Origin of the sequence: Bacillus sp. UNC437CL72CviS29, from assembly GCF_000482345.1 — a bacterium.
Taxonomy (GTDB): domain Bacteria; phylum Bacillota; class Bacilli; order Bacillales; family Bacillaceae_G; genus Bacillus_A; species Bacillus_A arachidis.
This window is the reverse complement of the sequence record NZ_AXVB01000006.1, coordinates 288,357-346,027: the sequence shown is the minus strand read 5'-3', so window position 1 is coordinate 346,027 and position 57,671 is coordinate 288,357. Positions and strand designations below refer to the sequence as shown.

Genomic DNA, 57,671 nt, shown 5'->3' with positions numbered 1-57,671 from the left:
CTATTCTTCCTTTTACTCTCACCATATCTCATAAAATAAAAATTTAGATTCACTATTATATGTTACGAATAACTAATAGGTTGCATTCAAATAAAATAGTAGACTCAATAGCAAATATACTATTTTTATATGGGAAATAAGGACAATTCTGAGAAAGCATACTTCATAAAATACGTATGTATACATGCTTACATAAAGCTTTCAAAAGAGAAAAGGGTTTACTCCGTGATGAATAAAGGAGTAGCCTCTTTGTTTATTACGTATAATGAGGTGTTATGTTAACCTCACATGAATAGGGCATAATATTTATGCTTTTTTTGGGGACAAGTAAAGACAATGGTACAAGAAAACTGGCTCGTTATGCATTTAATATACTAAATGCAAAAAAAGGAGCTTGATTATTCATGTCATCGAAAAATAGAAAATGTTTCAATCCCTGTTTATTTGCTTTTCCCCTTCCAGAACCTATTCCAGAGCCTATAAAACCAATAGAACCTATCAAATTTGATTATATCGTGATTGGTGCTGGAACTGCTGGAGGGGTAATCGCTAAAGAATTAACAGATGACAACAGTACGTCTGTACTAGTACTTGAAGCAGGAACGAATATGACGAATGAACTAAGTAGTGGTTCTATTGAAAAGGCAATTGATTTAGCTAGTGATAATAAGTTTACCTTTAATATTACTTCTACTCTTGAGCAAACCATTAGACGTCCACTTCTTTCACAAAATGGTCGGGTGATTGGAGGAAGCTCAGAAATTAATGACATGTATGCAGTGCGCGGGAGTAAAGAACTTTATGACCAGTGGGCAGGCCTAGTTGGTGACCAATGGAGTTACAATCATATTCATTCCCTATTTATACAAAATGAAACTTATACAGGAGCGACACAAAGCCCTAATGAGAGGGGATATGAAGGTCCTATTTTTGTTAGACAACAACTGATTCCTCCTCATGGGTTGATTGAAACGTTGACTAACGCAACAGCGCAGGTTTTGGGTATCGACATTGTTGAGGACTATAATACAGGTGTAAGAGATTGTACATTTTACAAATCACAATATACCCAGCATGAAAAAAATGGTCAATTTGTGCGTTCATCGACAGCAACAGGCTACTTAAATGACCATATTGTTAGTCAAGGAAACCAGTTTCATCCAGATGAGTTTGGAGTTGATGGAAGAAAGTTGGTTATTTTAGCTAAAACAACTGTTAACAAAATCTTATTTAAGAATATACAGGGACGAAACGTTGCAATTGGTGTTGAATTTGTCAAGGATGGTGTTACACATAGAAGATTTGCAAGAAAAGGTATTATCGTCTCTGCAGGATTTTTTTCCTCAGTCATTTTACAACGTTCAGGAATCGGCAACTCATGCGATTTAGCTAAAGCAGGTATACCAACATTGATAGAGAGTCCAAATGTGGGTTACAATCTTCAAACTCAAGCGTATGTTGGAATGGGAGTTAGGGTAGACACCTCCCAACTAGCACCGATATTATTGACTGATCCTGATCAGCCCATTGCCTTAGGTGCTTTTAAAGCAGAAAATCCGGCGAGCCTTGAAGGGCGTCGTCTCCAAATGTTTGGAGCGCCCGTAGCTTTGTTTCTCCCTATTCAAGATGTACTCGGAAATGGCTGGAATTTTGATATCTCCAGTGGTACCAATATCATGAGTTTCGGCATTTTAGATCTTAACCCGAAAAGCAAGGGGACGATTATGGTAGCACATAGCGATCCGGAAGCTCCTCCATCGCTCACCTTCAATCCGTTACAAAATCGTGATGATATAGAATATCTGGTGGATCAATATATAAACACATACAATATTGTTAAGCAGGCTCAAGTAACACCAAATAGTGGCATACATGAGGTTGTCTATCCTCCTGAATATATTTTTAATTTACCTGAATTAGACAAACGAAAGCAACTTGAGAATTATGTCCATGCGTCTTATTCGAACTTCTTTCATTTTGGAGGGCAGTGTAAGATGGGACGAACGATTCAAGAAGGGGTTGTAGATGGATTCTTAAATGTTTTTGGCACCCAAAACCTTAAAGTTGCTGACCTTTCTATTTCTCCTATTTTACCAGATGGCAACACTTCAATCCCTGCTCAGATGATTGGTTTAAATGCGGTACGATTTATCCAGGAGGACCCTCACCCTTACGTAGTGGATGATAAAGAATTTGAGGATTATAAAGGATAGCGCTCCTATTTTAATATTTTTGTACACTAAGAGATGCTTAAAACTCAATATTAGGGATAGAAGGAATAAGCGTGCTATAAAGTATAAAATAGCTTACTGAAAATGGGAGAGCATCTTCAATTTTAAAAAGAAGTGCTCAACATGCACTTTCATGAGGACACTTAAAGGTCATATCAAGCAAAAAAGTACACTATTAAATATATGAGCGAAGTATCTTATCTATCATGTGCAACATGATAGATAAGATACTCGTTTATAAAATCCCATGTACTATCACTTGTTTTTAATATTATAGAGTGAACTAGCTGTTTTCATTTTGTAGAACATAAAGCTGATGCATACAGCGATACATGAAAATAGTATGGCAATACTAGAGAAAGCAAGTACATACATATTGTATTTCACTACATTCCCTATTAGTTGATTACTATCATAATGAAACAGCCCTGCTATCGTATTGAAGAGGAAAAGAACGATAAATATAGTAATTACACCATCTAACGAACCTTCTATATCCGGTTTGCTTAAGGCGATGTGTGCAGAGATACAAATCGCGATAAAAAGAAAAAGCCAAAACAAAGGATTAAATAAGTTGCTAACTGTAAAGAGACTTTTTAATAAGAGAATGGATGATAATAAAATATTTTGTAGCATATTGATATTGATAGAAGCGGTTTGAGTATTTGTTTCAAGAGCATGCATAAATACTGAATAAGATTGTGGTACGAAATAATACATCAAAAGTATCAAGGCGACCATCCCTGAAAAAATAGGAGCAATTCCGATGAAAAAGTTCCCTATTCTTTGATATATGCTTCTTTGATTATATTGATGCTTCACATACCCCAAAAAACCGTTATTTGTATTCGTAGGGAACAACTGAATGGCTACAATTTGATGCCGGAATAAGATACACATAACAGCATGTCCTAATTCATGAATAGGAACGCCAATCCAAGCTGATAAAAGGAATCCTTTTCTACCAAAAGCTTTCGTCCAATATGTTCGTGTAAGAGATTCTAAATATCCTAATAAAAAACCAACCAAAATGATGATACCGATTAAAGAAAATAGTTGTACCAAACTAGTAATGAATATTTGAAAAAGTGTGTGTGCGAGTTCCATAGTTTTTGTCCAATCTATTATTTTTTTATGGTGTATAAACTTTTACATATTGTATATAGATAGAAAGGTTTTTGTCAAAATGTTGCTAGACAGAAGCATGGGGTTCTTGTAGTCATGTTTTGTCTCCTCGTACATATATTAAAGTTAGATCGTAGCGGAATGGATCCTGTGTGTACATGGATTATCGCATATATATTGATTGGTCTTATATCAAAACAATAGTCGATACCTTAAATAGAGGGATAACGAACTTCTAACGAAAAGGTGGCTGAATGGATGAAGGTTTGTGCAAAATGTGGTTCACAATTAATGGATGGCGTGCAATTTTGTCAAAGTTGTGGAACGAGAATAGTTGAGCACGAGCGGAGAGGAAGTGAGAAGGAACCACAGATACGAAAGAAAATGAGCCGAGGAAAGATAATATGGATTGGGATTATCGTTCTTTTTGTTGTTAGTTTTGGCGGAGCATATATGTATGGAGCAAAGTATTATTCTGCAGAAGCACAAATCGATAGAATGATTACGATGTTACAAGAAAGGGATGCGGAAAAACTAATTGATATGGTTACAACAGATGACCCGCAATTTGTAGTAGATAAAGAGAGTGTAGCTCCGTTGTTTTCGTATATAAAAGAATATCCTTCCTATGTTCATGATTTAAAAGCTTCTATACAACAGCAAAAGAAGAAGGAAAATAATGTAGAAAAAGTAGATTTTGTATTAACGAAGGATGGAAAATACCTCTTTCTATTTGATCGATATAAATTGAAAGCAAAAACGTATTATGCAACGCTCCTTACGAATGAAAAGGATGCATTGTTAAAGGTAAATGGGAAAGAGTTAGATAAGACAACTGATAAAATGTTTGAAAAGCAATATGGACCATTTTTTCCTGGGATTCAAACGTTCCAATCAGAGTTTAAAAATGATTATGTGAAGCTAGCGCGTGAAGAAAAAGTTTTGCTTATGAAACAAAATCAAAATAATGTAACGGTTGATCTATCGTTACAAGGGCACTACATTACCATTCAAACAAATGTAACAGGAGCAACATTATATGTAAACCAGAAACCGATTACGACTCTCACAGGGGAAGAATTTAAATGGGGACCGGTCGCTACTGATGGGAGCATTTCTATTTATTTAGAAAAAGAGGGCGCAAGTAGAAAAGAACGAACAAAGGTGGAACATATATCAACAAACCAATACTATACATTATCGTTTCAAAAAAAATCTGAAGAACAACAGTCATCATCTTCTTCGCCACCAGTAACAACAAAGTATGTATATAACGGATTTTTCTTTCCTGATAGTCATATTCGTAAGTTAACAAGTGCAGAGCTAAACGCTTTAACAAAAGATCAATTGCGGATTGCGAGAAATGAAATATACGCTCGGCATGGGCATATTTTTCAAACGAAAGATATGCAGGACTACTTTTTAAAACAGTCATGGTATCGGGAAAATCCATATTATTCAGGAGGGCTGAATGATATCGAGACGTATAATGTTGAACTTATAAAGTCAAAGGAGTAGGCAAATGAAATTCATTTCCTTGTTATAGAAATGAAAGGTACATCAAGGATCATGGTGATGTACCTTTATTATTTATATGGTTGCATTTCATGTAACAAATCCTTTTATGTTTCATGGTAACGATGACATGATTCCGGTTGAAAAATATAGAAGAATTTAAAGGTGAAATTCCCTTTTTATGATTTCTGTAATGGTATGAGGGGAGCTCTAGCTGGTTCGCGAGAAAAAAAGATATGAAAGAGAAAATTGACTCTACTTGCTCTGCCAGTTGTGCTAGCTTGGACATTGGCTAAAGAACTGGAAGAAAGCATGGCTTCAGAGTTCGGTGGAACAGTAATCTCGAGTTTACTGCTTAATTCTTCTGATGTGACAACTGTTATTGTGTCGTAAGAGAGGTTGATAATTTTAAGGATACCAAGTGGATAGACAGCCTCGTCAGGCTGTGATGTGGATGCAAATAGGGTAGATTTCCAAATTTCTTGAAAAAAGGTACTGCTATCAGCTGACCAAGCTTGTGCACCGTAGAGTGTTGCGCTAATGCTGAATTCCTGTTCAAATGATTGAGCAACTTTTGGTTCAACAGGAGTAGAGATAAGAAAATTACTACACACCGTTTTTTTCACCTACTTTCTATTACGATTGTTATAGCATATTAATAATCGAGTTTGTGAGACACGACATTTTACCTATAGCCGTTCAAAGGAGAGGAAAAATAATAAAAAACCACTCTTTTTTGGGGAGAGCAGCGTCCACCTGTGTGTAGACGTGGTAAGAGCCCTATTGTTTTCAAAGTATAAGTCAAATGGATCTATATACAAAGATGTACGTTGTTATGTTTGGAGGAAAGGGGTTTATTTGTAAACAAAAGGAAGAAAGTATTATACTTTGTATAAGATACGTATAGAGAAAAAGGATTTATTTATGATCAATTTGGAAAATGTAAACAATAGAGACTGTAAGAAGGAGTGATTTGGTGAATTATGTAATCATTGGTGGAGACGCTGCTGGCATGAGTGCAGCCATGCAAATTGTTAGAAATGATAAAGATGCAAAAGTCGTAACGTTAGAAAAAGGTGAAATATACTCCTATGCGCAGTGTGGACTTCCATACGTGATTAGTGGTGCAATTGCTTCCACTGAAAAATTAATTGCACGGGATATTAAGACATTTCGTGATAAGTATGGAATTGATGCTAAAACACATCATGAAGTAACGAAAATTGATACTGAAAACAAAATTGTACATGGTATACATACAAAGGAAAAAGTGAAATTTCAATATAAATATGATCGATTATTGATTGCAACAGGAGTTAGACCTGTTATGCCAGATTGGGAAGGAAAAAATCTGCAAGGTATTCATCTTTTAAAAACAATTCCGGATGCCCATAAAATATTGGAGACGTTACAGGAACAGAATGTTGAGGACGTAACAATTATCGGGGGCGGGGCAATTGGTCTTGAAATGGCTGAAACATTTGTGGAACTTGGAAAGAATGTGCGAATGATTGAAAGAAATGATCATATCGGTACGGTTTATGATGCTGATATGGCAACGTATATACATGAAGAAGCAGCAAAGCATAATATTGAAATTGTGACAAATGAAAATGTAAAGGTATTTAGGGGAAATGAGAAAGTTGAATTTGTCGAAACAGATAAAAGAACGTATAAAACGGATCTCGTTCTAGTATCAGTTGGTGTGCAGCCAAACACGGAGTTTCTTACAGGAACAGAAATTCGCAAGAACAAAAAAGGGGCGATAGAAGTAAATGCATATATGCAAACGAATGTGGAAGACATCTATGCAGCAGGAGATTGTGCAACGCATTATCACATCATAAAAGAAACGCATGATCATATTCCACTCGGTACTACTGCGAATAAACAAGGGCGCCTTGCTGGACTAAATATGATTGATACACGAAGAGCGTTTAAAGGAACGCTTGGTACGGGCATTATTAAATTTATGGGACTCACATTAGCAAGAACAGGTTTAAATGAAAAAGAAGCAAGTGGGTTGAAAATACCATATAACACAGTGAAGATAGAGGCAACAAGTATGGCTGGCTATTATCCAAATGCAACGCCGCTTTATGTGAAATTAGTGTATCGCTCTGATACAAAGCAACTATTAGGTGGACAAGTAATTGGAGAAGAGGGTGTAGATAAGCGAATTGATGTCATTGCGATGGCACTCTTTCATAAAATGAGCATTCATGATTTAGAAGATGTTGATTTAAGTTATGCACCGCCATACAACAGTGTTTGGGATCCGATTCAACAAGCAGCACGGCGAGCGGAATAGTACTTCTTATAGAAGTGCTATTTTTTTTGAAAACAGCCAATTATACAAAAGAGACACGAAAGCATATTTTTCCTTGAAAAATGTAGTACTTATCTATTATATTTTCATATAGTATTTATTTTTTACATACATAAAAATATGATAGAAACAAGTTAGCACTGAATGATGCAGGAGGATAAGGAATGTCGATCAATATGAGAACAGTAGAAGAGTGGATTGCGGAATCAAATGCAAGACATGAGGAGGACTTTGGAGAAATTGTCCAAGAAATAAAGGAATTATGTGTTGCGGTTGATAACGCTACATTAATTTACCCGAAACATGTATTTTGTTTTGGGAAAAAAGCGGAAGTCTTCTTCTTTTTCCAAGATCATGTTGTCGTTGGTCAAACGAAAGAAGAGTACATTGAAGTTGAAAAATTAAAATATGAAGACATTACAGATATAAGTCTAAAAACAAATGATAAAAATACAACGTTACAGTTGAGATTCTCAAATGGGAATTCTATCATGCTGGATAGTTTAAATGATAACTGTGGAGCGAAAAATTGGTTGTTTGCAAGACAGATTAAAAGTATTTTTAAAGTAATTTAATAGAAAAAGCAGACCTTAGAAGGTCTGCTTTTTCTATGATTTGCTCCCCACTATACAAAGGCATCCTTTTTCTTCGTAACATTTCACATGTTGAAAACCAGTTTTACTGAAAAGGTCTACTAATTCTTCTGTTGTCTTAAATTTTTGCATATGATAATTGATTTTGAAGGTTTCAGCGACAATCATAAAGGAACCATTCGGTTTTAAAACTCGAAATACTTCTTTTATATCATTCTCTAAATCAGGCCAAAAATAATGTGTTTGAAAGGCCGTGATGAGATTGAAAAACTCATTATGATAAGGAATAGAAGATACGCTTGCTTTACGAATAATGACCTTTTCATTTTTCACATCTTTTATATTGGATTTTATTGAATTTTCTACTGCTTTTTCTGAATAATCAATGCCGTATATTTTTCCTGAGGTATTTATTTTAGACAGTGTATGTATGGTTCGGCCGCCTCCGCAACCAATATCGAGTATGATTGAATCTTTGGGGATATTTATTTTCTGTAATGCCCAATTTGTTAATCTAACGTGCGCTGTATTCATAATACAAAGCATGGAAGAACCGATAGAACCTCTAGGGTTTTTAGCTTGTTCAATTAACTTTTGTAATACACTCAATCTGACCTCTCCTTTTATATAAATTACCTAAATTTGTATATTCGCTTTGAGCAATTCTAATCCCTTTAAAAAACACGCCCTTTGCTAGCACATTGTACTGAGCGAAGGGCGTGTTTTTAGCTATGCAAATATCCTTTTAACCAAGTGCGATGGCGATAAGGACCAACTGGAATTTGAATAAGGGTCGTTTCTCTTTTTGTATCAAATTCATACAGTTTGTCACATAAGTTTGCATCAAATCCTAAGAGCGGATGTCCTCCCATATCCATAGCTGAGGCTGCTAAGACGAGCTTTTGAACGAGCATTCCAGCTTCCATTTGTTGAATTCGATATCCTCTGTAACCTAAATCGTTTTTTAAATAATCTTTAGTTCCTATTACATGTAAACAGAGTGGTACTTGAAAGAGATTTACATTGTCCATTGTCATACCGGATTGTAAAGGGTGACGTAGATCTCCAGTTTGAATTTGTTCTAATGCATGAGCATTACTGTCATAGGAATAGGCACCATTTGGCACACCTTCTACATTATAAAAGCATCCGTACAGTGATAATCGCGATTTTGTTTTTATATGTTCTCCATCTAAATCATTTTGATAAGGAAAGGAAAGGGTTGCTTCATGAAGCAAAGTAGCTAGTTGTGTAGCGCTTATTTTCCTTAAGACAAAATCGATATCAGGTGAATAACGTTTTTGACAAACAGTTGCGAAATCATATGATAATGGCTCTACCATGGGGAGTTTCAAAGTTTGTGTGTAATGTGGAACGATTGTCTCTTCAGTTATAGTTCGAAATAGGTCTGTTGAATCTAACATAGATGCTGCATTCATTCTTGTTATGAGAGAGTAATCAGTAAAGTTCTTTGATCGAACAAAGTGTTCATGCTCTAAAACGGGAAGCTGTTGTAAGAGTTCATCAGAAGTGAAATTTGTACTTGTATTACTTTGATAAAACCATTCTTCTGTAGGCTGGGTAGATAACGGAATAACTGCATACACACTTTCTTCTTGTTCACATAGTCCAAGTAAATGATTGATAGCCCGATCTAGAAATTGAAAATATACACCCGATGTATAGCCAAATTGCTTAGAGACTTCTAGTAATTGACCGACGAGGACACCAGTATCGAGACCTTGGAGGCGATACGAAAAATTATTATATTTAAAGAAGTTTTTCCAAAACATTGTTGATACGAAAGCGGTGCCGAAACAAGAAGAGAGGTTGCAGCGATTTCCAAGTGCTTCTGTGAGATAAGAGTCAAAATTCCCTTCACGTAGTAATACGAGACGATGATGCGCTACGTCATAATGGTAAATTCCATGCGGATAATGAATTGTTTTTAAATACAAATATAATTCATTTGGATATAAAGCTCCTCCAGAAGGAATAAATCTTCGGTATATATTTGTTGTTGATTGTTCTTCTAAGCCGAGGGAAGGCTGGCAAAATTGAGTTAGGCCAAATGTATACCAAAGGCAATGCCCAATTTGTTCTATGGTAGGTTCATTAGATAGCTTTTGATCTCGTAATGTTAGAGGTACCTCTAGAGAAAGAGGAATGACAGGTAGATTACGGTATAGCTTATAGGGAAGGGGGGCATCAGCCCAGTTGATGTCCTTGTCCTCGGGCATGACTTCATCAATTGAAAAATGTAAATGGTGTAGAAATGTTTCTAGTTGCATCAACAAGCCTCCTTATCAAGCAATAATCCCCCACATTAAAAATCAGCAAAAGCAAAGAAGAGAGGTGGGGGAGGAAGAAAAACTACTGATTCAAGCGCTACTTTACTGTTTCTTTATGGAAATGGATGCGGATGTGGATTTAGTTGTTCTAATGTAAGTGGTTCACTTGTATATCCAAGTTGCATTGGTACGGTAAGTGCTCTTTGGAGTCCTGTTGTACGAGTAAGTTGATGACCAAATGTCATTGGCAACATACCAGGAATTAATACTTTCACACAAGATAATCCGTTTTTCTGTATGAGAGGAACAGTTTGGTCAATGACAATTACTTCAAGCCCTGAGTGATGTAGTAGATCTAGAAGATGGCGAAGGTCTGAAGTTATATCCCGATCAATCGCTTTTAGCTGATCCATTTCTTTAAATGTTCGCACAGCTCGATTGTCATTTAGTAAAAATTGAAGGCGTTCTTCAGCTTCTGGTAAGCCATATACCATACTATGATCTTCCATTTGGGTAACGAGATAGGGATCGCGTAAACATTGTTCATATTTTTGTTTGTTTGCTTCAAGTTTCTCATCCAGTATAAGCAACATACCTGCTAATTCATGAATAGCACTTTTAACAGCTCGCAGCGGTTCTATATGAGCACCACCTGCACAGACGAGGTTCATTCCACCCTTTTTTGTATTTTTTGCAATTGCCCATATACTTGGAATACCATGCTCCATCGTTGCATCAAAAACATGTAAATCATAACCTGTAATGGTCCGCATTCGTTCAATCATCAATTGTAATTCCACATCGCCTGCGGAAGCTAGATCAAGGCGGGGGAGTGGCAATTGTGCATACCACGTTAGCAAGAAAGCGTCGCGTTCGACTATTTCTAAAATGCCATGGAAAATCGCTTCTTCTAAACTACCTCCAATTGCACAGCCGTTTGAAGTTTCATAAACAAAAGCGTCCCTGTGCCCTAGGCTATAATATGCAATTGATTCCGGAACTAAGATGGGACGGTTTTGTGATAAAGAATAACCCCATACCCAATCTTGAGAATAATCGGGATCAAATGGTCTGAATGGAAAATTCTCTTTTTCATAGTGTTCATCTGTATGTACACCAATTGTAAGAGGATTGATGGCTTTATCTTCTAATTCTCGATAGCTGCCATGAACATTTGTCCGCTTCCCGCGAGGGGCCATTCCGCAGTATCTCTCTAGTCCTTCTAAAATCGCAGTTGCCTCGCTTATCCTGAATGAATGTGTTCGACCTGCAACTCCTTCGTTACCAAAAAGTAATGGCATATTTACAATAACATCAGCGAATGGTAATAAGGAATGCTGCATCTTTCCATTCAAAAGTCCTGTTCGATAATCTAAATAATCTTTCGTTAAAAACGTATTTAAATCTTCAATAGAACGACATCGGTAGCTTTCAGTACTCGTTTTAAAGCTCGGTTGCAGAGATAGATAAGCAGAAGCTTCAGTGTCATCAGGTATTGTGCTACACACCGGACATACAGGATCAGGAAGAAACGAATGACGTGAACATTGAAGAGTTTGCATGTTAAGTAAAATCACTTCTTCAGCTAAAGAAGTACCCCCTTTTGTTACTATCTTTTCTGTTTCAGCATGAATAAGGTGACACATTTGTAGTAATGCACTTTGCGTTGCGCATATATCTCGTTGCACGGCAGCATCCTTTTTTAAGGAGTATTGCCGCTGTAACTCCCACATTTCTTTTTGATCAAAACCAGCTATAAACCGTCTTGCATCAGCACAATGAGAACATCCTGCTGCATGTGGCTGAACATAAGGGCCAATGATCCCTTCGCCAAATGAAGTAAAACCTCTTAGCCAAGGAATGTTAGCGGATCGAAACATTTCTTCAGCTTTATGATGGATAGAGGAAGGAGAACCATCATGTAGTACGAGAGCAAGTTTAATGTTTTCAGGGAGGGGTTCTTCAAGTGTGTTTTGATGAATGATAGAGTAGTGACCAGATAATTGCTGATTTACATAGCTTGCAAGTAGGCCATCTCCTACAATTAGTATTTGACGCTCCATCAGTCCACCTCCTCTTTTATTACCACACCAACTACACCACCTAATCCTTCTTTTAAAAATGGTTCAATTGCTAGGTCGAGGACGTAGGGATAAAGATTATGTTCCTTTAAATTCTGTAAAGCGAGTTGTAAGGATTCTAATGGTGGAATTTGTTCTTCTTTTTGTACTTCAATTCTAAACGACTCAGCATCGTGTAAAAGAATAGATGATTCCGATAATATATTAGAGTTATAGGGGATTTCGTAGTTTTGTGTATGAAGAAGTGCTTGTTGTAATGCGTCTCTTAGAGCTAGTGTTATATTTAAGTTCGCGCTACCATACCACTGATTGTGTATACGGGCCCAAACAACCGGAAAACCTAGTACATTTTCACCAATCCCTATCTTTGGTTCCCCGTGTATCACGGAGAGTGCACGTAAATAAAATTGGCAGTGGTTGTCATGAATTTCTGTTACTTGTAGTGGCACAATTTCTTCTGTTTGACTTAACTTCCTCGCTTGTAATGTGTGGGTTAAATGATTTTGTAGCGCACGATACACACCTTCTAACATCGTTTCCCCAGCTCCGATTCCAATGAATTCATCTTGGTCAGGAATAAGGAAATTAACCATTTGAGTTACATATGTTTCAATTCCAGTTAGACCTGCCACGCGGCGTGCTTCATCATGAGTTAATCCGCCACAAATAATAGTAGGGAGGAGGGAAGTAGGTCCTTCTGATAAGGGATTGGCAACTTGAACATAGCACTGGGACAACGGTAATTGGTTGAGATCTTGTTCATCCCATATGTGAAAAACACCAGCTTTATTTGAGGTTAACTGGTCAAAAAAACGAAAAAGCTCATTTGAATGTTTTTGATCTGCATGTCGTTTTAAAGTGTCATCAAGGTCTTGTATTAATTCTATCGTAAAATTTTCAGGGGCTATAAGCGGGTGCTTCATAAATGGATGCCAATTTCCTTCGAGCGTTTCAAAATCTAATAGAAAGAAGTGCTTCTTTGTCTTCCTATTTGAGGAATCTGTAACATGTTTGAATAACTCAAAAACAATTGTATTGGCTAACATAGCACAAGCAATTGGAGAGACGGGATCTGGTGTTTGATCTTTTTGAATAGCAGTTTCATGTATACGGTGCCATGCGGATTCCCAGCATTCTTCAGAGTCAGAAGTAATGACAGGACCAGCTAAGCCTACATGCTGTAAACATAAAGCAGGAAGAAAGTTTTTCTTCTCTTCTCTACAAATCGCATGTATGGCCCTAAGTTTTTCGATATTGCCATTTTGAGATACATATAGAATCCAATCAAATGGATGAAAAACTTCCTGTAAAGAATAATTTCTCGTTGTATCTATTTCTTGAACAAGTACATCTGCATCAGTAGCATGTGCTTGTTGTACAAGTTCATTTAGCCGCGAGAGATTTGTTGCATCAGGATCGGTAATTAGGTAATGAAATTCAGGTAGACCAGATTCAAGTAAAGAAGAAATTAATGAAGTGAAAATAGGTCCAGAGCCAATCGCCAACACTTTAGATTGGCGATACATTTGAAACTTTAGAGGACCTGAGTGAGAGTAAGCCTCTAAAAATTCAATTTGCGGTTCGTATCTCTCAAGTAATGCATTTTCTAATTGGTGAGGGGCATCTTGATTCAGATCTCGAACAAAACCATTTTTGTGCAAAAGTTCTCCAATTTCAAACACTCTATTTTGATAAGGGAGGGGAAGCCCATTTGTTAGCTCTTCTAAAGTGTGTTCTCCATTAAACATAGGCATTAATTTTTCAATCCATTCATAGATTCCATTACCTTGTATCCGGAACGAACTGGAGTTATTTCGAAAATAAACACCCCCATTGGAATCGGGGAGAAAAAAGGTATCCTTGTTCATTTTTAGCTTTGTGGAAGCTTGCAGCGTACTCATTCTATTCCTCCTTATCAGTAAATTCTAAACACACATTATCAGTGTATGTACCGTGATTTGTCCCTTATGAGTTATTTTGATTATTCACTATATAAATCACTGTTATATAAAAAAGGCTACACGAAAGAATACATTGATTCTTTCGTGTAGCCAGTATGATTTAGAAAGTCTATCAACCTTCTAATAATAATGATTTTGGATCTTCAAGCATTTCTTTAACAGCAACTAGGAAGCTAACTGCTTCTTTACCATCGACGATACGGTGGTCGTAAGATAGTGCAATGTACATCATTGGACGGTTTTCCATGCGTTCTGCATCGATTGCAACTGGTCTTACTTGAATTTTATGCATTCCAAGAATACCTACTTGTGGGCTGTTTAGGATTGGTGTTGACATAAGGGAGCCGAACACACCACCGTTTGTAATTGTAAATGTACCACCTTGTAGTTCTTTTAATGTAAGTTTGTTGTCGCGTGCTTTTTTACCTAGTTCACGAATTTCGCTTTCGATTTCAGCGAAGTTTAATTGGTTTGCATCACGTACAACTGGAACAACTAATCCATCTGGAGCTGCTACAGCGATTCCGATGTCATAGAATTTTTTAATGATAAGCTCGTCACCTTGAATTTCAGCATTTAACAATGGGAATTGTTTTAATGCTGCCACAACAGCCTTTGTGAAGAATGACATAAAGCCAAGACGAACATCATGTTTTTTCTCGAACGCGTCTTTACGTTCTTTACGTAATTCCATAACTGCAGTCATATCAACTTCGTTAAATGTTGTTAACATTGCAGATGTTTGCTGAACTTCTACAAGACGTTTTGCAATTGTTTGACGGCGGCGGGACATTTTTACGCGCTCAACTGGCTTTTCAAATTCAGTAGTTACTGCTGGTTTTGGACTTGTTTTTTCTTGTTTTGGCTCTGCTTTTGGTGCAGCAGCATGTGCTTGTACATCATGTGGTCTCACGCGGCCAAGTGGATCAGTGCTGCGTACTTCATTTAAGTCGATTCCTAATTCACGCGCCATTTTTCTAGCAGCAGGTGATGCGATAGGACGATCTGTATTTGGAAGACCTTGTAAAGCTGTTTTAGTTGGTGCAGCACTTGGAGCCTCAGCTTTAGGTGCTTCAGTAACTTCTTGTTTTGGTTGTTCTGCTGCTGGAGCAGGTGCTGATGTACTTACTGCAACGCCGTTTGCATCTAAAATTGCAATTACGTCACCAACTTCAACTGTATCTCCAGGCTCTCCTAGTAGTTGTGATACAATACCTGAATCTTCTGCAATGATTTCTACATTGACTTTATCTGTCTCAAGCTCAACAACGCTGCCACCTTTCTCAACTTTGTCGCCTACATTGATAAGCCATTGTGAGATAGTTCCTTCTGAAATAGATTCTGCAAGCTCAGGTACTTTAATTTCGATCATTTTAAATGTCCTCCCCTTATTTGCCTAACGGTGTGTTTTGTCTTCTTTTCTCTTCGGTAATCTCAATGCTTCAAGCCTGATTGGGCAGAAATTCTTTACAACTTAGTAGGTAAGGAACTCTGCCCAAATGAGCTTGAGTAAATCACTTTCGTTTTTAGTTGCTATAAACTTCTATTTCTTGTTTGTCTTGACGGAAGTTGTACTTTGTGTCTAATGCATGTGCAACGATAAGTTCTTGTTCCGCTTTGTGTGCATGTGGATCGCCGCCTGATGGACTTGAGCGATCTGGACGTCCAATGTAGCCTGTTTTTACTTTATCGCCAGCAAGTTCAAACAGAATTGGAGCCATGTAATGCCATGCACCCATGTTTCGTGGTTCTTCTTGTACCCAAATAATTTCTTCTAAGTTTTTAAAGCGTTTCATGATAGATTGAACTTTTTCAGCAGGGAATGGGTACAATTGCTCAATGCGAACAATATGAACTTCATCTAAATTGTACTCATGTTTACCTGATTCAACCTCTGCTGCTATATCAATTGCCATCTTACCAGTTGTTAAAACAAGACGTTTTACTTTATTTGGTTTTGTACCAAGGTTTTCTTGCTCTAGAGCCATTTGGAAACGACCTTCGCTTAATTCTTTTCCAGATGAAGTAGTAAGCGGATGACGTAATAAGCTCTTTGGCGTCATAATGACTAATGGTCGAACAGCTTCTGTACCAAGGATTGATGCTTGACGGCGTAAAATATGGAAGTATTGTGCCGCACTTGTTAAGTTTGCAACAGTCCAGTTGTTTTCAGCAGCTAGTTGCAAGAAACGTTCTGGACGTGCACTAGAGTGCTCTGGTCCTTGACCTTCATAACCATGAGGCAGAAGAAGAATTAGACCCGATTTTTGTCCCCATTTCGCTCTTCCTGCTGAAACATATTGATCAAATAATGCTTGCGCAGTATTTGAGAAATCACCATATTGTGCTTCCCACATAACTAAAGTTTCTGGAGCGAACACATTATAACCGTATTCATAACCGACAACAGCAGCCTCAGATAACGGACTGTTATGAACAGAGAATGATGCATTAATATTCGGTAAACGATGAAGTGGTGAATATGTTTCGTTTGTTTCTGTATCATGTAATACGATATGACGGTGTGCGAACGTACCACGTTGTGAATCTTGACCAGTTAAACGAATTGGCGTACCTTCTTGTAAAATGGTAGCGAATGCTAACGATTCAGCAAGAGCCCATTCCACTTTACCGCCATCTTCAAGAGCATCTTTACGACGTTCAAGAATTTTCTTTACTTTAGGATATACATTAAAGCCTTCTGGCCATTGTAATAGTCCTTCGTTTAATGCACGTAAAGTTTCAATTGGAAGACCTGTATCAATTGGTTGAATACCTCTTGCAACTACGTCTGGAACTTTAACGTGTATTGCTGCATCACTAGTATCAGCAGGTGGTACTTCCGCATACTCAGCTTTCAATTGTTCTTGCACAAACTGTGTAATTGTTTCGACTTCATCAGCATTTAAAACACCATCAGTTTGCAGTTGCTCTGCATAGATTGCTCTAACTGTCGGATGGTTTTTAATTTTTTTATAAACTTGTGGTTGTGTAACTGCTGGGTCATCCATTTCATTATGGCCGTAACGACGGTAACCGATTAAATCGATTAAGAAGTCTTTTTTGAACAGCATACGATATTGAATTGCAAGGTCAGCAGCTGCAAGACAAGCTTCTGGATCGTCAGCATTTACATGGACGATTGGAATATCGAAACCTTTTGCAAGGTCGCTTGAATATTTTGTAGAACGAGAATCATAGCTATCTGTTGTAAAGCCAACTGAGTTATTTGCAATAATATGAATTGTTCCACCAGTTTGGTATGCGTTTAGTCTGCTTAAGTTTAATGTTTCAGACACGATACCTTGACCAGGGAATGCAGCGTCACCATGAACTAAAATTACGAATGATTTCGAAGTATCTTGTTCAGGATGACCAGCTTTTTTACGATTTTCTTGAGCTGCACGTGCATAACCTTCCACAACAGGGTTAACAAATTCAAGATGGCTTGGGTTGTTCGCTAACGTTACACGTGTTTGAGCATCTTCAGCCCCAACAACTTGCTCTCTACCTAAATGGTATTTCACGTCGCCAGTCCAGCCAGCATTACTATTTACACCTTCTATAGTTGCATGTTTGAATTCTGCAAACATGTGACTATATGGTTTTTCTAGTACGTGAGCGAGTACGCTAAGGCGCCCGCGGTGAGCCATACCAATCATAACGTCACTTACGCCGCCCTTAGCACCTTCAGAAATAATTTCATCTAGTACAGGTACAAGCATATCAACGCCTTCAATAGAGAAGCGTTTTTGACCTACAAATGTTTTATGCAAGAATTGCTCAAAACCTTCAACAGCTGTTAAACGTTTTAAAAGAGCAGTTCGTTTTTTATTTGGTAGTGGTTGACGCAAGGAATTTGATTCCACCATTTGATGCAACCACGCACGTTCTTCACTATCTTGTATATGAGAAAATTCATAGGCTAAAGATTTTGTATAAACATCTTTTAATCTATTAATTACATCAAGAGCTGTGTGAATACCAATTGGTGCATCTGGCCATACTGTTTTTGCTGGAATCGCTTTCAAATCTGCATCGCTTAATTCGCTCATTACTTTCTCGATGAGAGATTGTCCGTTTGTTAGCTCTTCCATTGGATTAATATGAGCCAATGTATGACCGAATGAACGGATATTCTCAACAAGTTGAACGACTTTAAGAATCTTTTCAATGTTTCCTGTGTTTTGAGGAGAAAAATTTATTTCTGTGTTGTCCCCTGTTACGACATCTGCTTGGAATGTAGGAGCCCCAAAAGTTTCAAAAAGCTCTTGTAATTCCGGATCAACTGAACCTTCATTAGTCACGTAACGATCATACTGTTCAATAACATAGCCAAGGTTCGGACCATGGAATTTGGCCCAAGGGTTTGTCGATGTATTCTTCCTCGTCATTTGTTTAAACCTCCCAATGCATGTAATCCTTTTTTCATAATGTGAAAGAATGCATTTTGCTCTTTTCATAATTGATGAACCAGTAATGAATGTAAATGTTATCTTTACTCTTATGTTATTACAATAATTTACATAATACCAAACATTATTACTTATCCGTTTTGTAAAAAAACATTCACAATTACTTATCACCCAAGTTAATCTTTCATGTTATAAATTAATTTTAAGGAAAAAATAGGTGATTTCATCTGGTACATCAGTATTTAAAACAAAATCTTCCAGATGAAAGTATAGGATAAATTGAAAGAATGTTTCGACAAAAATGATTTGATTTATGTATATTAAAATAATAAGCGCTTTCAAGAATATTATACAACAATATAATGGAATATAGTATAAAAAATAAAAAATTATGAATTTATCGTAAACTTTGTTTCGATAGTGTTAAATATTGAAAGGAAAAAAGAAGTATTTGCTTATAATTGGTGATTGTCATTTGAAAATGGTTCATAAATCGTTAGTTTTTGCAAATATAACTGAAAATTGCTCGAAAATGATAGCCGGCTTCATCTCTATAGGAGAAGAAGTGTAATATTTTAAAAAGATAAAGTGCTTATAACAATATTAATTTTTCCTAATGATAGCCGATTGATATAGCAAATTTCTTTATGTAGATTAAGTAATAAGGAAGTGAGATATTATAACAGAATCGTTTAGAGTGTTCTTATTTGTTATGACTCTCCATTTTTATACTATTCAACAATTGTTTAAAATGAAAAGTGGATAAAAATGGGCAGGAAAGAAATAAGGGATCAATATGAGAACTAGATGAAGGGGATTTACGAAAGTATGAATGCTGTGTTCCTTTTGCGTAGAGATACATAGGAGCTGTGAAATGAAAAGGGAAACAGATAATGGGAATTTTGGTGTTCATGTCATTCGGCTGATAGTATTTTCAATGGTTCTATCGATAGTTGGTTTAGTTCTATGCATTCGTTATAAAAATCATCTTGATTAGAAATAAAAGATGGGAGTAGGGAGCTTTGAGGAGTTTATGTAAAGTAAACTTGACGTAAAGGTTGCTTTACATTTATACTCTGTGTAAGGAGGAGGGGAATATTTCCTTGGAAAACAAAATGGTAGAATACAGAAAAAAGTTTGGCCTGTCACAAGAGAAGTTAGCTGAAAAACTTGGCGTTTCTAGACAAACTATTATTTCAATTGAAAAAGGAAAATATGATCCATCACTTCCTTTAGCATTTGAAATTGCGAACACATTTCAGACAACGATAGAAAATGTATTTATTTATGAAGGGAAAGAGAACTAAATCTACATAGGGGGGAAAGAAAGATGAACTACTCACAAAAATATTTTTTGATTATGGGGATTATCTTTTCTGTTATGAGTGGATTTATGCTATTTATAGGTATAATGGCGCATTCTTCACCACCGTCACAAACGTACACATTACTAGCGATGACAGTCATGTGCTTTTGCTTAAGTTATCTCCATCCACAATTTAAGGAGAAAGATGAAAGGATGAAGTTAATTCGGCAAAAAGGAATGTTCTATTCTTATTTTGCGTTGTTAGCGTATTATATTCTATTTTCAATCGGATTAAATTTAAAGATCATTACATTGTCTGCTGCAGAACTGCTTAACATTTTAGCAGCATTAACAATTTGTACGGTCTTTATTTCATTCGTTATTTTGTCTAAAAAATATTAAAGCTGAAATGAGAAAGGTGAATGAGATAGATGCAAAGTATATTTGCTTTTGGGATCGGGCTGCTTTTATTTTTAGCAGTGTACTTATTTATTCGTAAGGATATACAAGGGAATACATTGACCAAGAGAGGTTTCTATAAGTTGATGGGGTGTTTAGTAGTCATGCTTATAGCAATTGTCGTAATGATTGTCTTGGTGAGTAAACAATTATAAAAAAGTATAGAATAAAGCCCTGTTTTTGTTTAAGTGTCAAAAGTAGGGTTTTTATTTTTCTTTAACATGGGGAGTACATACTTTGGTAGATAAGAAACAAACTACTACCATAGTGAACGAGATGGCAGACGGAGATACTGGTGGTTGATCTCTTGAATGGAAAAACAAATGGGAACAAGGAAAAATCCTTGTTTTATTTTTTTGGACAGAATTATTAAGTAGAATATTAATAAATGAAGATGTTTGAAGGTGGTACTAAACTCTTTTCTTCCTTATTAGTCTATGCGATAGATATAAATATGCTTGGACAACGAGAAAAAGGAGTTTGATTTGATAAAGTTTGTATGAGTTCGCAACCGAAAAATATAGGTTGCGTTTTTTTATTACTATGATTTTTAGTTGGAAAATTAGATTAATAGAAAAGGAAAGCCCATTAGATCAATTTGCACTTTATATATTATTTGTTGGTACTGCAATAGGCATTTGGTCTGACCATGAGACAAGCTCTGAATATGATAATAATAAAGGAGATGTTGAATAATGGGGTATATCGTCGATATTTCGAAATGGAATGGTGATATTAATTGGGGAGTAGCAGCCCCGCAGCTTGACTTAGTGATTGCTAGAGTGCAAGATGGATCAAACTATATAGACCCAATGTATCAATCATATGTGTCTTCAATGAAAGCATATAATGTTCCGTTCGGAAACTACGCTTTTTGTAGATTTGTTTCCGAAAATGATGCAAGAGTAGAAGCAAGAGATTTTTGGAATCGTGGTGACAAAAATGCATTGTTTTGGGTAGCTGATGTTGAAGTGAAAACAATGGAAGATATGAGTGCAGGAACACAAGCTTTCATTGATGAGTTACGCATACTCGGTGCTCAAAAAGTAGGGTTATATGCGGGACATCATGTGTACAGCCCATTTGGTATGGAAAAAGTAAATGTTGATTTCGTATGGATCCCGCGTTATGGGGATATCAAACCAGCGTACCCATGTGATATGTGGCAATATACTGACGCAGGGAATATATCTGGTATTGGCAAATGTGATTTAAATCGTTTAATTGGAGATAAGCCTTTATCATGGTTTTTCGGAGATAATGAGCCTGCACTAGGGTTTCTTCCTCCTGATTGGAAAACGAATAATTTAGGTTCTATCACTGTAACAGTAGCTATAGCGAACATTCGTGAGGCGCCATCCCTACAAGCAAAAGTTGTACGTCAAGCGACAAAAGATTCTGGACATGTATACCTAGATTGGTTTTATGATGGTTCTCATTTTTGGTATAAAGTAGCTGAAGAAAACTGGATGCGCGATGACGTATGTAAAATCAATAAAGATGGCAAAACAAAAGGAGTCGTTTGGATTTCAGGAACGAACATCAATCTTCGTAAAGGAGCGTCCAGAAATGACCAAGTTGTAGGAAAAGCGAATAGTGGAACTTGGGACGTTCATTTTAGATACGAAGATTGGATTTACGTATACAAAGATGGCATTGAAGGATGGATGTATTTTGATGAATCCTATGTGAAATGGATTAGATAAAGTGAAACTTTAATCAGTGGAGGGCTTCATCCCCCCACTGATTATTATTTGAACCAGTTTGTTCTGCTGCACAAATGCATTTTTACAAGTTAAGCTTCTCGATAGTTAATGATGCAGCATTAATTTTGTGCCCGTTTAGAATGGGGAGTAACACATCTGTAGTTGATCCTATATTTCGAAGTTGTAGTGTTGAGCATTTGGGAATATGGATAATAGCCTGTCCAGAAAGCATCAGACTCGCTCCAGTCACTTGTCTTTGTATACCATAATTAGTAAGTCGCCCACTTACTAAAGAATCATTTAAAATTAAACCATATATTGAAGTAGAAGCAGGACCATCAATTAATAATAGATATTCGACTTTATAGTCGCTTGATTTAGGTATTATTAGGGTGTCACTAGGTGGGGTAAACTCTATACGATTTAATGGACCATTTCTATTAAATTCTATGTTTGCACCTGGTTTAATTTCTATAGGATTGTTACCTACAAGTGTAACGTAACCATAAGCTGGTTTCGACATTATTATGCATCTCCTTATTTATTATTCTTATCATTGTATGCGATCAAGTTAAAAATGATTGAATGTTAGTCTAGTAAAAATGAATTATGTATCCCCTATCTATGAGTGAGCATTATAAATAGACGTATAAATCATTCAAAGTACAGTGAGTAATACGCGTTTGTTTCAGACTTGTTCCTTTTAAACGATTTGAAGACAAACAAAAAACGCCTGTAGCGAAGCAGTCTGCTAACTGCGAACTATTTTTTGTAAAATTTCTATAAGTATGAAAAATGTTGTTCTGTGTAATTACTTCCTCATGGTAAAATATTCTATATAAATATTTAAAAGCGGAATGATTATGGGGAATATTAAAGTTACTCCTGAAGAGTTGCGCAAGGTTGCATGGTCTATTCGATCAACAATCACCAATGTAGCGGCAACACAAGAGCGACTAAAGAAAGATATTGATATGCTTTGTAATGCTTGGATGGGTGCAACCTATATGAAATTTAATACAGATTTTCGAGATTACTCTTTAAGAATGGCTCGATTTACAATCATATTAGAACCGCTGGAGAAGTTTCTTCTTGATTCTGCTAATAAATTTGAACAGGTAGATAACATGGATGTTGCTATTGCAATGGCTTCTGGTATTTTAACAGGAAAACCATTTAAAGGGGATGTTGAAACCCTTACAGGTTCCACAAAAGTAAATACAGAGGATCGCTATCGTATTAAATTAGGAGGATCGTTGTTAGAGGGAGAATATGAACTTTCTGAGAATAGTAAGCTGGGATTCAAAGCTGGGCATGCAGAAATAGAGGTAGGAGCTCCTTACAAATTCAATACGATAAAAGAAGATTTATTAACGGGAAAGATTATTGGAGCAAAAGGTGGAATTACAGCATTTGAAGATGGTCTTTCTTTTAAAAATCCTTATGTTTCAGAAATATCAGTAACACAAAAATTCATAGATGCTTCAGTCGCATATGGAATTGAGGAGTATACGTTTAAACAAGATGCAGAGGTGACAATACAAAAATATGAAGCAAAGCTAGACAGAATTGACCTACCTGATTTTATTCAATTTTTTAAGGATTACGATCTTGAAGTTTGTGCTGAATTTGGACTAGGTACATTCGGTGGTAAATTCCATGGGGGTCAAGAAGTTGGTGTGTATATTGGTGGTGGTTTATTTGCTAAATTTGTTAAGCAAGGAGAAGAATAGTTGTGTTTAAACAAGCAAGAATTATTAAAATTTTTGGTTTTTCAGCCTTACTTATATTTAGTTTGTTTGCTCCTTATGGATGGGGAAAAAAATTGGCACTTATTGCTTTTGTACTTATAATAGCCTTTTTATCTTTTGGTACAACAAACTTATTGGAATCTATAACTCATAAATTTAAAAAGGATCGAGATAAGTATTTTAATTGTTTTAGGATATTTTTATCCCATATTTAAAGGCGGACTAAAGTTCTGTATGGGCTTTCCCGTATCGCGAAATCTGTTACTGTGATATCGATATTTTCTTGTTCTTTAAAATATTGGATCGCTATTTTTTTAGCTTTAGACGCTATTTGTTCTTTTTCTTAATTATCTTTGTAATCCATATATTTATAGCATCCTAATAGTATGACTGAAATAATAAGGATAATTACTATCGATTTTCTATTCAAGTAAAGTCCTTCATACTTATTTATTTTTTTCTTAATCCGTATCGTAACCTATACTTTCTACTTTATAAGTATCTCTATAGTTTATATCTGCAGATACTCTACGTGTTGCATTATGAGTAACATACCCATATACAAAAACTACTCCAAAGTCTGAAGGAGCAAATTGAAAATCTGTTACTGTAATGTCCAGATTTTTATCCTCTTTAAAATATTGAATTGCAATCTGTTTAGCTTTTTCTTTTATTACTTCTTCATCATCATTTTTCTTATAATACATATATTTATATCTTCCTATAACAATTGAAATTATTATAATTGCAATAATCGGAATTTTTTTCTTCAAGATATCCCCTCCAGAATAAACTATATAAGTAGAATAAACTATTTAGGAGTGAGAGAATAGGGAAAACGTAAGATACCAGGGTTAATGTGTAATTTCGAAAGGAAATATGTATGGTAAGTGATGTTAACTCAATAGCATAATGAAAAAGAAACCAGCTCGTTATTTGAGTCGGCTTTGTTTATATACTTGTTGGTTTTGCTATACCCCGTATGTCATTTCATCCAAAAATTCCCCACCATTTCTAAGACATATTACTATCCTAGAAATTGCACAATTAAAATAATGCTTTCTTGTTCCGATGGATTCTTCTGGAACAGGTTCTAAATCATAAAACATTTCCTCTTTTTTATGAAAATACATTTTCCCAACTTTTTCTGATGATTCTGATGGATAATATTGATATACAACTATTTCTTCATCTTCAAATTCTTTATTCATTGTTATATGGATTGCCATAGTTTATCTCCTCCATTTCAATTCTTCATCTATATTGAGTACTTTCCAAGGGCAATCTGATCTTAAAGTTGCATTGTGTGCTGTTTTATAATCTGTTTTAAAAATCCCTTCAAATCGAGATTCAAAATATTCCTGTTCTAAAATTATGTAGGAAAGGGAAGAGGTAGTAAATATAAAAATGGAACTACTAGTTACGTTTTATAGAGATAATGATTTAGCAAAAAAGGGGGCTAAAGAGGTAATGATGAGCAGGCAAAATATTTCTTAAATCACAGAGGAAGTAATGCAGAGATAGTTGAGTTTGATATACCTAAATGGTTAGATGATTTTATAAATGAATATGCAATACCTCAAAAAGGATATAAATCAAATTCACTAAATCAAGGAGGTACTGCACCGAAAATAGTTGACGCAACAATGCCAGAAAATTCTTATGAATTGCCAGTGCCTCGGATTGAATGAATAGAATAATACGCCCAAAATGGTAGGATTACAAAGTAATAATAAAAGGAGGATATTATGATGTTAGAACCACTTTATGCAGAAAATATTGTAGTGGCAGTCATCTATAATAATGAATTTAAATGGTATGTAACAGATAAAGAATTATGGTTTTTAGATTATAATAAGCTAAATAATGCATATAAAAATTTAGGCGTAAGCATTGAAGATAATGACGAAGCTGAAGAAAGAAATGGAATGAAAGTATTAGATAATGAAAATGTAGAATTGTTTTTACCAAGGATTAATAAATATATAACAACTAAAGAGGAATTAAATTATTTATTACTTGAAAATATTAAAAGTAAAATTGAAGGAGAAGATTTATTAGATTTTAGTCCGGTATTATTAATTAACTTTGATGATAAAAAACTATATTCAATGTTTCCAGAGCCAGCATCATATGAAGAATATGTACCAAAAGATTGGAATGGTAAATATGAAAATTTTACTGAGTTAATACCTAAATTAGAGAAATATTGGATAGATGAGTTTAATAATAATCTATTATTACTATAATTTAAAAGAGATAAGGATAGTGAGGGAATGAGTAATGAAAATGTAATAACTATATTAAATGAGGAATTTGAAAATGATAAAACTGGTGAAAAGGTTCATGTGAATTGATATGAGATAGAGGGTATAATTGTTTATTTTGATTGTAAAGCAATTGAAAGAACAGGAGATTATAGAATGTAAGGCCCAGACGAAGTTTATCTATATTCTTTATCTGGGTTTTGTCTATGTATTTGATATTATAGAGGGTGAAAATGTTATTAGAGAAAAAGGTCAATTTGCAATATTAATAACCTATATGACCAACTGTATAATCATTACTGTAATCTATACTTGTAGAAAGCTCCTTCTTTTTGTCATCAGATACATAAATCCTACTACCCGAGATATCTGGAGAAAATTTTATTTTTAGTATAAAGGAGTACAATAGTAATGAAATATCCATATAGTTTTGAAGTACTTAAAAATAGAAAATTAGTTATGAGGCTTCCTCAAGAAATTAAACTTGTTGAAACTTTTTTAGGCGTTGAAGTTTCTGCGTTTGGAGATTGGATTTTAGAGGAAATACATAGTGTTTTAAACAGGGAAAAAGATTGCATAGTAGTAAATGGCAACATTTGTGGTATAGAAATTCGAAAAGATACAACTACTGTTCTAGACAATTTGGCCGAAGATGGTAAGGGAGAATTTTGTGAGATAGAAACGATTGAATTAGTAGACTTAATTCATATTTGGCTAGATAAACAAAAAGAATATAAAAAAGGGAAAAATAAAGAATTGTAATAATTTAAGTGGCTGACTTCTACATGAAGTCGGCTTTATCTATTATTTCACATACCTCCCATTATCTTACGTTTTAAAGTCGTTTTCTCTAGGGAAAACGACTTTAAAATACGAAATAATAGGTTTTCTTTTACGCTTCTATATCTTTTCCCTCTGTTACCACTTTATCTCTCCACAATACAAGTAGTTTTCTAAATTCAGAGGTCTCAATTTTACACTGGTTATTTGGGGGATTCATAAAAAAGTTAATAGCACTTGTATAATTAGGTTCGATGTAGACAGCTGCCACGTTTCCCTCAATTTCATATTGTAGGAATTTTTTGTCTACTACATCATCTAAAATCTGTATATATTCATCCGCCTCATCATCTGAAATATCTTCTAAAAAATGAGAAATAATGGAAATCCCTTTTGGCAAACGTATTCTTAAACCGCCAAGTCCATCACGACAAAATTCATATGTATATTTCATTTTTTCCCTCCTTGTATAAACAGGATACGCGGTTATTATCTCATTGTCTTCTATAATCATTTCTACTTGCTACCTTAACAACTTTACTTACTCCTTTATCTCCTAGAACACCCAAAGCTAATTGAGTCAATCCGTATGTAAAGAATTTTGTAAGGCTTTCTGCATCGCCGTTGACAACATCTTTATCCCAAGATTCAGAGACTGCCTGCCCCATCCCTTTTAGTGTGTCGATAGGATGCAACAGAGAATTGCCGAGGTTTTCCCATGTTTCTGCATCACCTAAAGATTTAAAACCGTCTACTGTATCGCTTACAGTTTCACCAGCACCAGACCAATCTCTATCTATTATTTTCTCAAATGTAGATTTTTCTTTTGGGTTTTCTTGCTTCACTGCATCGCTAGCATTTGAAAGTGGGCCACACGTCGTGCCTGGGATGGTGTTGGTCCATCTAATGGAGAAAAGCTATCAACTTGGGAAAGATTTTTAGATGGAGGAATGGTAGTAGCTGGTTTTATCCCTTTTGGAAAGATAGCGAAAGTCGGTAAGGGCGTGAAAATGACTGCAAAAGTGGCTGAGGTGGCTGATACAGCTACAAAGGCAGAAAAAATAGGCACTGGGCAAAAAATTAATCAAAGCTTAACAAGAGAAATGATTATTGAACAGTTAGATGGAGTTACTAATCAGTCTACAAAAATTGCAGAAGGTTTACGAAATGGAGATATTAAATTAAATGTTCTTGGCGATGAATTATTTGATATGTATACTGGTGCTACAGATGCTAAGGAAATTCAAGTTGGAAATCAAATGTAAGTAAGAAGTAGTTCACAACCCATTGTAAGTGATATAGTTCATGAAGGCACACACATTATAGACTATAACAACAAATTTGGGATGTCCGGTGTTTCATCCTGGTCTTGGGAAAAGAGAGCGTATTACTATGAGCGGCAATTTCAAATAAACTCAGGATTAAAATCAAATTTTAATAATTTAAATGACATATAAGTACACATTTGGAGTAATTACAAAAATCAAATATATGATTCTTATTAATAAAATAAGAGGAGGTTTGTAATGGATAATTTTATCAAAGATATAGTAACATACACTAAAACAGGAAATTCAAATATTCTTTTAACCAACTATTCATCAGAAATTGTGAATACATTAAGTTTTAATACTGCAATTATTGATGTATTGAGCTGGTTAAAGCTAGGTTATAAGAGAGAACAGTGGATGAAAGATAAAAAGTATATGAAACATAAACCATTAAAAATAAATATGGACCATACTTGGTGTGAAATTTTAAAAGAACTAGTAGAAAACGATGACCGATTTTCCAATTATTTCACAATTAATGATACAGCTTTTGATTTTAAGGAAACCATATCAGAAGAAATACGATTAGAATCTAGAAAAACAGCTTTTAATTTGTATAATCCTCAAATGAGAAAATAAATTGATGTTTTGTTAGATTCTGAAGACAAGGAAAAGATATTTTAAAACACAAGATAAAGTGTTGACCGCCAGAAAACATATAGAAGTAGATTAAAATAAAGCCGCCTTTAACTGAAGTGCACCCCGATTGTTAGACACAGTCTAACAATCGGGGTGCACTTCCAATTCGTGAGGTATTTGAGTAGTAACCTTAAATAAGTCCATTTCAACCAGATTTTAAGCTAAAAAATTTGATAAATCCTCTATCCATGCTTTAAAGCTATCACAATAGTCTTCGAATCTGCCTTTATCATCATAGTAATAATACACCTTCGATTCTAATCTATGTAAGCAAAAATAATCGCCATTTCCAATACCATAGAATGGGAGCATATTTGAATTCCAATTACCATTACTCATTTCATAATTATATACCTCTTCGAGTGTATCATTTCCATTTGTTTTACCTTTTGACATATTATAAATATCACCTGGAAATGACCAGAATGTCATCAACTCAATAAAATATTTAAATTCATTACTAAACGAGCAATTAAATTTATCACTTAATTCTTTCCATTCTTTATCTGTTGGCTTGTCTAATACCTCGGTTTCTCTTTCTAGAATATTTGATAATATAGACTCTACTTCACTATAATTCATTTGTTTTCACCTCTATTTTTAATTGTAAATACCTTCTCCTGGTAAAACATACTCACTACCATGTTTTTTCCAATGTTCCCGTATTTCCTTGGCTCTTTCTGCTGAAGTAAGTTCAGATGGTTTTGTGTGCCTTGTATGATTACCACCACGCCTATGTGTATATTCTTCTAAATCATCCAATATTCCATCATTTTTTGTTGACCTTTGATCTCTATGATGTGCCTCTATATTTCTATCTCCATGTGTAGCTTTAGTTGTTGGACCTTTACCTTTTCTCATTCTCTCAACTTCTTCTATTGTTTTAGGCTCATACCTTACAGGTGGTACCGTAAAGTCTGGATTTTTTGAAGAGTATCCTGAGCATTTTGAATTGATTTATGCCAAACATATCCACCATGTGTAACAGCACCAATACCAGCCGCTGTAGCAACTGCATCTAATGGAAGAACAATTGGTGATGCTAACCCGCCACTTTCTACTTCTGCGACGAAGGTTAAGAAATTAGCCCCGCCTATGACTGAAATGCCTTCAAAAATTTCTACAATAGATCCTATCGTTGATATAACGTGTCCAGTCAACCTTACAGCTTGATAAGTTGCCTTGCTTTCTAAATTATCATTATCAGGTGGTGTTAGTCCAATATAGTCTTCTGCTACTGCACTGCCAGCGCCTTGTATAAAGTCCCGAGCACTTTCATAAATATCTTCGACACCATGTTTAAACTTATCCAGTAAAGATTCATCTTTTTTCTCACTATTTAATGGACCGCACATTGCCCCTTTTTCAATATTATCATCCGAAATCTTTCCGTCATAATTCTCATCCGCATTGCGGAATTTTTCAGCAGCTTTTTCAAGTTCTTCAGCAACGTCATAAAATGCCATTAAAACAGTGAACATTTTTGGCTTTGCGTCATTAAAATCTTGATAAAAACGTTGACTCGTTGCACCACTCCACATTGAAGATATATATATGGTAGTATTTCTGTAGATGAATGGTTAAGACGAGATGCCCATGCTGTCAAAACGTATGAAGAAATTAGAAACTCCTCTTCAGACGTTCAGTCCATAGCTAAAAATACAGGAATTCACGAAATACATGTAAGCAGGGCTAAAGAACATGTATTTGTCAAAAAACATGCTTTAGGAGAGCAAGGATATAATAGGTTTGATCCCGATTATCCAATAGCTCAAGGGTGGGAGCGTCTTGAAAGCGGTAATTTCTTAAAAGAAGACATGGATTTACTTCGTCATGAAATTTTTGAATCAAGATTTGAAGGTATTTTTAAAACAGATTACAAAACAGCACATAACGCAACTGTAAGATCAGGTCGCCCTTGGGAAATACCTGAAATTGATAAAGAATAAAAACAATAAAGGAGATAAATTATGGCAATTCATATTACAATGAATAAAGAATTTGAAGACGAGGAAATAGTTGTATATCAATTTTATCCCTCAGAATATCCAGGTAAAGTTGGAAAAATGTATTTTCATAAAAAAGATCAAATGTTTCATGAAATAGATCCAGTTCCGGTAAAATCAGCTGCAACAAGTGAACATTACTTTCATTGTGCATGTAGCAGAATAATGAAATGTATCAAGAGTGGTGGAGAATTCTTGGAAGAGATGACGTACGGAGTATAGTCAAACAAACGAACATATTAAAAAGCCAGCTCAAATAAAGAGCCGGTTTCTTTTCATTATGTTATTGAGTTGACATCACTTACCATAATACCGTACATATTCCCTTTCAAATTTACTCTTTAAAGTTCATTTCCCTAGATAATTATCAGCCAAATTAAGTACGTATATTCGTGGCAATGTAAATACACAGAAGAGAATTATAACGTAAGAAACACAACGAATACACTGGCGATTTCTGAAAACCTCCCCCTCGATAGATTCACTTTTGTGTATAACGAATCAGACCTGTATCTTAAACAAGAAAAGCAAATTAGAATACCTTTAGATCACTTATGTAGTGACCTAGAAGGTATTCTAATTTGCTTTTTATTACTCGTAGGTTACACACATTCGTAGGTAATGCTCGAAGGTGTGCTAAATAGGTAAACCCCAATCTCGATGCGATCTTTTTTAGCTAAACTTATATCAAAACTATATGGAGTAGTAGTAGCCACGTGTTGTCTCAATCCGAGATATCCTAGCTCTGTAGCATACGCATAGTCATTCCTTAGAGCCTACTCCAAGATTACATAAAACGATGCTGATGTAAAATGAAACAAACATTAAAGGGGTATCATCGGTTTTATTGGCTATTGTTTTAGTATTATCGATTGCAACAAGTGCATTTGCTGACAGAACGCTTATTATTCCCGATTTACCGAAACAACCATATCGTTATGGTGTTGGTGCTTATGAAGGTGTTGTTGCTCACAGTACAGCAACTCCAGAAGCTCCAGCTATTAATATTCAAAAATACGAGTCTCGTACATGGCGTTCAGCATTCGTTCATTATGCAGTCGATTGGAATGAAACAATTCAAATTGCTGATACAAAATACATCGCTTATGGTGCTGGACCAGGTGCAAATAAACGTTTTGTACATGTTGAGCTTTGCGAAACACGAGATTATGATAAATTTAAGCGCTCATATGAGAAGTACGTTAAATTATTAGCTAAAATCTTAAAAGATAACAATCTATCTGTAGAAAAAGGATTGTGGACTCACTATGATGTAACGAAGTATCTTGGCGGTACAGATCATAAAGATCCACTTGATTATTTACGTAGTCATGGTGTATCAGAAGATCAATTCCGTGCTGATGTACAACGCGCATACAATAATTCTAGTGTTGAAGTTTCTGTTCCAAAGCAACCATCCAAGCCAGGTGAACCAATTACTAATGTGGAAGGCATTGCATATATTGAGGGTTATAATGTAAATCTTTGTAAAGGACCAGGTGCAAGTTATTCTGTTATTCGTCAGTTAAACAAACCAGAATCCTATAAAGTATGGGGAGAAAAAGACGGATGGTTAAATCTTGGTGGGAATCAGTGGGTATATAACAATCCTTCTTACATCAAATTTGAGAAGAAAGAACCAGTTAATCCGATTGCAGGAAAACGTGTTGTGTCTAAAGTGGACAATCTACGTTTCTATGATTCTCCATCTTGGCAAGATAAAGATGTTGCTGGTACTTTAGATGTAGGATTAGGATTTGCAATCGATGAAAAAGTAACTGTCAATGGATCATCACAATACAAAGTACACAATTCAAAAGGCAACACGTTCTACATCACCGCAAGCAATTCCTATGTTAACGTACGCTAACGCAAAAGAAACCGGCTCTTAATTGAGTCGGCTTTTTTAAGGATATTAGTTAGCTAATCTAGTATTTCCAGGTGTGTATTTAAATATTTTTTCTCTTCTTTCCTCAAATTCATCATCCCAAATACATTTCACTGTAACGAATTGGCTACTAATAAGGTTAGACCTAAGTTCAAATGTAACTGCTAAACCTGTACTAATTTCAGTTGGAACAAAATTTGTATTCGAATCAGTTAATTTTAGTCCATCAAAGGAATAACTAGTCGGATATGAATCTCCTGGTACTATATCATTCTTTTGTATTTTTTCTAATTCTTTATCATTGATAGTGATTCGAAAGTTTTTTGCATCGGAGTTTCCTATATTACTTATTTCTATTAATTTAATACCGTCTAAACTACTATTTCCTCCTACCTCTTGCCAAACTATATTAGCTTTCTTTTTATCATCTTGCTCATGTTTAAATTTCTTCTTGTTAATGTTAGTATTCTGCCAATTAAAAAATAATGCTAAACAAGATAAAATCAAACTAATAACACTAATAACACCAGTCCAGTTATTTATTAAAAAATCCTTCAAAAGAAACATCCTTTCTGCAAAAAAATAACACTATTATAATGTAACAGTTAAAAAATTACTTTTGTAAGTCAGCTTTTTTTTATTTACTTCAAATCAGATATCTTTCTAACTTGTTTTTCCTTCTTTTTAAAATCCTTCTTGTATTGCTTAAATTCTTGTTTGGTTACCATAAACTTTTCCCCAGTAGCTACATTTTGAACTAAACAATTTTTAGTAACGGCTTCTTTTATTAAAAAATAAAATCCATATAAACCAAGTGATAATCCGATTGTTGGAATCAATAAAATAAATGCAATAATACCTAACCACATGTCTAAATGAGTATTAACTCTTTTTAACACTAAACGTTTACCTGTTGCAGCCTGAGCTTGTTCCAATTGTTGCATACGTTGTAGCGATGCGACCGTATCATAACTCATGAAAAGACCTCCTTGAATTAATACCTAAATCATACCAATTTTAAGTAATAACTGTAAATATTACATTCTCGTAGGTTTACAGTTGAAGAGTGGCAGAAACCTTATTGAAAAGGTAATCAAATTGAACTCTACGTTTTTGACAAAATAAAACACCTCAGAATTTCATCCCAAGGTGTTTAAAGTATCTATTTTTTAAATGGTTAGCTATATTTCTTTTTAATTATTACATCCATTTTTGTTTTTTCAGAATCCTTTAGAGAATTAGTTAGTAAAGTGAGAAATTCTGTTCCTCTTTCTGTAGTATGATATTCTGCTAGGTTAGTTATATTAGCAGGGATTTTATCTCCATAAGGTGGTCTTTTGGTTATGTCCTCAATGTCCCATATTACTTCTGATGGGGGTATTTTACTTAATGTTTCCCTAATCTCTTCCACATTTTTTAGAGCCTTACTAGCATTCTCCCACTTTAAATTCTCAAAGTATAAATCTTTCATTAATAGAGGATATTTTGTACCCCATCCATCAGGCTCACAATGGTATGAGATAGTTGAGAAAAAGCTGTGTACAAAGTCAGGGTGTCCTGCTTGATAGAAAAATATATCTACTTTAAATCCTACAATTGACATTTAGTATCAATCCCCTTTTATAAATTCTACTTCAGGTAATGTATTAGCTTTCTTGCTTATTCCTGCTACAATCTCCCTTAAATGTTCATCAGGAATAGTTTGTCCCCTTGTATCAATAATAACAGTTTGTTTTGTACCTTTAGGTAAATGAATATCCCTGTCATTTACTTGCTTGACAATTACATTCACTAGATTAGTTCTTTTTGATTTTCATGTAGAAGGTCATAATTTTTAAGCTCTACACTATGACCTTCTACATGAAAATCAGGTCTAGTACTCCCTTTTGTATACCTAGATACTTCCTGTCTATCTTTAAAAGCCACTTGGTCATTATATTGAGGGTGCATCTCACCAAACTCATTTTCAGAATTTTTCCATGAAGGTCTAGCGAACATAAGATAACCACTTAAATAATTACCCCAGTGTCCTGATGGTGGAAGCGTACTAAGTATTCCTTCACCAGTGAGAGCACCACCTGCAAAAGCAGGCTGTAAGCGTGGTGGAAAGGCTTCTGTTACTTTATATATACTCGTTCCTCTAGCAAGCTTAGAAACTTTATCAAGACCTTTCCCTCCGATAAATCCTGTCGCAATTGATGTTAGAAAGTAAGAACCCGAATGGAATCTACTTTCAACATCTCCATTCCAAAAATCATTCATGAACGAATCAGAAAAAGTATTCCACATTGCAGGAAATGTTTCATCATAGTTTACGACAGCATCCCACATATTTGACCATGTTTCACCATCTCCTAATGATTTGAGACCTTCCCAAGCATCTCCGACTGCTTCTCCTGCCCCGTCGTAAAGCCCGTCCCACGCATCACCTAAACCTGTTGTAAAACTATCCCACGCATCGGCCATATCATCCAATATATCATCAGATCCATCTGACCCAGAGGACTTCTTGTCTGTTAAGTCTTTATTAGCTGAATTGCCTTCATAACTTTCATCTGTATTACGAAATTTCTCAGCAGCTTTCATTAGTTCATCTGAAACTTTGTCTAGTTCCATTAGAACTGTAAACATTTTTGGTTTTGCATCGTTAAATCTTTGATAAAACTGCTCACTACTTACTCCATTCCATTCTGTAGCGATATGTTCAATTTGATTATATAAGTCTTTATGTAAATACTCTAAGAAGTGTCTAGTATTGCTTACTGTTTTTGCAGCCTGTTCTAACATTGCAGGCGTTACTTTTATTAATACCATACCATCCCTTCTTTGCATATTGATTAATATGTAAATTATACCATATCAATATTTTTCTGTAAGAGGGATTTTGTATGTTGGCTTATGCCGGACACATGAATTCACTATCAAAATAAAACTTATCCATTAGGTTATTTACAATACCGTTGAAATAGGCGAATTTACTATTTTCTATATACAAAAGTATATATGGTAGAAAGTTAAACCAGTTTAGTTTTCTACCATATACACATGAGTAACCTATGCCATAAAAGGAAATGATATATAATATAGAAGAAACATAAAAAACACCAATTAATAATTGATGTCTTTTATGTTGGAGTGAATGTGGTCAAAATGTGGTCAATTAGGATTAGGAATGGAAAAATGCGATTCTTTATGTTTAAAGAATCGCATTTTAACAAGGTTTTTAGTATGACCCCGGAGAGGCTCGAACTCACGACCTCCACCCTGTCAAGGTGGCGCTCTCCCTGCTGAGCTACGGGATCGACTATATAAGTAGACTAACTCGTTGTGAACCACTTAAAATAGTATTTGTTGAGTAAAATTCTATAGTAGTTTGAATTATAAGTCAATAACAATTAGGAGCGACCTCCACAGTTACCTTTTGAGGTGCTACCTCTCAAGCGCTACTTGATGGCACGCCATGTAAGTTAACCACGATAAAAAGAAATAAATGCAAAACTATCGAGGTGGGACTAATAGAGATGGCTACACAACAAAAATAGGGAAAGAAGTCGTAGATTCTCTTAGTGAGAAAATCTCACTTAAAGAAATTAAGACTACTCCAGGGAAATACACAGTAATAACTGATAATGGATTAAAACTTATCTTTGCAAATAGAAGTAACGCACTTTTTCCTAAGAGAGCAATCTTACGAGTTGGAATGCTATTACGTGATAGTGAGGTTGCCAAAGAGGTTCGTAATCAATTATTAAACATCGAAGAGAATACATCTACAGAGATTAAAACTTATGAGATTGACAACGAGATGGAGATTAATGGGGAACTAGCGAGGAGGACTAAATAGTTAAAACCCCCACCTCGATAGGCTCACTTTTCCATAATACGGATTTAGAATAGATGTTTATATGAACTTGAAAGTTAACTACCATTAGTAATACCCTATGTAGGTATCCTTACTCACGTGTACCTATGTAGAAATACATGACACAGGTAACTGCATAAGCATAACTAACGAGTAAGCTTATAGTATCAACACTTGTTAGCTTTAACCTGTATAATTCGTTCTCGTTTATACAATCAATATACATACCTAACGAATACTACTGTCATGCAGATAATATTCACTAGTATCCTAGCGAGCTGGTAACCTATTGGTACAGCTACATGAGCATACCCTATGTAGCCTACCTACCTAGTTTACATAATCAAAGTTATCGGAAGTTAACGTATACGTTAGCCTTGTTGGTTACCAGCTCGTAAGGTCTATGCATTAACTTATACATACGAGATAGGATGCTCTATAGTATCACTCACGAGAATCCTCTGTAGCTTGTTCTGATGAGGTGATAAGAGGGATTATGTACTCTGTAGGGCAATAACACTCAGAAGGCAATCTGAACAGTCTCAGCTATATGTGTGTGCCTCCAATAGTCCTATCTCGGTGGGTCATGTACCTTCTTTCCTTACCGAGCCAGCCTCCTTCGTTCCCTGTCTATTTGTATCTATATACCTCAATATTATAACATACGGGGGTACGGATACGTTCGATAGTAAACATACAAAGAAATCATACCTCCCAAAGTCGGGCTCGTTAGAAGGCGTCAACTTGACGCTTACTAGGCATACCTACAAAGGGAGTAGCTAATCGCTCACCCCTGGAGTTGGAGTCCAATTAGTCTACCTCAAGATGAGGGACACTAAATAGCACGTTCTCAGCAGGCACACCCATGAGACAAAACCAATTAGTTTAAAATATAAAATTTATTCTTGGGAAGTCGAGCCTATGTTAAACATAGTACGTTCTCACCAAGCATACCCATGAGACAGACCCTAGAGTTATCCTATCTATCACTTCCTAGTTAACTTGTGAGATGAGATAAACCAGTAATATGACAGATTAACTCCCTAAGTTACATAATAGTCTTCCTCAAGTGTAGAAATATCGGAGTGAAATACTTGAGAATTAGCTAAAAGTGTTGCGCTTTTCTCATATATACTAATGAGTTTAACTTTATAGTTTAACCAATAAGTAATCCTCGATAAAAAGAAATAAAAAATAACTATCGAGACGGATACGAATTAGGATTACCTCTATAGAATATACTCTTCGGTGAAACCGAAAGATAAATCCATAGAGTATAAACTAATTAATCCTACCTCATATAGGTATTAAGGTTTTAAATAATTAAAAACAAAAAGAACTATATGAGATGGACAAATAGAGAATTTCTATCAGGTTATAATCTTCTCGTAAACGAGATAGCCAAACCTTGATAGTAAAACTTAATAGATCACCGTCTCAGGTTTTTGTATTTATTGTTTTGAGAAGAATGAACTCTAGGAGTTGCCACTAAAGGGTAGCTCATTTTGTTATGCCTACGAGGACGGACTATTAGGTTATACCTTTAATGTTATATTGTTGTACGTTTTGTACACATTAGAATCACCTTGAGAACGGATAAAGTAGTTTGTCTTCAAAGGTAAGACTTATAGGTTGCTGGAGAGATAGCCTAGTTGGTTTCTATAAGATAGAAGAAGGGTTCCCGCGCCAAAATAGGCTCTATCCCTTGTGGCTCTAAGGCTGAATCCACTTTGAATCGGGAAGTTTTTTTTACACTTTTGGGATAATCGGGAAGTTTTTTTTACACTTTTTATTGCAAACACTATTAGAATGTACTTAAATAGCAATCACTACATGTAGATGTTTTTTGTATAATCCAAACCATATATTGATTTTTAACCTATTTTATGGTAAAATATAGGGGTGCAAACAAACGAGGAGGGGAATGAATGAAGTTAACAACAGAGGAAATAAAAAGTATGACTGTAGAGGAAATAATCGAGTTAGGGTATGACTTTAGAAGCCCAGCTCAACAGGAAGCTTATAGTAAATATTTGGACAAGCAACGCAGTAAAGACATGACTCATCACAGTAGACTTATTAAGGAAAGATATGAAACTATCAAGGAAAACCTAACATTACAACAACATGGCTTACTCCTATATTTAGCAACCTGTATGAGGTTTGGCGAGGATGGAAAGTTATTTACTGATAGAGGAAAACGTGTAAACGTAAAAGAGTTAGCACACCACTTAGGCAAGACTACAAGGCAAGTAAATAGTATCCTCTCTGAGCTAGAGGTCAATGGAGTTATTCAACGAGTGAAAGAAGGGAAGACAACCCATATAGATATGACCGATGCGGTTTACATTTGTGGAAAACTAGAGGGAGAATACAAGACAGTTAAACTATTTAAAGCACATCTCCACGAGAAAGCAAAAGACCTACCATTGAACACTCTCGGATTATTCGCTCTATTGTTAACTCACATGAACTGGAAAACGAATCTTATAGTAGAGAATCCTGATGAGCAGGACACAAGAAAGCTTGTACTATTGAAGCGGTCTCACCTAGTTGACTTACTAGGGTTGTCTAAACCAACTGTAAATAAACTCATGGGAGAATTAAACCGAGCTAGGTTGATAGTAGAGGTGAAAACTATAACAGATGCTATTTGCTTAGATCCCAAAGCGGTAAGCAGACAAGCTAAGAAGATAACTTTCGAGGAGCTTCTTGATAACATTGAGGAAGCTTCTCTTTCTGTAATGAGTTTTAAGAAGGCAAACAAAAAGGCTACTATCTTTGCAGAGACAGTAACCAACTAATTTAAATATAAGTTATGTAGTTTTAAACTGGGTAGGCATTGGTAGTGCCTACCTCTATATTACCAAATACCCCCCGAGAACGCAAATACTTTTTGATAATTTAGAAGTTGAAAACTTAATTGAACAAGCCAGAGTCCACTGATTAGTGGGCTTTTTTGTGTTTTACTACCGAGGTGTAACCCCAATTAATTTGTAATAAAACTGTAATCTTAAGAGTAAGAGCATCAAAGGTGCATGGCTGTCAATTTTTACTTTTAGTAAGTGAAACAGTTTTGGTAAGTACCTTATAGAGGCATCTTTTGAGAGACTAAACACTTTTGGTATCTACCTATATGAAGGGGTAATTTTGAGAGTTTTAAAGATTGGTTGTCCTATTGAGATAGATAATGCCACGACTGAGTGGGGACTCAAGAGCGTTGCTATCTCAGATTAAACATATATATGACCTTCCTGAGAGGTTTAGCCTACATGGTTCCTGAGGCTATGTAGGTACTTTTTTACTAACAAGGTTCAATAACTAATGAACATGATTATATAGGGGGATGGATTAAATGAATGACCGAATGAATGAACAAGTGAGAAAGGAACTAAAGAGGTATCAAGAGAGGCACGGTACTACATTGGTTTTTATTGCTACAAAAGTCGGTCTCAGTAAGTCTGTAATTTCTAGATGGAAAAACAATAAGTTCAATTTCAGCGTACAAACGTTAAGACGTATCCAACAGTTTATCGGTACTCGTGAGCAGGATTAATCAATTATTCGATAGAGGCAGCAAGCCTTTGAAGTTTAACAAACTAGGTGCGGAAATCCAACAGGATGGAGCTGAAGAGTTGATTCGAAGGTTTGCTACTTCTATTGAATAAACAGGGGTTGGCTCTCACCTTGCTGTAAAACTAAAGTAGGCAAATACATTTGTAGCTCCCTCGAGAGGTTGAGCACAGGAGGACAATATGGCAGATTTAACTTTAGGACAACACCCACTACTTAAGAAGCAATTCTTAGACAAACGTTTCAAGGATTTAACTCAAAAGCGTTTTATTGCAGATGTACTGTTTGCAAAAGCTAGTGTAGACTCTTTAGCTATCAAGTACTTTAAAGATGCTGATGCAGATGTTAACGGCTTATATGCTTATGAAGAAGTACCAGAGGTAGGTGAAGGCTCGGGATACAAACGTGTTGGGCTTAGTGAAGAAGCTAAACTAGCTATGATCCGTAAGTACGGCTTAGAGATGGCGTTCTCGTACGAGATGCAACGATTTGGAGCTAGTAGTACCTTTGAGCGTGGCTTCAACAAACTATCCAACTCTGTAGTTAACATGGTCAACTCGCTTGGGTATGATCGTATCGAGAACGCTGTCGGTAAACTTGGACGTACTAAGACAGGCGCTACTACTGGTACAGTCGATGCTTTCTGGAATAATGCAACTCTTGGAGCAGACCAAATGATTAGCGACATTGTAGATGCTCAAACAGAAGGTATCAAAGCTGGCTACGAGTACGACACGATGGTAATCTCCCCTAAAACACATGGTCTCCTAGTGAAGAACAAACAAATCCGCGATGCTCTAAAAGTTAACAATACAGATATCGCTTTATTAAAAGGTTATATCGGAACTATTTTAGGTTTGGATATCTTAGTTGATATTAATTTTGGTGACGATAAAGTCTTATTTGTACAGCGTGGTATGATCGGTGATATTGCTGATGCTGACGGTGGCTTACGCTCTATGACATATAATCAAGATGAAGATGAAACGACTATTTTACGAGTTAGCCGCTTCGTAGAATGCTACATCACTGACCCTAAAGGTATCTACCTTTTACAGAATATTGAAGGTTAATTGAAACTATAGGAGGTAGCCGTCTCGGTTATCTCCTATCTTTGATTATACACTAACGAGGTGAAACATATGAAACTCATGAAGTTCGACAATACAGGTGAATTAGTGGAGTCATTCTCCGAAGAAGGTGAAGACTTACTTAAAGATGCCGAGCTTTTCTCCACAGGTAACCACAGAGGTAAGACTTACACTGTAAACCATCTACAAGCCCTTGCTGATTCGTTTAACTCTGAGGATATGATTCCTATCCAGTTAGACCACTCAGAGAGTGTACGAGACTCAGTAGGCTTCCTCGAGCAGGTATCTGTAGTAGGGGGAAAGCTGATGGGGAAACTACGCATTGTAGAGGATTCCATTAAGCAGCGTGTACAAAAAGGATTAGCTAAAAAGGTTTCCATCTCCTTCTACACTGACGAGAAAGACAATCCTTCACGTATTCGTGAGGTCAGCTTGGTAGCATTCCCTCAAGTAAAGACTGCTCGGCTCTTTGGAGAAATAAGTGAGGAAGAACAACTTATGGAGTACAGTCCCGAAGAAGTTTACCGAGCTATTAAAACAACTTTGGATACAATTGCTCAAGAGAAGGAATCATTCCAAGAGGAATACAAAGCTTACGTAAAATCACTAGGTATTAAATAGGAGGTAGATAACATGAGTGAAAATCTAGGACAATTTAAGTCTGCTGAATCAAAAGCTCGATCACTAGCAAATTTAACACACCGTAGTGGGCCAACAACTCCCGAAGGTAAAGCACGAGCACTAGAGAACCTAAAGAAGAATGGTAGCTATGGAGGGAATCACTACGTACATGGCATCTATGTGAAAGACTTTGTAGCAGATCTAACTGAGGAAGAAAAACAATGGTACAGAGAAACATTCGATCATTACAACGAGAAGTACGAGTTAGACAAACTAGACTTAGAGACACTTGACCTAGCTCTCATTAACCTTATTAAGGCTCGTAGGAAGAATGCTAATATGAAATATGCGGTTAACGAGAAGGTATCTATGGCAGACTTCGAGAGTCGCTATATCAGATTAATAGACGAGCTTGGCCTGTCTCGTAAGTATCGCTTGTCTAAAAGTAACGTGGAGAATCCTTCCGATGTTAACTTAAGTGCACTGTTTGACTTCGGAGGTGAAAACAAATGAGGTACATGCGATTAAACGTAACCTATACATTTAACTCCTCAGATACGATCTACAAACAAATACATCACATCAAAGGTGAAACTATTGAAGACCTCGAGCAAGCGCATTTCCCTTTAGTTGACATGCTAGCCGCTCTCGTTAATATCCAATCTATTAAATCAGAAATCATTAACGAGATGGAGTATCTAGTAGGGCTAGCTGAGGAGGAAGCTCGTTTGCGTTTCCTTCAATTAGAAACTGTATCAGATTAAACTTAAGGAGTGATGCTATATCAATATGTATCTAGTGGAAGTTGTATACTCACGAGGTGGTCAAGTTCACCTAGCTCGTCACGTAGCTAACATGGACGAAACGAACGAGCAGCAACTTATGAAAATGTACACTGATAGATATACGAACGCTTTCAGATATACGATAGATGGTAAACTCCTAGGAATAAACATTGAAGCTGACTCACGAGGAGTCAGCTATTTTTGTGTACATACTAGAAAGAGGCTGAATTCATCGAGAATTACTTCCCTAGTTTCTCTGAAGATGTAAAGAAAATGATGGTGCTCGACTTACCCTGTAGTGCTAGATATTACCTCGTTATTACTATATTAATACATATTAATAATATGTTTACAGGTGGCGAAGACAACCATATAATGAAAATAAATACCACCGAGGAGGGATTTTGATGTTTAATATCATAGAATCAGAGTTCGGAAATTTGAGAGCTCGTGAGGAGAATGGTACTAGATGGTTCGTGGCAAAAGATATTTGTGACATGATAGGTTATAAAAATGTTACGGATGTATTCAAAGAAGTGGATCCTAAAGAGCTTGCCAAAGATAAGATGCCTGGTGGGTTTAATTTAACAATAGTAACATCCAAAGGTTTAAATCAATTCTTTGTGGCTAATAAGCATTCTAGGAAAGAAAACTTTAAGAGCGTAAGAGAGTGGGCTTTTGAATCTAATCTTGTTCAAACCCATGAGGGGAACAAAGAGGGTATAGCTAAATTATCAACTCTAGGGGAGTGTCTGCTTATGATGAGTTTGGTGAACATAAAGCTCTTGAGATTGATGGTAAATCACAGCTTTCAGCTATGGAGATAGTTTTAACTTTAGACTATAGCAAAACAAAGGAGCCGACTCAGGAGGCCGGCTCAATAGTTATTACTTCTTAAGTTAAAAACTCTCCTCAGTTAATTCATTCAGGTTAAAACTAAGAGTTTTAGAGATTGTACCAGCTCGGAGGATAACTACATATGTAAGGCCTAGTTGAAATGTATCCACTTTGCAAACTTTATTAGTAATACGAGATAGTGAGTCTTGGAAGGTTGAAACTAACGTGTCAATCTCCTCCATTACCATATCCATTTTAGTTGGTTGAATAGTGTTTGTTGTCATAAATAATCTCTCCCTTTAGTTTTATTTACACGAGATAGGTGATGCTTACAGGTGTACAATCATGAGTGAAACAATGTAACCGACTGCATAGAGGAAGCTTATACTGCCGCCAGCTACTAAGGTTGACTTAACCCAGTCTTTGAGTTTCAACTTATTCGCCTCCTATGAGGTCGAACCTTTACAGCTATTCCTGCTCATGATACTATAGGGAGGAAAGAGCCTTTTAGGTTCGACTGAATTGCGTAGCCTTGTTCGGTGTACTCGCCAAAGTACAATCACCGAGCAGGGTTATTTGTGTTTACTTATCCAATATAGATTTACCTTCATTGATGCGCTCAAAAGCTAGATCTACTAATTCCTTACGCTTACTCTGTGGTAGTAACTTGAGAGCGCTAAACAGTTTGTAGAATCTTTGAGCCTCTTCAATGCTATCCAGCGAGTAGGTGTTCATAATCTTGGTGAAATATCTGAGTTGTTTCTCCTGCATGTGTTCACCTCCTTGCTTATGTACTCATAATAACATGGTATAAAAGAGTTGCGCAACCCAATTATTTAACTTTTTTGAATTTATTTTCTTTAGTGAGGAAACATCACTAGAGTTTATACTGAGCAGGGAGAACTCCGTATACGCATCTTATAGGCTTATACAAATGAGATGGGTTAAACAGATGCAAATGCATAGGTTACCTTCGTAGAACCTCGTACAAGACAGTTTAAGAGGTCATTCTCGATTGTGTGCCTGATTAGTTGCCAGCTCTGTAGGTGCAAAACCCCTGAGGACGGCCCTAGAGAGCCACTACTGGACAGCAACCTGATTAGTTACCACCCTTGGCATACAATCGAGCATTAACAATATGAGCCAGCTCAGTAGATCACACGATGTAGGACAACGACCAGTTGCTAGGGATTATTACTGATAAGTAATAATAATGTGTGGTTCTTCTCAGGTTAACCTTGTAGGAAATCAAATAGCTTACACTTAAGCTTTCTTTGCTCAACAGACATCATCTTTGCGAGAACGCCAAACAAGTAACCTTTGAAGTCTTTTCTAATTTTGCTCATCTTCAGAGCAAACACAGATTGTTTAAATGCTGAGATTGCCACCTCAGTTGTATCAACTAAATCAGGTGCGTACTTGTTAGCAGCCAATTTAACTTTTCCCCACAGAGAATAGATCTCCTTAGCTGTACCGAAGAAAGGGGATACTGTATTGATAAATTCCACAGGTACACATGAGCTAGCCAAATAAGATGAATCTAGCTCATCAATACTAAGAGGTGCGCTATTACGTATCTTTAATTCTTTAGGGTTTGTTTTAGAGTTAATGGCTTCGTTCTCGTGAGATGACTCCTCAGGTTGCTCGGGAGTAGGCTCAGTAGCTTCTTTACGAGGTGCCAACTCATGGTGACGCTCGAAAGGGTTAATTACACAGATAAAAGCTGAGTAGCCACCCTTAACAGGTTTAAACTGTTCAATGCGAGTAATGATACCTAATTTGCTGAAACGCTTGAGGGCACGCTGAATAGTACGCTTAGAGTATCCTGTTAGATCAGCTAACGTGTTATTCTTGAGGTAGCTAACTCCAACGAATTTACATGAGTAGTTTGATAGTTTTAGAAGTATTACTCGTTCGCTGTCCTTTAAATTATATTCCTTAAGAGTCCGGTCAATAGTTTTGTCCATCTCAGCAACAGACTGAAAGCTTTCATATTGCCTTAGTTCCTTCATTATATAGTCCTCCATCTTTATAGAAGGAACAACCCTTGAGCTAGTACCAATGAGCATGATACAATAGCAAATAAGGAAGCTCCTTCAGAGTTTCTGTAGCTGTAAGAGAGCCCTTTCCGGTCGCCAAACTAGGAGGGCTCTCTTTTTATTTGTCTTAAATCTCAAGTGAATTAAGTGGATTAAACTTGTCATTCTGCTCTCGTAGAGCTGTTCCCCACAGAGATAAATACCTTTCAGTCATTCTGAGGTTTGAGTGTCTGAGGAGCTTCTGCAAAGTAAATACGTCCATTCCTTGCATGATACATCTGTGAGCAAAGCTATGTCGGAAAGTATGGCAGCTTAAACGTACGTCATTGAAGTTCATTACCTTAGATAACCTCTTAAAGATCAGCTTTACTGCATTAGGTGTAAGTTGCTTTCCTTCCCTCGAGGTGAAAAGATATTGCGGTAAACTCCCCAGCTCCTTCTCTACAAAGATTCTCCATTCACATATTTCCTTTGTTAGCTTATCTGTGATAGGTATACTTTGTTGTTTCCTCGCTTTACCAAAGAGGACGACTGTTTGGTTTATTAAGTCAATATCCTTCCACTGTATATTCACGAGTTCACCTAGACGGATTCCCGTACTCAGCAGCAGCACTATGATAGCGTGATCTCTGTAACCAAAGAATGATTTATCTCTAGTTTTTAACCTACGGTAATACCTAAGCATTTGTTGAATGTGATAATCTGTGAAGACTTCTATCTTAGTATCTTCCTTAGCAGGTTTGAGCTTCCTCACAGGGTTGTCCTTGTGTTCTATTACCTCCTCGTTTTGCCAGTAGTTAAAGAATATCCTCAAGTGGTGTAACTTTGAGTTGCAAGTGACTACACCGTTCCCTCTCGTTTTCTTGCAGTATCTGAGGTAGGACTTTACAGTTACCTCTCGAATATCTCTTAAATCAACTATCTCCAGCTCGGAGCAAAAGTTACGGAATTCATTTAGTGTAGCCATGTAGACCTCAATTGTCCTATGAGATAGGTTGTTGTATTCTTTCTCTTCCTGGAACTCCTTCATAGCAAAACGTAATAGCATAACTCGCCAATCCTTTCTATGTAGTTGCACACAAAAAAGAGGACTACCTAGCCAACCTTCACAGGTTAACTTTAAGTAGTCCTCTTTACGAGTTGAGTGTTTATATAGAACCCCCACAGTTTCAGCTTTTGGGAATAGCCTCTCAAGTATTGATACCATTGAGATAGCAGACTCCCCAATTTTGGGGACTCCGATGACAAAACTGTCAAGGTGGCGCTCTCCCTGCTGAGCTACGGGATCATGATGAAAAAGTTTCTTTTTGATATATCTGATAATTCTGTTAGGTTGATTATACAAAATTAAGTGGCACCTTACAATAGTTTTTAACTACAATATTAAAAATGGAATTTGATAGAATACCACGCCTATATTTTATTGAAGGCACATTTTCATGTAGTTTAATAGTAAATAAGCGAATGATTTACTCATAAAGTTGAAGGGATTTTTCGCCTTTTATCAGATTGAGTAGTAGCTTTATCCTATAATGTGATTTGAAATTGATATAATTTAAAATAGGGGATAATTTGAAGGGGGGTGTCACTTTGTTTAGAAGGAGTGGAGAATGGACTGTTTTTGTTATGGGTGGGCTTGTTTTAAGTGGATTGATATTTGGTAGCATTATGTTTTTTACTAAAACAGATAAGGCGGAAATGAAAGCTGAGGAAACTGAGCAAATCGAAGAGGTAGATAAATCAAAAGATATTGGAATGAAGATAAGAGAAATGCATAGTGATTTAAATTCGATTACAGGTTGGGAAAGACATGAGAATTTTGAGAAGGCGGATGCTCCAGCTTGGGAAGAGAATGAATCGGGATTCAAGTTAATTGATACCACTTTAATAGAAGCTGCTTCATTGTCTAAAGGCAATTTAAAGGAAGATTTAGAACGAGCTAGAATATTGCTTCGTATTTCAATTCAAAATCATGATACAACAGCTTTAGTATATGTTCACCGTATTTTACACGATCTTGATATCGGACAGAACAGATTGCAATCGAGAGATGTGTTTAACAGTGCGAAAGCTGGTGCTGGTGATGCTAGTGCCATACCTGCATATGATGATTATATTAAGCAACATAGCAAGTAAATATAAAATTTATATTTGTTTTGGTAGGATCTTCTTTTTACAATTTCGTGGAAATAGGGTATAACAGAAATAGAAAATAGATTTATAAATACATTATAGATTAAAGAGGTATATACAAATGGTAAGAAAATCTTTCAAGATGCGTGTACCCAGAAATAGAACGATTTCAATCAATGGTGCGATTCTTGATGTTGATGTCTCTCATGATGAGTTTTTAGATGAGTTTATTGAATGGATAGATTCAAAAGGGTGGTCTTTTATGGGAATGACCGATGAGATTACAGAAGAGGAAGCCGGGAATAATTTAATAGATTTATTGGCCGATGAGAAGGATAAGAAAGAATGAGTCCTTCTTATTTTTATTCGTATGATTATGTCTTTCTATGTAAAATTATGATATAGTGAACAATGGTAATTGAGTTTCCATTTTAATACCAATTTCATGTCGGATTGGTAGAATTAGTATATAAGGCAAAAGAAAATAGAAGAGGGAGAGTCATATGGTAAATTGTAAGAAAATTATGGTTTTTATGGTGGTGATGTGTGTCTTCTTTTTAACACCTATGACATTGTACGCCGAAACTGGTACTGGGGCGGTGCCGACACCAACACCAACACCAACACCGACACCTGGTCCGAATGTATTTGGTCAATTTGCAGTTTCAATTGATGCGAAAACAGGAGATGTTTTGTACGACAAAAATGCATATCAACGTGCATTTCCGGCAAGTATGACGAAAGTGTTGACGGCTATTTTATTAATGGAGCATGCGAAGCCAGAGGATCAATTTACGTTTTCACAACTTGCATTAGATCAGGAAAAGAGTAATTATCAACTTGAATTTCAAGTAGGTGAAACAATCGATCGTAATACAGCGCTAACAGTTTTAATGGTATTAAGTGCAAATGATGTTGCGTATGCGATTGGTGAACGGATTGGCGGAAGCATAGAAAACTTTTCGAAGATGATGAATGAGAAAGCGAAGCAGTTAGGGGCAAAGGATAGTCATTTTATAACGCCGAATGGCTTACATGATCCGAATCATTATACGACGGCATATGATATGGCAATGATCACAAGAGGGGTTCAGCAATATCCTGAAATTTTACAAGCTATGAATACGAAACGGACAACGGTTACTACGTCTAGACAAACGGTTTCTATTTTTAATAAAGCGAATTATTTTGAAAATCCATATAGTATTGGCGGAAAAACAGGTTTTACAAATGAAGCTCGCAATACGCTTGTATTATTAAATGAGAAAGATGGTAACCGTATTGTTAATGTTGTGATGGCATCACAAAAACCAGAAATTTACGAAGATATGCGTCAAATTGCGGATCATTCCTTTTCGCAATTTGCGAAGCAAATGGTGATAGATAAAAATAATTGGCATCAGAAGGCAACGTATTTAGATAAAGACATAGATTGTGAACTAGAACAAAGTGCGGAGTTTATGTTAAAGAAAGATGAAGGAAAAAATGTTAAAACTGTTTTTCGAACTACTCCTATTGAGAAAAGCACATTGTATCAAAATGGAATTCACCGTGGTGAAGTAGTTGGAACAGTTGATGTTACAAAAAATAATCAAACAATAGGCAGTATTAATGTTCTTTCTAAAGAAGATGTTACATTTGCAATGCCGAAAACAAATATAAAACCAGCTGAACCTACGTATCCTTTTGGATGGATGATAGGTATTGGAGCTGGAATTATTAGTGTAATGATAATCGGTTTATATGTGGTAAGACGGGCTAAAAAGAAAGCGGCTTCAGAAGTGAAATAGGCAATGATCAATTGCCTATTTTTTATTGTGTTTTTTGTTCGTTCATTATAGTATTAATTTAAGTTCTCTTTTAAGAACGTCTTGGGATATCCTAGTTTTTACGTACATATACATAATAAAGAGGAGGAGATACGGGTGAAACTAGTTTGGAAGATTATTAGTAACGTCATCTCATTTGTTTTATTTGCGTTGATGGTTTGCTTGGCGTTTGTTGTTATTTCATCCAAAGCAAGCGGCGGGGATCCGACTGTAATGGGATATCAATTTAAAACGGTACTATCTGGATCAATGGAACCAACATTTTTAACAGGATCAATTATTGCGATTGAACCAACGAAAGATGGATCTAAATATAAAAAAGGTGATGTAATTACTTTTAAAGAAGATGAGAAAAAAATTGTAACTCACCGTATTATTGGTGTGAAAAATGCAAATGGGAAAGTCATGTATGAAACAAAGGGTGACAATAATAATGGGCCAGATTTAAAACCAGTCTTAGCGGAAAATGTTATTGGAAAATATGCAGATATTACAGTTCCATATGTAGGATACTTGTTAAGTTATGCGAGTTCAAAAGCAGGAGCTGCCTTACTATTAATTATTCCAGGTGTATGTTTACTCATGTATTCTGTTATTACTATTTTCAGTGCAATTCGCAGCATTGATAATGAAAAGAAAAACAAATCTACAGATGTTGGACAATCCGTGTAATTCCGTTATTTTCTCTATTATAGAGATTATAAATATATAGATGTCATTGGGGGATATGGACATGACCTTAAAGAAAAAAATAGGAATGGGAATTACATCGGCAATTATGGGAGCTACCTTAATTGGAGTAGGAACATTTGCGTACTTTAGCGATAAAGAAGTCTCAAATAATACCTTTGCAGCTGGTACACTTGATTTAACTACAAATCCAACAGCAATTATTAATGTTAATAATCTTAAGCCTGGTGATACAATCGTACGTGATTTTGAATTGGTAAACAGCGGAACATTAGATATTGAAAAAGTCTTATTAAACTCGGAATATATTGTGAAAGATGCGAAAGGTGATAATACTGAAGATTTTGGTAATCATATTAAGGTAACCATCTTAAAGAATACCGATAAAGGTCATAATATTATAAAGGAAAAGAAACTATCTGAATTAGTTGGGAAACCGTTAATAATAGTGAATAATGATGCACTTGCTGAAAAATTAGATGAAAAAGGTATTAAAGCTGGGAACAAAGACAAGTTTAAAGTGAAATTTGAGTTTGTGGATAATAAGAAAAATCAAAATCAATTCCAAGAGGATACACTTGAATTGAAATGGACATTTGATGCACAGCAAACAGCTGGTATAGAGAAGTAATCATAGGAGCAGGCTATCAGATTGATAGCCTGCTCCTACTATAGGTATTATTTTTGAACTAGTATACAAAAGTTATATATAACAAAAACAGGAAAATTTTCTATGATTTTCGGATTCTATTATTTATAATGAAAGTATGTTCTTTATAAAGAATCAGATACGAGTAATGGGAGAGGTTGGAATGCTAAAATCATCAAAAAAATTAAAAACGATGCTTATGTTTCCTTGTATGTGTTCAATAGTCTTCTATATGGGATCACAAGTAGTTACGTATACGGAGGCTGCTTTTGTAAATGAGACAAAAATACATTCTACTGTTTCAACTGCAATTGTATTTCCAAAAACGATTGATACTTTGGTGAAAAAAGCAGAGCAGCATGAGAGTTTGATTTTAAAGGTAGATGAAGGAATGAATAAGGAAATACACGCTGATTCTATAGAAATACTTGAACCAAAAGTGAAAGAGTTGAGAGAACAGCTTGAACAAGTAAAAGTCGAACGTGAAACGTTGCAACACATATATGCAGAAATAGAAGATTATTATAACCAATCAATAGAAAATGTAAAAGTAAATAATAGCGACTCAAGTAAGGAAGTACTTCAATATGTACAAGTTGGTTTTACGAAAGTAAAAAGTATGAAGGATAATGTTGATAAGAAAATATCGGTACCAAAAATAGAAGAATTTATTCTAACTCTGCAAAAGAAAATTGAGGATGAAAAAGTGAAACAGGTTTCTAACACGCCTGAAAAAGTAGAGCAAGAACAAGTTATACCTCCTTCTGAGCAAAAAGAGTTACAGAAACAAGAAGAAATAAAGCAACCATTAAAACCTAAACAAGAGCAAATCAATCAAAGCGAGCAAACGGAAGAAACTAATCGAGTATTACAACAACCTGAGGAGAAGAAAGAAGAAGTACCGCAACAAGATTCAGACACTTTACATGAAAATCACTAATTTTTTGGTTATACCTTCTACAGATATAGAGGTTAACATAAAAATGTAATTCAAGAGAAATGCGGAAGGAGGCAACAGGAACAGTAGGATTAACTTTATGTACAATATGAATTCGTAGACAATAAACAAAATGAAAGTGAATTCCAAGGTAATCAACTTCAGCTGAAATGGACTTTTGAAGCAGACAGAACAGAAGGGTCATAAAAATAATCGAATTGATAAAAAAAAGGTAGGTTTCTCCTGCCTTTTTCCATAGCAATTCGTGTTATATGAGGGATGCAGATGAATAAGAAGTGGATATTTATTATGAGTACATGTCTAATTTTAGTATTATTCATTGGTATTACAAAAAATATTGACCAAGTCTATGCGGAGGAGCGGCGAGAAATAGATATAAGCCTTGAACCAAAAGAAGTACTTTTTCATGTTTCGAATATGAAGCCAGGAGATTGGGCAAATCGAAGTATACGTATTAGTAATGATGGGACAAAGAAATTATCATATAGTATAAAGAGTGAGGTTTCGGAAGGGTCTACAAAACTGTATGAAGCTCTTAAGGTCACTGTAAAAGAGAAGCAAGAGGTGTTATACGAGGGGAGTCTAAAAGAACTTCAAAGTATGGAAAATCGTACATTAGCAGCTGATAGAACTGACGAGCTTATCTATACGATACATGTTCCTAAAGAATTAGGAAATGAGTATCAAGGGTTACAAACAATAGTGAAGTTCATTTTCTATGCGGAAGGACCAGAGGGAAATGGTGTAGGTACAGAAAATGAAACGGGAAGCAATCAAGCACAACCACCTACTAATAGTAACTGGCAGCTGCCGCGTACAGGCGTACAACAAAGCAGTATGGTCTTAATAGGTATTGGCTTAGTAGGGTGTGCGTTTTATTTTTATAAAAGATATATGCAAATGAAGTATGGGAAAAATTAAGTTTTGTAGATAACAAAATTAATATTATTTTATAGTTGCAATTATACCCCTATGTTCTTTATAATGAACTTATGGTAGCTTTTTAAAGAACAAGAGAATTCAAGGGGTATTGTACATACATTGGATATAGAAAGATAACAGTCATTCTATTAGTTATACCTCTTATCCTTATCCTTAAGAGATAACAATAAAAAATAGCTAGGGGGAATTTAAAGTGAGTTTAAAGAAAAAATTAGGTATGGGAATCGCTTCTGCGGCATTAGGATTATCTTTAATCGGTGGAGGAACATTTGCTTACTTTAGTGACAAAGAAGTATCGAACAATACATTTGCAGCTGGTACGTTAGACCTTACTTTGGACCCTAAAACAATTGTAGATATCAAAGACCTTAAACCAGGGGATACTGTTAAAAAAGAGTTCTTATTAAAGAACAGTGGTACATTAGCAATTAAAGATGTTAAATTAGCAACGAAATATGCAGTTGTAGATGCAAAAGGCGATAACGCTGGTGAAGACTTCGGTAAACATATTAAAGTAAAATTCCTTTGGAACTGGGATAAGCAAAGTGAGCCTGTATATGAAACAACTTTAGCGGATTTACAGAACGTAGATCCAGATGTTTTAGCAAAAGATATCTTTGCTCCAGAGTGGGCTGAAAAAGGCGGCTTAGAAGCTGGAACAGAAGACTACCTATGGGTACAATTTGAGTTTGTAGATAATGGTCAAGATCAAAATAAATTCCAAGGCGATGCATTAAACTTAGAATGGACATTCAATGCAAATCAAACAGAAGGCGAAGAGAAATAATAAATAACACCAAAAAAGCGGGGATTCCCCGCTTTTTTTCGCTTTTTTTATAAATAAAAAAAGAGTGCTCCCCAGTTTGCACTCCTTCGCGTATATGTTACTTCTGGTTTTTCTTCCATTTTGTAAACTCTAAAAATTCCCGGAATTGCTCTTTTGAGACACCGGAATTCATAGCTTCTTTGACGAGGTGTGTCCATTCCGAATCCAGTTGGTTTTCGGATGATGTTTCGTCATGAAGGAGTGTGTCCATTGGTACTTGCAGAACATTTGCGATTTTTTCAAGAAATTGAATGGAAGGGTTCTTTTGCAAATTACGTTCAATGGAACTAATATAAGACTTTGCCACACCTGCTTTTTCAGCAAGTTCTGTTAAAGAAATCCCTCTTTGCAACCGAAGGCGTTTTATACGTTCTCCTATCATCTTTGCGCACCTTTCTGTAAGTATGTAGTCGGCTTATGATGTCATTATTATAACACAAATTTCGTTAAAAAGAACGTTTCTACTACTCTGCTAGTTTCTGGTAGATTGGTTCATACGTTGGAAAAAGTGTTCGATATCTTGAATAGCGATCCCCGCATCTAAAGCTTCAAGCATTAAATCAATCCAATCCTGATCTAGCGTATCTGCCATTTCTTTGTACAAAGTGTATTCCTCCCTAATGTGTAATGAAGCAAAAAATAAACAATCTTTTAAGTACATTATAATATTTCGAAAAGTTAATTTGGTGAAAATAATGTTAATTTATTGTATATTTTGCAGGTGAAATTAATAAAAAGCTACTACTTTGTTATTCTATAAAGAAATTGTAATAGTTTTATCAAAAATTATCAATATCTTCAGAAATAACTGATATATTGAGAAATTTCTGTATGAAAAATATATGATTTTTACAAAAATATTACGAAAGTTACAAAATAGAACAAAATTAAACAAAATATTGAAAAATTACTGAATTTTTATTATTATCTTAATATTGGTACATATTTTATTGGGGGAGGAAAATAGGGATGAAAAAGAAACCATTTAAAGTGTTATCGACACTTGCTGTAGCAGCTGTTCTTGGTTGCTCATTTGGAGCTGGTAGTCAATCTGTTTATGCAGAAACACCTGGAAAAGCAGCAGCTACAAGTCCAATTGATGATCATCTAATTCCAGAAGAGCGTTTAGCTGATGCTCTTAAAAAACGTGGAGTAATTGATTCATCCGCTTCTAAAGAAGAGACAAAGAAAGCTGTCGAAAAGTATGTAGAGAAAAAGAAGGGTGACAAACCTGGAAAAGAAGCAGCAACTGGGGATACTGTTACAAAAGAAGCATCTGATTTCCTGAAGAAAGTTAAAGATGCTAAGGCAGATACAAAAGAAAAGTTAGAAAATCCAGCAAATGGAAATGGTGCAGGGACAGGTCCAGTTAGAGGTACATTAAATGGTAAAGTACCAACGGCTCCTGCAAAAGCAAAAGAGTATAATGGGGAAGTTCGTAAGGATAAAGTACTTGTTTTGCTTGTAGAGTATGCTGATTTCAAACATAATAATATCGATAAAGAGCCTGGTTATATGTATTCTAGTGACTTTAACCAACAACATTATCAAAAAATGTTATTTGGTGACGAACCATTTAAATTAGAAGATGGGACAAGCATTGAAACATTTAAGAAATATTATGAGGAACAATCTGGCGGTAGTTATACAGTAGATGGAACAGTTACGAAATGGTTAACAGTTCCAGGTAAAGCAGCTGATTACGGTGCAGATGCTGGAGATGGTCATGATAATAAAGGACCATTAGGACCTCGTGACCTGATCAAAGATGCATTAAAAGCAGCGGTAGATAGCGGACTTGATTTATCAGAATTTGATCAATTTGATCAATATGATGTAAATGAAGACGGCAATAAAAATCAGCCAGATGGTTTGATTGACCACTTAATGGTTATCCACGCTGGTGTTGGACAAGAAGCTGGCGGCGGTAAATTAGGTGACGATGCAATTTGGTCACACCGCTGGACAGTTGGTCCAAAGCCATTCCAAATTGAGGGAACAAAGGCGAAAGTACCGTACTGGGGCGGTAAAATGGCAGCATTTGACTACACAATTGAACCAGAAGATGGAGCAGTTGGTGTATTCGCACATGAATATGGTCATGATTTAGGTCTTCCAGATGAATATGATACAAAATATTCTGGTGGGGGCGAGCCAATTCAATCATGGTCTATTATGAGTGGCGGTAGCTGGGCAGGTAACATTGCTGGAACAACGCCAACAAGTTTTTCTCCGCAAAACAAAGAGTTCTTCCAAAAAACAATTGGTGGAAACTGGGTGAATATTGTGGAATTAGATTATGATAAGTTAAACCGAGGAATTGGTTATGCAACATACTTAGATCAAAGTGTAACAAAAACGGATCGACCAGGCATGATTCGTGTTAATTTACCAGATAAAGATGTAAAAGGAATTGAGCCAGCATTTGGTAAGAAGTACTACTATAGTACAAAAGGTGATGATCTTCATACTACGTTAGAAACACCTTTATTTGATTTAACAAATGCAACAAATGCAAAGTTTGATTACAAATCATTATATGAAATCGAAACAGACTATGATTTCTTAGAAGTACATGCAGTAGCAGAAGATGGATCGAAAACATTAATCGATACAATTGGTAATAAAAATGTAAAAGGTGGAGCAGATACAACTCTTGGAAAATGGGTAGACAAATCTTATGATTTAAGCCAATTTAAAGGTAAGAAAGTGAAGCTTGTATTTGAATATGTTACTGATGGTGGTTTAGCATTAAATGGATTTACCCTTGATAATGCAAAATTAACAGTAGATGGTAATGTTGCATTCTCTGATGACGCAGAAGGCGATACTCAGTTTAAGTTAAATGGTTTTGTTGTTTCAAACGGAATTGAGAAGAAGGGCCATAACTATTATGTAGAGTGGAGAAACTACGCTGGTGCTGATGAAGCGTTAAAATATGCTCGCGGTCCAGTATATAACACAGGTATGGTGGTATGGTATGCAGATTCTAGCTATACAGATAACTGGGTTGGTGTGCATCCAGGATACGGATTCCTTGGTGTAGTTGACTCTCATTCTGAAGCAATTGCAGGAACTTTAAATGGTAAGCCAACATTTAAAGATAGCACACGTTATCAAATTGCTGATGCAGCGTTCTCTTTCGATCAAACACCAGCATGGAAAGTTGTATCACCAACTCGTGGAACATTTGAATACAATGGACTACCAGGTGTTGCAAAATTCGACGATTCTAAAGCTTATATTAATCAGCAAATTCCAGATGCAGGACGCATCTTACCAAAACTTGGCCTGAAATTTGAAGTAGTTGGCCAATCGGATGATAAATCTGCAGGTGCAGTTCGCTTATACCGTTAATTATGAAGAAGCTGTTGAAAGTTTTCCTTTCAACAGCTTTTTTCATGAGTAAATATATTTTAAATGAAATACAAACTCATATATAATGATACTTTAAGAAGTGTTTTTTAGGTGGCAGAGAGGCTACGGTCAAGCATAGAAGCGGTCAGTTCCTCTTTTAGCTCCATGCGAAGTGAAAACAGAGAGAGAAAATGAGTGTAGGTCACATGTTGAACAATCAAAATGAATGTATATAAACATAGAGGGAGGGATAGTAGATGGATATCACTTCTATTGTGAACGAGCAAAAGTCATATTTTTATAAAGGTCGCACAAGAAATATAGAAGAAAGAAAGAAACATTTACAAAAGTTATATGAAGGGATTCAACGTTTTGAGTCTGATATTTTTCAAGCGTTAAAATTGGATTTAAATAAATCAGATCATGAATCATTTACGACAGAGGTTGGATACGTATTAAAGGAGATTTCCTTTTTAATGAAACATCTTTCTTCATGGAGTAAGCCAAAGCGCGTGCGTACAGCACTTACACACGCTGGTTCGAAGGGGAGAGTCGTTCCAGAGCCCTACGGTGTTACTCTTGTAATGGCTCCGTGGAATTATCCATTTCAACTTGCAATTGCACCCCTTGTAGGAGCCTTAGCAGCTGGCAACACGGTTGTATTAAAGCCGTCAGAATTGACACCTAATGTTTCTAGTCTTCTTGTAAATATGTTACAAGAGTTATTTCCAGCTGAACTTGTTACGGTTGTTGAAGGCGGTATTGAAGAGAGTACAGCACTGTTAAAAGAGCCGTTTGATTATAT

Annotated in this window: 58 protein-coding genes, 1 tRNA gene and 6 pseudogenes (1 of these 65 only partly in view); 37 read left to right on the top strand and 28 right to left on the bottom strand. The window is 35.7% G+C overall.

What is annotated here, in order from left to right:
- Positions 1-404: 404 nt before the first annotated feature.
- Positions 405-2,213, top strand: coding sequence for a GMC family oxidoreductase (locus M014_RS0109185; RefSeq protein WP_231503922.1), 1,809 nt, complete (start codon positions 405-407; stop codon positions 2,211-2,213).
- A 273-nt stretch (positions 2,214-2,486) separates the two neighbouring features.
- On the opposite strand, the gene M014_RS0109180 is transcribed toward M014_RS0109185, so the two are convergent.
- The gene (locus tag M014_RS0109180) at positions 2,487-3,338 is read right to left on the bottom strand and encodes a hypothetical protein (protein ID WP_026591458.1); all 852 of its coding nucleotides are present in this window, start codon (positions 3,336-3,338) and stop codon (positions 2,487-2,489) included.
- A gap of 276 nt (positions 3,339-3,614) precedes the next feature.
- Here M014_RS0109180 and M014_RS0109175 point away from each other — a divergent pair, with 276 nt between their 5' ends.
- Complete coding sequence (locus M014_RS0109175) at positions 3,615-4,874, top strand: TcaA 3rd/4th domain-containing protein (RefSeq protein ID WP_026591457.1); 1,260 nt, start codon at positions 3,615-3,617, stop codon at positions 4,872-4,874.
- A gap of 176 nt (positions 4,875-5,050) precedes the next feature.
- Here the strand turns inward: M014_RS0109175 and M014_RS0109170 are convergent, their stop codons facing one another.
- Complete coding sequence (locus M014_RS0109170; RefSeq protein WP_026591456.1) at positions 5,051-5,485, bottom strand: hypothetical protein; 435 nt, start codon at positions 5,483-5,485, stop codon at positions 5,051-5,053.
- Positions 5,486-5,847: 362 nt separating this feature from the next.
- Here M014_RS0109170 and M014_RS0109165 point away from each other — a divergent pair, with 362 nt between their 5' ends.
- Positions 5,848-7,182, top strand: coding sequence for an FAD-dependent oxidoreductase (locus tag M014_RS0109165; RefSeq protein ID WP_026591455.1), 1,335 nt, complete (start codon positions 5,848-5,850; stop codon positions 7,180-7,182).
- Between the two features lie 182 nt (positions 7,183-7,364).
- Positions 7,365-7,775, top strand: a complete 411-nt coding sequence (locus tag M014_RS0109160; protein ID WP_026591454.1) for a DUF3908 family protein — start codon at positions 7,365-7,367, stop codon at positions 7,773-7,775.
- Between the two features lie 33 nt (positions 7,776-7,808).
- Here the strand turns inward: M014_RS0109160 and M014_RS0109155 are convergent, their stop codons facing one another.
- From M014_RS0109155 to M014_RS0109130, 6 genes are all read right to left on the bottom strand, one after another.
- Positions 7,809-8,402 (bottom strand): class I SAM-dependent methyltransferase, encoded by a 594-nt coding sequence (locus M014_RS0109155; RefSeq protein WP_026591453.1) that lies wholly within the window; start codon positions 8,400-8,402, stop codon positions 7,809-7,811.
- Positions 8,403-8,518: 116 nt separating this feature from the next.
- Positions 8,519-10,084, bottom strand: coding sequence for a SagB family peptide dehydrogenase (locus tag M014_RS0109150; protein ID WP_026591452.1), 1,566 nt, complete (start codon positions 10,082-10,084; stop codon positions 8,519-8,521).
- 113 nt (positions 10,085-10,197) lie between these two features.
- The gene (locus M014_RS0109145) at positions 10,198-12,147 is read right to left on the bottom strand and encodes a TOMM precursor leader peptide-binding protein (protein ID WP_026591451.1); all 1,950 of its coding nucleotides are present in this window, start codon (positions 12,145-12,147) and stop codon (positions 10,198-10,200) included.
- The gene (locus M014_RS0109140) at positions 12,147-14,066 is read right to left on the bottom strand and encodes a putative thiazole-containing bacteriocin maturation protein (RefSeq protein WP_026591450.1); all 1,920 of its coding nucleotides are present in this window, start codon (positions 14,064-14,066) and stop codon (positions 12,147-12,149) included. Before M014_RS0109140 ends, M014_RS0109145 begins: the two co-directional genes overlap by 1 nt.
- Positions 14,067-14,238: 172 nt before the next feature.
- The gene (odhB, locus tag M014_RS0109135; RefSeq protein WP_026591449.1) at positions 14,239-15,498 is read right to left on the bottom strand and encodes a 2-oxoglutarate dehydrogenase complex dihydrolipoyllysine-residue succinyltransferase; all 1,260 of its coding nucleotides are present in this window, start codon (positions 15,496-15,498) and stop codon (positions 14,239-14,241) included.
- 154 nt (positions 15,499-15,652) lie between these two features.
- Positions 15,653-18,520, bottom strand: a complete 2,868-nt coding sequence (locus M014_RS0109130; protein WP_026591448.1) for a 2-oxoglutarate dehydrogenase E1 component — start codon at positions 18,518-18,520, stop codon at positions 15,653-15,655.
- An 895-nt stretch (positions 18,521-19,415) separates the two neighbouring features.
- Between M014_RS0109130 and M014_RS30315 the strand changes: the two genes are divergently transcribed.
- The 5 genes and pseudogenes from M014_RS30315 to M014_RS30020 form a co-directional block, all read left to right on the top strand.
- Positions 19,416-19,538 carry a hypothetical protein gene (locus M014_RS30315; protein WP_255259971.1) on the top strand — a complete coding sequence of 41 codons (123 nt, stop codon included), beginning with the start codon at positions 19,416-19,418 and terminating at the stop codon, positions 19,536-19,538.
- A gap of 106 nt (positions 19,539-19,644) precedes the next feature.
- Entirely contained in the window at positions 19,645-19,848 is a 204-nt protein-coding gene (locus M014_RS0109120) for a helix-turn-helix transcriptional regulator (RefSeq protein ID WP_026591447.1), read from the top strand.
- 23 nt (positions 19,849-19,871) lie between these two features.
- Positions 19,872-20,249: a hypothetical protein gene (locus M014_RS0109115; protein ID WP_026591446.1), complete on the top strand. Its 378-nt coding sequence runs from the start codon at positions 19,872-19,874 to the stop codon at positions 20,247-20,249.
- A gap of 29 nt (positions 20,250-20,278) precedes the next feature.
- A complete protein-coding gene (locus M014_RS0109110) occupies positions 20,279-20,461 on the top strand; it encodes a DUF3976 domain-containing protein (RefSeq protein WP_026591445.1) in 183 nt (60 codons plus the stop codon).
- A gap of 540 nt (positions 20,462-21,001) precedes the next feature.
- A pseudogene (locus M014_RS30020) lies at positions 21,002-21,556 on the top strand (glycoside hydrolase family 25 protein); the annotation flags it as partial.
- Between the two features lie 538 nt (positions 21,557-22,094).
- Here M014_RS30020 and M014_RS0109095 read toward each other — a convergent pair.
- Positions 22,095-22,535, bottom strand: a complete 441-nt coding sequence (locus tag M014_RS0109095) for a hypothetical protein (protein ID WP_026591443.1) — start codon at positions 22,533-22,535, stop codon at positions 22,095-22,097.
- 340 nt (positions 22,536-22,875) lie between these two features.
- Between M014_RS0109095 and M014_RS0109090 the strand changes: the two genes are divergently transcribed.
- Positions 22,876-23,745: a WXG100 family type VII secretion target gene (locus M014_RS0109090; protein WP_026591442.1), complete on the top strand. Its 870-nt coding sequence runs from the start codon at positions 22,876-22,878 to the stop codon at positions 23,743-23,745.
- A 2-nt stretch (positions 23,746-23,747) separates the two neighbouring features.
- Positions 23,748-23,978 (top strand): hypothetical protein, encoded by a 231-nt coding sequence (locus tag M014_RS26675; RefSeq protein ID WP_051588564.1) that lies wholly within the window; start codon positions 23,748-23,750, stop codon positions 23,976-23,978.
- A 246-nt stretch (positions 23,979-24,224) separates the two neighbouring features.
- Here the strand turns inward: M014_RS26675 and M014_RS0109080 are convergent, their stop codons facing one another.
- Entirely contained in the window at positions 24,225-24,536 is a 312-nt protein-coding gene (locus M014_RS0109080; protein ID WP_231503921.1) for a hypothetical protein, read from the bottom strand.
- 198 nt (positions 24,537-24,734) lie between these two features.
- Positions 24,735-24,992 carry a hypothetical protein gene (locus M014_RS0109075; protein ID WP_026591440.1) on the bottom strand — a complete coding sequence of 86 codons (258 nt, stop codon included), beginning with the start codon at positions 24,990-24,992 and terminating at the stop codon, positions 24,735-24,737.
- Between the two features lie 519 nt (positions 24,993-25,511).
- On the opposite strand from M014_RS0109075, the gene M014_RS0109070 reads away from it, so the two are divergent.
- Together M014_RS0109070 and M014_RS0109055 are read left to right on the top strand one after the other, a co-directional pair.
- Positions 25,512-26,012 (top strand): hypothetical protein, encoded by a 501-nt coding sequence (locus tag M014_RS0109070; RefSeq protein WP_026591439.1) that lies wholly within the window; start codon positions 25,512-25,514, stop codon positions 26,010-26,012.
- A gap of 429 nt (positions 26,013-26,441) precedes the next feature.
- Entirely contained in the window at positions 26,442-26,792 is a 351-nt protein-coding gene (locus tag M014_RS0109055) for a hypothetical protein (protein ID WP_026591437.1), read from the top strand.
- Positions 26,793-26,922: 130 nt separating this feature from the next.
- On the opposite strand, the gene M014_RS0109050 is transcribed toward M014_RS0109055, so the two are convergent.
- Together M014_RS0109050 and M014_RS0109045 are read right to left on the bottom strand one after the other, a co-directional pair.
- Positions 26,923-27,264 carry a hypothetical protein gene (locus M014_RS0109050; protein WP_026591436.1) on the bottom strand — a complete coding sequence of 114 codons (342 nt, stop codon included), beginning with the start codon at positions 27,262-27,264 and terminating at the stop codon, positions 26,923-26,925.
- A 40-nt stretch (positions 27,265-27,304) separates the two neighbouring features.
- Positions 27,305-27,655 (bottom strand): hypothetical protein, encoded by a 351-nt coding sequence (locus tag M014_RS0109045; protein WP_026591435.1) that lies wholly within the window; start codon positions 27,653-27,655, stop codon positions 27,305-27,307.
- Between the two features lie 30 nt (positions 27,656-27,685).
- On the opposite strand from M014_RS0109045, the pseudogene M014_RS30015 reads away from it, so the two are divergent.
- Together M014_RS30015 and M014_RS0109035 are read left to right on the top strand one after the other, a co-directional pair.
- Positions 27,686-27,836: pseudogene (locus tag M014_RS30015) on the top strand (pre-toxin TG domain-containing protein); the annotation flags it as partial.
- Positions 27,837-28,336: 500 nt separating this feature from the next.
- A complete protein-coding gene (locus tag M014_RS0109035; protein ID WP_026591433.1) occupies positions 28,337-28,720 on the top strand; it encodes a hypothetical protein in 384 nt (127 codons plus the stop codon).
- A gap of 216 nt (positions 28,721-28,936) precedes the next feature.
- Here M014_RS0109035 and M014_RS0109030 read toward each other — a convergent pair whose 3' ends face one another.
- The 3 genes and pseudogenes from M014_RS0109030 to M014_RS26665 form a co-directional block, all read right to left on the bottom strand.
- Positions 28,937-29,362, bottom strand: a complete 426-nt coding sequence (locus M014_RS0109030) for an SMI1/KNR4 family protein (protein ID WP_026591432.1) — start codon at positions 29,360-29,362, stop codon at positions 28,937-28,939.
- A gap of 18 nt (positions 29,363-29,380) precedes the next feature.
- Entirely contained in the window at positions 29,381-29,641 is a 261-nt protein-coding gene (locus tag M014_RS0109025; protein WP_231503920.1) for a hypothetical protein, read from the bottom strand.
- A gap of 53 nt (positions 29,642-29,694) precedes the next feature.
- A pseudogene (locus tag M014_RS26665) lies at positions 29,695-30,321 on the bottom strand (WXG100 family type VII secretion target); the annotation flags it as partial.
- Positions 30,322-30,597: 276 nt separating this feature from the next.
- Here M014_RS26665 and M014_RS30310 point away from each other — a divergent pair.
- The 3 genes from M014_RS30310 to M014_RS0109005 all read left to right on the top strand — a co-directional run bounded on the left by M014_RS30310 (position 30,598) and on the right by M014_RS0109005 (position 32,656).
- Positions 30,598-30,729, top strand: a complete 132-nt coding sequence (locus M014_RS30310) for a hypothetical protein (protein ID WP_269321433.1) — start codon at positions 30,598-30,600, stop codon at positions 30,727-30,729.
- Positions 30,730-30,750: 21 nt separating this feature from the next.
- Positions 30,751-31,008, top strand: coding sequence for a hypothetical protein (locus tag M014_RS0109010; RefSeq protein WP_026591430.1), 258 nt, complete (start codon positions 30,751-30,753; stop codon positions 31,006-31,008).
- A 625-nt stretch (positions 31,009-31,633) separates the two neighbouring features.
- Complete coding sequence (locus M014_RS0109005; RefSeq protein ID WP_442852732.1) at positions 31,634-32,656, top strand: N-acetylmuramoyl-L-alanine amidase; 1,023 nt, start codon at positions 31,634-31,636, stop codon at positions 32,654-32,656.
- A gap of 45 nt (positions 32,657-32,701) precedes the next feature.
- Here M014_RS0109005 and M014_RS0109000 read toward each other — a convergent pair whose 3' ends face one another.
- From M014_RS0109000 to M014_RS0108980, 6 genes and pseudogenes are all read right to left on the bottom strand, one after another.
- Positions 32,702-33,232, bottom strand: a complete 531-nt coding sequence (locus M014_RS0109000) for a hypothetical protein (RefSeq protein ID WP_026591428.1) — start codon at positions 33,230-33,232, stop codon at positions 32,702-32,704.
- Positions 33,233-33,315: 83 nt separating this feature from the next.
- Complete coding sequence (locus tag M014_RS0108995; protein ID WP_026591427.1) at positions 33,316-33,651, bottom strand: hypothetical protein; 336 nt, start codon at positions 33,649-33,651, stop codon at positions 33,316-33,318.
- Between the two features lie 200 nt (positions 33,652-33,851).
- The gene (locus M014_RS0108990) at positions 33,852-34,277 is read right to left on the bottom strand and encodes an Imm70 family immunity protein (RefSeq protein WP_026591426.1); all 426 of its coding nucleotides are present in this window, start codon (positions 34,275-34,277) and stop codon (positions 33,852-33,854) included.
- A gap of 6 nt (positions 34,278-34,283) precedes the next feature.
- Positions 34,284-35,488, bottom strand: a pseudogene (locus M014_RS26655) (WXG100 family type VII secretion target).
- Positions 35,489-35,570: 82 nt separating this feature from the next.
- Positions 35,571-35,663, bottom strand: a pseudogene (locus M014_RS30605) (helix-turn-helix domain-containing protein); the annotation flags it as partial.
- Positions 35,664-35,903: 240 nt separating this feature from the next.
- Positions 35,904-35,976, bottom strand: a tRNA-Val gene (locus tag M014_RS0108980).
- Positions 35,977-36,164: 188 nt separating this feature from the next.
- Between M014_RS0108980 and M014_RS26650 the strand changes: the two genes are divergently transcribed.
- The 8 genes from M014_RS26650 to M014_RS0108935 all read left to right on the top strand — a co-directional run bounded on the left by M014_RS26650 (position 36,165) and on the right by M014_RS0108935 (position 43,433).
- Positions 36,165-36,518, top strand: a complete 354-nt coding sequence (locus tag M014_RS26650) for a hypothetical protein (RefSeq protein ID WP_051588562.1) — start codon at positions 36,165-36,167, stop codon at positions 36,516-36,518.
- Positions 36,519-38,464: 1,946 nt separating this feature from the next.
- On the top strand, positions 38,465-39,340 hold the full coding sequence (locus M014_RS26645; RefSeq protein WP_051588561.1) for a hypothetical protein: 876 nt from the start codon (positions 38,465-38,467) through the stop codon (positions 39,338-39,340).
- Positions 39,341-39,891: 551 nt separating this feature from the next.
- Positions 39,892-40,092, top strand: coding sequence for a helix-turn-helix transcriptional regulator (locus M014_RS26640; protein WP_035414756.1), 201 nt, complete (start codon positions 39,892-39,894; stop codon positions 40,090-40,092).
- Between the two features lie 199 nt (positions 40,093-40,291).
- Positions 40,292-41,182, top strand: a complete 891-nt coding sequence (locus tag M014_RS0108960; protein ID WP_026591425.1) for a phage major capsid protein — start codon at positions 40,292-40,294, stop codon at positions 41,180-41,182.
- A 324-nt stretch (positions 41,183-41,506) separates the two neighbouring features.
- Positions 41,507-41,821, top strand: coding sequence for a hypothetical protein (locus M014_RS30010; protein WP_231503919.1), 315 nt, complete (start codon positions 41,507-41,509; stop codon positions 41,819-41,821).
- A 12-nt stretch (positions 41,822-41,833) separates the two neighbouring features.
- Positions 41,834-42,334, top strand: coding sequence for a hypothetical protein (locus M014_RS0108950; protein WP_026591423.1), 501 nt, complete (start codon positions 41,834-41,836; stop codon positions 42,332-42,334).
- Positions 42,331-42,585, top strand: coding sequence for a hypothetical protein (locus M014_RS0108945; RefSeq protein ID WP_026591422.1), 255 nt, complete (start codon positions 42,331-42,333; stop codon positions 42,583-42,585). Before M014_RS0108950 ends, M014_RS0108945 begins: the two co-directional genes overlap by 4 nt.
- Positions 42,586-43,013: 428 nt before the next feature.
- A complete protein-coding gene (locus M014_RS0108935) occupies positions 43,014-43,433 on the top strand; it encodes a BRO family protein (protein WP_026591420.1) in 420 nt (139 codons plus the stop codon).
- A gap of 72 nt (positions 43,434-43,505) precedes the next feature.
- On the opposite strand, the gene M014_RS30450 is transcribed toward M014_RS0108935, so the two are convergent.
- From M014_RS30450 to M014_RS0108910, 4 genes are all read right to left on the bottom strand, one after another.
- A complete protein-coding gene (locus M014_RS30450; RefSeq protein WP_026591419.1) occupies positions 43,506-43,727 on the bottom strand; it encodes a hypothetical protein in 222 nt (73 codons plus the stop codon).
- Positions 43,728-44,025: 298 nt separating this feature from the next.
- Positions 44,026-44,214 carry a hypothetical protein gene (locus M014_RS0108920; RefSeq protein ID WP_026591418.1) on the bottom strand — a complete coding sequence of 63 codons (189 nt, stop codon included), beginning with the start codon at positions 44,212-44,214 and terminating at the stop codon, positions 44,026-44,028.
- Positions 44,215-44,675: 461 nt separating this feature from the next.
- Positions 44,676-45,455 carry a helix-turn-helix domain-containing protein gene (locus M014_RS0108915; protein ID WP_026591417.1) on the bottom strand — a complete coding sequence of 260 codons (780 nt, stop codon included), beginning with the start codon at positions 45,453-45,455 and terminating at the stop codon, positions 44,676-44,678.
- 154 nt (positions 45,456-45,609) lie between these two features.
- A complete protein-coding gene (locus M014_RS0108910) occupies positions 45,610-46,530 on the bottom strand; it encodes a tyrosine-type recombinase/integrase (protein ID WP_026591416.1) in 921 nt (306 codons plus the stop codon).
- A 542-nt stretch (positions 46,531-47,072) separates the two neighbouring features.
- Here M014_RS0108910 and M014_RS0108905 point away from each other — a divergent pair.
- The 9 genes and pseudogenes from M014_RS0108905 (at position 47,073) to calY (ending at position 53,470) form a co-directional block, all read left to right on the top strand.
- Positions 47,073-47,618, top strand: coding sequence for a hypothetical protein (locus M014_RS0108905; RefSeq protein WP_026591415.1), 546 nt, complete (start codon positions 47,073-47,075; stop codon positions 47,616-47,618).
- A 118-nt stretch (positions 47,619-47,736) separates the two neighbouring features.
- Entirely contained in the window at positions 47,737-47,964 is a 228-nt protein-coding gene (locus M014_RS0108900; RefSeq protein ID WP_026591414.1) for a hypothetical protein, read from the top strand.
- A 154-nt stretch (positions 47,965-48,118) separates the two neighbouring features.
- The gene (locus tag M014_RS0108895) at positions 48,119-49,405 is read left to right on the top strand and encodes a D-alanyl-D-alanine carboxypeptidase family protein (protein ID WP_026591413.1); all 1,287 of its coding nucleotides are present in this window, start codon (positions 48,119-48,121) and stop codon (positions 49,403-49,405) included.
- Positions 49,406-49,540: 135 nt separating this feature from the next.
- Positions 49,541-50,116, top strand: a complete 576-nt coding sequence (gene sipW, locus M014_RS0108890) for a signal peptidase I SipW (RefSeq protein ID WP_026591412.1) — start codon at positions 49,541-49,543, stop codon at positions 50,114-50,116.
- A 61-nt stretch (positions 50,117-50,177) separates the two neighbouring features.
- On the top strand, positions 50,178-50,765 hold the full coding sequence (locus M014_RS0108885) for a TasA family protein (protein WP_026591411.1): 588 nt from the start codon (positions 50,178-50,180) through the stop codon (positions 50,763-50,765).
- A gap of 181 nt (positions 50,766-50,946) precedes the next feature.
- Positions 50,947-51,723, top strand: a complete 777-nt coding sequence (locus M014_RS26635) for a DUF4047 domain-containing protein (protein ID WP_035414754.1) — start codon at positions 50,947-50,949, stop codon at positions 51,721-51,723.
- Between the two features lie 105 nt (positions 51,724-51,828).
- Positions 51,829-51,927: pseudogene (locus M014_RS28115) on the top strand (TasA family protein); the annotation flags it as partial.
- A gap of 78 nt (positions 51,928-52,005) precedes the next feature.
- Positions 52,006-52,662 carry a TasA family protein gene (locus M014_RS0108875; RefSeq protein WP_026591410.1) on the top strand — a complete coding sequence of 219 codons (657 nt, stop codon included), beginning with the start codon at positions 52,006-52,008 and terminating at the stop codon, positions 52,660-52,662.
- A 214-nt stretch (positions 52,663-52,876) separates the two neighbouring features.
- Positions 52,877-53,470 (top strand): biofilm matrix protein CalY, encoded by a 594-nt coding sequence (calY, locus tag M014_RS0108870; protein WP_026591409.1) that lies wholly within the window; start codon positions 52,877-52,879, stop codon positions 53,468-53,470.
- 97 nt (positions 53,471-53,567) lie between these two features.
- On the opposite strand, the gene M014_RS0108865 is transcribed toward calY, so the two are convergent.
- Together M014_RS0108865 and M014_RS0108860 are read right to left on the bottom strand one after the other, a co-directional pair.
- Positions 53,568-53,891: a helix-turn-helix domain-containing protein gene (locus M014_RS0108865; protein ID WP_026591408.1), complete on the bottom strand. Its 324-nt coding sequence runs from the start codon at positions 53,889-53,891 to the stop codon at positions 53,568-53,570.
- A 90-nt stretch (positions 53,892-53,981) separates the two neighbouring features.
- Complete coding sequence (locus M014_RS0108860; RefSeq protein WP_026591407.1) at positions 53,982-54,113, bottom strand: anti-repressor SinI family protein; 132 nt, start codon at positions 54,111-54,113, stop codon at positions 53,982-53,984.
- A 365-nt stretch (positions 54,114-54,478) separates the two neighbouring features.
- On the opposite strand from M014_RS0108860, the gene M014_RS0108855 reads away from it, so the two are divergent.
- Both M014_RS0108855 and M014_RS0108850 read left to right on the top strand, forming a co-directional pair.
- Positions 54,479-56,866 carry an immune inhibitor A domain-containing protein gene (locus M014_RS0108855; protein ID WP_026591406.1) on the top strand — a complete coding sequence of 796 codons (2,388 nt, stop codon included), beginning with the start codon at positions 54,479-54,481 and terminating at the stop codon, positions 56,864-56,866.
- Between the two features lie 257 nt (positions 56,867-57,123).
- Positions 57,124-57,671, top strand: the 5' portion of a protein-coding gene (locus M014_RS0108850) for an aldehyde dehydrogenase (protein ID WP_026591405.1). Its footprint extends 820 nt past the window's final position; only the first 548 of its 1,368 coding nucleotides appear in the window; the start codon lies at positions 57,124-57,126; its stop codon lies beyond the right edge, outside the window.

Bases quoted from the DNA above. Each gene is read 5' to 3' on its own strand.
- M014_RS30450 (WP_026591419.1), bottom strand. From the start codon at position 43,727: ATGACAACAAACACTATTCAACCAACTAAAATGGATATGGTAATGGAG.
- M014_RS0108995 (WP_026591427.1), bottom strand. From the start codon at position 33,651: ATGAGTTATGATACGGTCGCATCGCTACAACGTATGCAACAATTGGAA.
- M014_RS30310 (WP_269321433.1), top strand. From the start codon at position 30,598: ATGGATTTACTTCGTCATGAAATTTTTGAATCAAGATTTGAAGGTATT.
- M014_RS0109075 (WP_026591440.1), bottom strand. From the start codon at position 24,992: ATGGCAATCCATATAACAATGAATAAAGAATTTGAAGATGAAGAAATA.
- M014_RS26635 (WP_035414754.1), top strand. From the start codon at position 50,947: ATGCTAAAATCATCAAAAAAATTAAAAACGATGCTTATGTTTCCTTGT.
- M014_RS0109010 (WP_026591430.1), top strand. From the start codon at position 30,751: ATGGCAATTCATATTACAATGAATAAAGAATTTGAAGACGAGGAAATA.
- M014_RS0108920 (WP_026591418.1), bottom strand. From the start codon at position 44,214: ATGCAGGAGAAACAACTCAGATATTTCACCAAGATTATGAACACCTAC.
- M014_RS30010 (WP_231503919.1), top strand. From the start codon at position 41,507: ATGGGGAAACTACGCATTGTAGAGGATTCCATTAAGCAGCGTGTACAA.
- M014_RS0108950 (WP_026591423.1), top strand. From the start codon at position 41,834: ATGAGTGAAAATCTAGGACAATTTAAGTCTGCTGAATCAAAAGCTCGA.
- M014_RS0109055 (WP_026591437.1), top strand. From the start codon at position 26,442: ATGAAATATCCATATAGTTTTGAAGTACTTAAAAATAGAAAATTAGTT.
- M014_RS0108990 (WP_026591426.1), bottom strand. From the start codon at position 34,277: ATGTCAATTGTAGGATTTAAAGTAGATATATTTTTCTATCAAGCAGGA.
- M014_RS26645 (WP_051588561.1), top strand. From the start codon at position 38,465: ATGAAGTTAACAACAGAGGAAATAAAAAGTATGACTGTAGAGGAAATA.
- M014_RS0109175 (WP_026591457.1), top strand. From the start codon at position 3,615: ATGAAGGTTTGTGCAAAATGTGGTTCACAATTAATGGATGGCGTGCAA.
- M014_RS0109095 (WP_026591443.1), bottom strand. From the start codon at position 22,535: ATGTCGAAACCAGCTTATGGTTACGTTACACTTGTAGGTAACAATCCT.
- M014_RS0109115 (WP_026591446.1), top strand. From the start codon at position 19,872: ATGAACTACTCACAAAAATATTTTTTGATTATGGGGATTATCTTTTCT.
- M014_RS0108900 (WP_026591414.1), top strand. From the start codon at position 47,737: ATGGTAAGAAAATCTTTCAAGATGCGTGTACCCAGAAATAGAACGATT.
- M014_RS0108895 (WP_026591413.1), top strand. From the start codon at position 48,119: ATGGTAAATTGTAAGAAAATTATGGTTTTTATGGTGGTGATGTGTGTC.
- M014_RS0108855 (WP_026591406.1), top strand. From the start codon at position 54,479: ATGAAAAAGAAACCATTTAAAGTGTTATCGACACTTGCTGTAGCAGCT.
- M014_RS0109030 (WP_026591432.1), bottom strand. From the start codon at position 29,362: ATGAATTATAGTGAAGTAGAGTCTATATTATCAAATATTCTAGAAAGA.
- M014_RS0108910 (WP_026591416.1), bottom strand. From the start codon at position 46,530: ATGCTATTACGTTTTGCTATGAAGGAGTTCCAGGAAGAGAAAGAATAC.
- M014_RS0108875 (WP_026591410.1), top strand. From the start codon at position 52,006: ATGAATAAGAAGTGGATATTTATTATGAGTACATGTCTAATTTTAGTA.
- M014_RS0108915 (WP_026591417.1), bottom strand. From the start codon at position 45,455: ATGAAGGAACTAAGGCAATATGAAAGCTTTCAGTCTGTTGCTGAGATG.
- M014_RS0109090 (WP_026591442.1), top strand. From the start codon at position 22,876: ATGGGGAATATTAAAGTTACTCCTGAAGAGTTGCGCAAGGTTGCATGG.
- M014_RS0109185 (WP_231503922.1), top strand. From the start codon at position 405: ATGTCATCGAAAAATAGAAAATGTTTCAATCCCTGTTTATTTGCTTTT.
- M014_RS0109150 (WP_026591452.1), bottom strand. From the start codon at position 10,084: ATGCAACTAGAAACATTTCTACACCATTTACATTTTTCAATTGATGAA.
- M014_RS0109160 (WP_026591454.1), top strand. From the start codon at position 7,365: ATGTCGATCAATATGAGAACAGTAGAAGAGTGGATTGCGGAATCAAAT.
- M014_RS30315 (WP_255259971.1), top strand. From the start codon at position 19,416: ATGAAAAGGGAAACAGATAATGGGAATTTTGGTGTTCATGTCATTCGG.
- M014_RS0109140 (WP_026591450.1), bottom strand. From the start codon at position 14,066: ATGAGTACGCTGCAAGCTTCCACAAAGCTAAAAATGAACAAGGATACC.
- M014_RS0109180 (WP_026591458.1), bottom strand. From the start codon at position 3,338: ATGGAACTCGCACACACACTTTTTCAAATATTCATTACTAGTTTGGTA.
- M014_RS0109145 (WP_026591451.1), bottom strand. From the start codon at position 12,147: ATGGAGCGTCAAATACTAATTGTAGGAGATGGCCTACTTGCAAGCTAT.
- M014_RS26650 (WP_051588562.1), top strand. From the start codon at position 36,165: ATGCAAAACTATCGAGGTGGGACTAATAGAGATGGCTACACAACAAAA.
- M014_RS0109130 (WP_026591448.1), bottom strand. From the start codon at position 18,520: ATGACGAGGAAGAATACATCGACAAACCCTTGGGCCAAATTCCATGGT.
- M014_RS0109050 (WP_026591436.1), bottom strand. From the start codon at position 27,264: ATGAAATATACATATGAATTTTGTCGTGATGGACTTGGCGGTTTAAGA.
- M014_RS0108865 (WP_026591408.1), bottom strand. From the start codon at position 53,891: ATGATAGGAGAACGTATAAAACGCCTTCGGTTGCAAAGAGGGATTTCT.
- M014_RS0108960 (WP_026591425.1), top strand. From the start codon at position 40,292: ATGGCAGATTTAACTTTAGGACAACACCCACTACTTAAGAAGCAATTC.
- M014_RS0108935 (WP_026591420.1), top strand. From the start codon at position 43,014: ATGTTTAATATCATAGAATCAGAGTTCGGAAATTTGAGAGCTCGTGAG.
- M014_RS0108885 (WP_026591411.1), top strand. From the start codon at position 50,178: ATGACCTTAAAGAAAAAAATAGGAATGGGAATTACATCGGCAATTATG.
- M014_RS26640 (WP_035414756.1), top strand. From the start codon at position 39,892: ATGAATGACCGAATGAATGAACAAGTGAGAAAGGAACTAAAGAGGTAT.
- odhB (WP_026591449.1), bottom strand. From the start codon at position 15,498: ATGATCGAAATTAAAGTACCTGAGCTTGCAGAATCTATTTCAGAAGGA.
- M014_RS0109110 (WP_026591445.1), top strand. From the start codon at position 20,279: ATGCAAAGTATATTTGCTTTTGGGATCGGGCTGCTTTTATTTTTAGCA.
- M014_RS0109035 (WP_026591433.1), top strand. From the start codon at position 28,337: ATGGATAATTTTATCAAAGATATAGTAACATACACTAAAACAGGAAAT.
- M014_RS0108945 (WP_026591422.1), top strand. From the start codon at position 42,331: ATGAGGTACATGCGATTAAACGTAACCTATACATTTAACTCCTCAGAT.
- M014_RS0109025 (WP_231503920.1), bottom strand. From the start codon at position 29,641: ATGAGAAAAGGTAAAGGTCCAACAACTAAAGCTACACATGGAGATAGA.
- M014_RS0109070 (WP_026591439.1), top strand. From the start codon at position 25,512: ATGATGTTAGAACCACTTTATGCAGAAAATATTGTAGTGGCAGTCATC.